The following is a 56,504-nucleotide window of genomic DNA, read 5'->3' as shown; positions in this document are numbered from 1 at the left end:
GCGTGGCTTTGTGCAGGGTGTCGGTGGCGGCGCGCGGCCCCGTGCCGTCAGGGCATGGCGGGACGCGGGCTGGCGTTTTCCGTGCGGGTTGCTGGGCTGGCACCTTGACGAGGCGCCGCCCCAGCGAGCTGAGGAGGGACGGGCGCCGTGCGTCTGTCCCGTGTCGGCTGCGATGCCAGCTGCGGGTCCTCGGCCTGAACCAGGCAGGGCGGCGCAAGATCATGCGCCGCCGTGCAAAGGGCCCAATTCGGTCAAGTAGACGGCCGCAACCCGGGCAGGCGCGGCCGGTCCAGGGTCAGCCCAGCACCGCGTTGCAGCGCGCGCAGGTGCAGGGGTGGGCGTGGCTGCCAACGTCGGGCAGGATCTGCCAGCAGCGTTCGCACTTCTCGCCCTCGGCCTTTTCGAACACCACCGCGACGCCCGGAACCTCGGGCAGGCGGAAGGCCTCGGCCGGTTCGGGATCGGCGGTCAGCGCGATGGCCGAGACGATGCAGACCTCGGCCATGTCGACACCCTTCAGCGCCGCCATCAGGTCAGGATCGGTCACATGCACCACAGGCGCGGCTTCCAGCGAAGAGCCGATGACCTTGGCGGTGCGCTGCACCTCGAGCGCGGCCGTCACCGCGCGGCGGACCTGACGGACACGCGCCCATTTTGCCGCCAGCGCCTCGTCCAGCCAGTCGGCGGGCGTTGCGGGAATGTCCTCCAGATGGACCGAGGAGCGATCACCGGGGAAGCGTTCCAGCCAGACCTCTTCCATGGTGAAGACCAGCACCGGGGCCAGCCAGGTCACCAGACGGTGGAACACCAGATCCAGCACCGTGCGCGCGGCGCGCCGGCGCAGGCTGTCCGGCGCGTCGCAGTAAAGCGTGTCCTTGATCACGTCGAAATAGACCGACGAAAGATCGGTGGTGCAGAACGCAAACAGCTTCTGGAACACGCCCTGGAAGTCATAGGCCGTGTAGCCCGCCCGCACCTCGGCATCCAGTTCGGCCAGCCGGTGCAGCACCCAGCGTTCCATCTCGGGCATGTCGGCGGGGGCAATCCGTTCGGCCTCGGTAAAGCCGTTCAGCGCCCCCAGCATGAAGCGCAGCGTGTTGCGCAGGCGGCGGTAGCTGTCAGCGACGCCCTTGAGGATCTCTTTGCCGATGCGCAGGTCGATCGTGTAGTCCGACTGCGCGACCCACAGGCGCAGGATGTCGGCGCCGTATTCCTTGATCACCTCTTGCGGGGCCACGGTGTTGCCAAGCGATTTGGACATCTTCATGCCCTTCTCGTCCAGCGTGAAGCCGTGGGTCAGGACGCCGCGATAGGGGGCCCGCCCCTTGGTGCCGCAGGCTTGCAGCATCGAGGAATGGAACCAGCCGCGGTGCTGGTCGGTGCCTTCAAGGTAAAGGTCGGCCAGCCCGTCCACCGTGCCATCCTTGCGGTCGCGCAGCACGAAGGCATGAGTCGACCCCGAATCGAACCACACGTCCAGAACGTCGAACACCTGATCATAGGCCGCCGGATCGACGATGCCGTCCAGCACCTTTTCCTTGAAGCCCGGCACATACCAGACATCGGCGCCTTCGGCCTCGAAGGCGGCGGCAATGCGGGCGTTCACATCCGCGTTGCGCAGCAGGTAATCGGCGTCGGTCGGTTTCGCGCCCTTCTTGACAAAGCAGGTCAGCGGCACGCCCCAGGCGCGCTGGCGGCTCAGCACCCAGTCGGGGCGGGCCTCGATCATGGAATGCAGGCGGTTGCGGCCCGAAGGCGGGGTCCATTGCACCAGCTGGTTGATCGAGGTCAGCGCGCGCTGGCGGATCGTCTCGCCATAGGTGGTCATGCCGTCATCGAGCTTGCGGTCGATGGCGACGAACCACTGCGGCGTGTTGCGATAGATCACCGGCGCCTTGGACCGCCAGCTGTGCGGGTAGGAATGCTTCAGCTTGCCCTTGGCCAGCAGCGCACCCGCATAGGCCAGCTGCTTGATGACGCTGACGTTGGCCGGGCCCTCTTTGCCCTCGGGGGTCAGGATCGCCTGACCGCCAAAGATCGGCAGGTCGGGGCGATAGCTGCCGTCGGGTTCGACGTTATAGGTCATCGGCAGGCCGAACTTCAGGCCAAGCTGATAGTCGTCATCGCCATGGCTGGGCGCGGTATGGACAAAGCCGGTGCCTGCATCATCCGTGACATGATCGCCGGGCAACATGGGGACGTCGTAATCCCATTCGCCATTGGCGCCTTCAGCCCCTCGGAACGGGTGGGCAAGGGTCAGCCCGCGCAGGGTGTCGGCCGGCACATCGCCAAGGCGGCGATACATGCCCTCGTCCAGTTTGGCGGCGGCAAAGACCCCGGCTGCCATCTTGTCGGCCAGCAGATAGCGCATCCCAATGGTCGCATTCGACCCTTCGGGCCGGCCTGTCACCTCGTACACGCCATAAGCGATTTCGGGGCTATAGGCGACGGCCCGGTTTTGCGGGATGGTCCAAGGCGTCGTGGTCCAGATCACCACCCGTACATCGTCTGCGAGAAGTTGGCGCCCCTGAACATAGGCATCCGATATAGCGAGCAATTCACCGCTATCCTCAACCAAACCGCCACGCAAGCCATACTGATTTCTGGTTACATCAGAGATCTTAAATGCCACCCAGATCTGATGGCTGGTGTGGTCGTGATATTCCACCTCGGCCTCGGCCAGGGCGGTCTTTTCGACCGGCGACCACATCACGGGCTTGGACCCCTGATAGAGGCTGCCGTTCATCACGAACTTCATGAATTCCTCGGCGATCACCGCCTCGGCGTGATAGGCCATGGTCAGATAGGGATCGGCCCAGTTGCCGGTCACGCCAAGGCGCTTGAATTCCTCGCGCTGGATATCGACCCAGCCTTCGGCAAAGCGGCGGCATTCCTGACGGAAATCCACCACGTTCACCTCGTCCTTGTTCAGGCCCTTGGCGCGGTATTGTTCCTCGATCTTCCATTCGATCGGCAAGCCATGGCAATCCCAGCCCGGCACATAGCGGCTGTCGCGGCCCATCATCTGCTGGCTGCGGACGATGAAATCCTTGAGCACCTTGTTCAGCGCGTGCCCGATATGCAGATGGCCGTTCGCATAGGGCGGGCCGTCATGCAGCGTAAAGGGCGCGCGCGGGGTGCCCTGCGCCTCGGCCGCGGCGGCCTTGTCGCGCAGACGGTCATAGATGCCCATTGCTTCCCAGCGGGCCAGCCAGTCAGGCTCGCGCTGCGGCAGGCCTGCACGCATCGGAAAGGCGGTTTCGGGCAGAAAGACGGAAGAGCGGTAGTCGGGGGTATCGGCGCACATCGGCGTTGATCCTTGAATGGCGTTGGTGGCGGCCTGATCGCAGGCCATGACAGGACACCCGGCGCGGTGATCTCAGCGCGCCGGGCCGCTAATTCGCGCAATGCCCCCCGAACCTGCACCGCAGGGCGTCACGGCGGCGGCAATCGCCGCGCGGCCGGCCGGATCGGGGAAAGGGGAATCCATCTGTGCCATGTCTTGTCTCGCGGGCGCACATTACCCATCAGGCGCCAAGGAGCAAGGTCAACCCGCGCCCAAGGTGGAAAATGCCGATCATCATGACGATCGGCCGCGTCCAGCGCCGGAAATGCGGGTCGGTCAGCCGCTGCAAGATCAGATAGCCGGCCTGGGTGCACAGTCTGGCAAAGGGCGCCGCAATCGCTACCATGATCCAGTCAGTGCCGGCCATCGCGCTGGCCGGCCCGCCATGGAACCCCACCTTGGCCAGATGCGACACCACCGGCGCCGCCTTGGTGGCAATGATGCCGCGCGGGTCCGGCGGCCCCCGCGCAAGCGGCTTGGCTTTGCCTTTTTCCAAATACCCCGGGGGCAGGCGCAACCGCACCGCCGCCGCAACGCTGGCAGGGGGCAGCGCCCCCCATCCCCGCCCTGAACGCACTCCCAAAAGCCCTTGCACTTGCCTGCCGGCGCGCCCAAGTCAGTCAGGAACCGCCGGAGCCCGCCATGTCCGATCCCCGCCGCCCCTTCATCGTCGAGCTTGACGGCCCGGCCCCCAGCCCTGCCGAGGCGCCGCCAGTGCCCGAGGCGGCCGGTGCGCCCACCGGCGCCGTTGCGGCGCTGGCCGGCCCGCTCGCCCGCGGCAGCCGGGCCGGAGCCGTGCTGGCCTGGGCGGGGGGGCTGTTCGTCTCGCTGGCCCTGGGGATCGCGGCGACGGATTTCATCGCCGGGCTGCTGGCGCGCTCGCCGCTGCTGGGCGGGCTGGCGCTGGCGCTGGCGGCGCTCGCGGTCCTGGCGCTGCTGTGGATCGCGGGGCGGGAATGGGCGGCTTGGCTGCGTCTGGGGCGCATCGACGGGATGCGCGCCCGCGCCGCCGGGGCGGTTGCAGCGGCCGATCTGCCCGCTGCCCGCAAGGTCGTGACAGAGCTGCGCCACCTTTACGGCGGCAGGCCCGAAATGGCCTGGGGCCTGACCCGGCTGACAGAGCAGGCCGAGGGCATGATGGATGCCGACGGGCTGATCCGGCTGGCGGAAACCGAGCTGCTCGCCGCCCCCGACCAGGCGGCGCGGCGCGAGATCGAGGCCGCAGCGCGGCGGGTGGCCACGGCAACCGCGCTGGTGCCGCTGGCGCTGGTCGATGTGGCGGTGGCGCTGGCCGCGAACCTGCGGATGATCCGGCGCATTGCCGAAATCTATGGCGGCCGCGCAGGCAGTTTCGGCAGCTGGCGCGTGCTGCGCCGGGTCTTTGGCCATCTGCTTGCCACCGGCGCGGTGGCGGTGGGCGATGATCTGATTTCCTCGGTTGCCGGGGGCGGGGTGCTGTCCAGGCTGTCGCGCCGCTTTGGCGAGGGGGTGGTCAATGGCGCGCTGACCGCCCGCGTCGGCATCGCCGCGATGGAGGTTTGCCGGCCCTTGCCCTTTGACGTGCTGCCCGAGCCAAAGGTCACGAACCTTCTGGGTCGGGCGCTGGCCGGGTTCTTTGGCACCGGCCGGGGCGAGGGTTGAGAAGGATCGGGGGGCCAGCCCCCCTTGGCCGTTCCGGCCAATTCCCCCCGGGGTATTTTGAAAAAGGCAAAGAAGCAGCCCGGCGTGCGACTGGCGGGGGCAGGCCCTTGGCGTCCTTGCCTGCGTCGTTCTTGTCAGCGCAGGCCGATGTCGGCCAAGGCGGCGGCCAGGTCCGGGGGCAGGCTGTCGTCGGTGGCGCGGGCTTGCGGCAGATCGCGCGGGCTTTCCTCGGGTTTCAGATAGCGCCAGCCCTGGAACGGGCGGCGGGCCGCCGGTTCGGTGCGGATCACCCGTGCATCCAGATGGATGGCACAGCGGGCGATGCCATCGCCCCCTTCGACCCGTTGAAGTTCAAGGATCTTCTGCCGCGCCAGGATCTGGCCCTTGAACACCCAGTAGAGCGAGCCTTGCAGCACCTCGGCCTCGCGCTTGGGCCACATGCGGGTGATGTGGAAGGTGCGGCCGGGCGGATAATGGTGGCGCTGGCTGTCCTGCCAGTCCAGCAGATCCTGGACGCTGTCGGCGCCGACACAAAGTTTCACAAGGTTGACGGGATCGGGCATGGCAGGTCCGTTGGCATGGGGCACCCATTCTAGAGAGGCCTGCGGCAGGGGCAAGCGTCCCTCGCAATGCCGGGGCTGATGGCCGGTTGCGGGGGCGCAGATCGGCGCCGGTCATCCGGGGCGGGGCAACATCTTGCGCGGCGCCGCCCGAGCGAGCGACAGGTTGCGCGGTCAGCGGGCCGGGCAGCCAGCCCCGCAGGGCTGCCGGGCGGCTTTCCGACGATGTGCGGCTTGCCGACCTGCCGGCAGGATGCGGCGCAGGTCTGGCGGGCACGTTGACGGGGGCAGGGCGGGAGCCTATCCTCTGGACCCCGCCGGCCGCCCTTGCGCCGGCCCCAGCCAACCTTCCGAAGGATCGCCATGAGCCGTTTCGCCGCCCCTATTGCCGCGCAGATCTGGGACATGAAATACCGGCTGAAGGAGGCCGACGGCACCCCGATCGACGGCTCGGTCGAAGATACCTGGCGCCGGATCGCCCGTGCGCTGGCCTCGGTCGAGCGCGATCCGGCGCTGTGGGAGGACCGCTTTTACAGCGCGCTGGAAGATTTCAAATATCTGCCGGCCGGGCGCATCGTGGCAGGCGCGGGCACCGGGCGGGCGGTGACGCTGTTCAACTGCTTTGTCATGGGCACGATCCCCGACAGCATGTCGGGCATCTTCGACATGCTGAAGGAAGCCGCGCTGACCATGCAGCAGGGCGGCGGCATCGGCTATGATTTCAGCACCATCCGCCCGCGCGGGGCCGAGGTGAAGGGCGTCTCGGCCGATGCCTCGGGGCCGCTGTCGTTCATGGATGTGTGGGATGCGATGTGCCGCACCATCATGTCCGCCGGCAGCCGGCGCGGCGCGATGATGGCGACGATGCGCTGCGATCATCCGGACGTTGAAGCCTTCATCACCGCCAAGCAGGATAGCGCCCGGCTGCGCATGTTCAACCTGTCGGTGCTGGTCACGGATGCCTTCATGGAGGCCGTCAAGGCCGATGCGCCGTGGGAGCTGACCTTTGGCGGCAAGGTCTACAAGACCGTCGAGGCGCGCGATCTGTGGAACCGCATCATGCGGGCGACCTATGATTTTGCCGAGCCGGGGGTGATCTTCATCGACCGGATCAATGCGGCCAACAACCTGAGCTATGTCGAAACCATCGCCGCGACCAACCCGTGCGGGGAACAGCCCTTGCCGCCCTATGGTGCCTGCCTTCTGGGCTCGGTCAATCTGGCGCGGCTGGTGACGAACCCCTTCACGCCCGACGCGCAGCTTGACCCCGCGGCGCTGGACGACCTGGTCCGGCTGGCGGTGCGGATGATGGACAATGTGGTCGATGCCAGCCGCTTTCCGCTGCCCCAGCAGGCGGCCGAGGCGCAGGCCAAGCGGCGGATCGGGCTTGGCGTCACCGGGCTGGCCGATGCGCTGCTGATGCTGGGGCTGCGCTATGGATCGGACGCGGCGGTCGCGCAGACCGAGGCCTGGATGAAGGCGATCGCGCGGGCGTCCTATCTGGCGTCGGTCGATCTGGCAAAGGAAAAGGGCCCGTTCCCGCTGTTCGATGCCGAGGGCTATCTGGCCTCGGGCAACATGCTGCGGATGGACGAGGATATCCGCGAGGCGATCCGCACCCATGGCATCCGCAACAGCCACCTGACCAGCGTGGCCCCCACCGGCACGATCAGCCTGTTCGCCGGCAATGTTTCCTCGGGGATCGAGCCGGTGTTCGCCTATGCCTATACCCGCAAGGTGCTGCAGCCCGATGGCTCGCGCACCGAGGAAGAGGTGGTCGATTATGCCGTCTCGCTGTGGCGCGAGCTGAGGGGCGATGCGCCGCTGCCCGACTATTTCGCCAATGCCCAGACCCTGCCGCCGATGGATCATGTGAAGATGCAGGCGGCGGCGCAGAAATGGGTGGATTCGAGCATCTCGAAAACCATCAACTGCCCCGAGGACATTTCCTTTGACGATTTCAAGGATGTCTACCTGGCCGCCTGGGACATGGGCTGCAAGGGCTGCACCACCTATCGGCCGAACGATGTGACGGGCTCGGTCCTGACAGTATCCGAGTCGGCCGACAAGGCGCCCGCCGATGCGCCGCAAGCGGGGGGCGAGGTCGTCTATCTGTCCGAGCCGCTGGACCGCCCGGCCGCGCTGGAAGGGGCAACCTACAAGCTGAAATGGCCCGACAGCGAACATGCGCTTTACATCACCATCAACGATATCGTCATCGCCGGGCACCGCCGGCCCTTCGAGGTGTTCATCAACTCGAAGAACATGGAACATTTCGCCTGGACCGTCGCGCTGACCCGGATGATCAGCGCGGTGTTCCGGCGCGGCGGCGATATTTCCTTTGTGGTCGAGGAGCTGAAAGCCGTCTTTGACCCGCGCGGCGGCGCCTGGATGGAAGGGCGCTACATCCCCTCGATCCTTGCCGCGATCGGCGGGGTGATCGAGCGGCACCTGATCCATATCGGCTTCATCGGCGGCGAGGGGATGGGGCTGAAATCCGATCCCAAGGCCGAGGTGATGCAAGTCGGCACCCGCCCCCGCGGCCCGGCCTGTCCGTCCTGCGGCAGCTATGCGATGAAGATGATCGAGGGCTGCATGACCTGCGCCGACTGTGGCCATTCGAAATGCGCCTGAGGCTGGCGGGGGAAAAGCCCTGAAAGCTCCCGGAGCGCTTTGCCATTCGGGGAAAGAGCGATGGCACCTTGCCGGACTTTCCCCACAGCCGCCTGACCCATTGAGACGAACCGGCCCATCTTGTTGCGCACAAGGTGGGCCGGTTGGCTTTGCGGGGCCGTGTCAGGGGCAAGTTGCGCCGGATCGACCGGGGGCGCCTGTTCATTTCGGCTCAGGCGGCGGGGGCAATGGGCGGCGCCTTGCCCTGCCGCCAGCGCGCAACACGGGTCCGAAACGTCGCCGGACCGCGTACGGGCTGCTGTCACATCACCATCTTGAAGTAGGGGACATAGATGTTGTCCTCGGTGCCCGTGCCGCAGAACCCCATGTTCATGTTCGATGTGCCCGAGATCTGGCCGCCGGCAACCATGGCCGCGCCTTCGACCCCGTCGGCATTGGCCGAGAATTCGATGTCGCCCACCGCAAGCAGCTGGCCACCATAGATGTGCAGATCGGCCGGAAAGCTCATGCCGCCCAGCGTCAGAAGCTGCGCGCCGCCGCCCTCGGCACAGTGATCGTCGCGGCCCACGATCAGGCCCGAGGGCGCGGTATGGGCCTTGGCGTCGGTGCTCTTGGAGACCAGGATCGCATCTTCCAGCTGGACACCCGCGTTGTAGCGGATTTCGCAATCCGTGATGATGACGTTGCGGTCCACCACGACATTGTTGTCGAAGGTCAGGGTCGAATTGCCCTTGCTGCCACAGGTGTATTTGTAGGCATGGCCGGGCACCAGATTGGCGGCGGTCACCAGGCGGCTGGGCAAAATCTCGTAGCCGGCGGTCACGATATAGTCGGGCATGCGCCGCGAATCTAAGTTTTCCAGCTGCTCGATGATCCTGGCAATGCGCGAGACGATGCGGATGTTCCACGACCCTTCGCGCAGCGCCTGTTCAAGGCCGATGTTCGTCTTGTAGCCCGAGTTCGGCAGCTCGATATCGGACAGGTTGGCCATCGACACGATCGTCCCCGGCTCGAAGGTGTTGTTCGAGTTCAGCGACACATAGGTGTTGGAATGGATGCAGAACCCGTTGGAATAGAGGTTGTTCGATTGCAGATCGACCACCCCGTTCGCAACGAACCCTTCGCGCAGACAGCTGGGATTGTAGGTCATGAAGGTCGAGACCGCAGAAATGTTCCAGTGATCCAGCCCGACCAGCTTGAACAGAAACGTCGGGACCGGGTTTTCCCGTTCCTCGACCCTGCGGGCCGTCACGCGCACGCCGCTGCGCGAATTGGCGTCGGGGATGAACTTTGCGGCCGTCTCGTCCCAGAAGCCGAACTCGACATCGCGGGCCTCGACCGTCACACCATGCAGATCCGGCGGCATGTTGCCCATCGCGATCTCGACAGCCCGGTCGGCCGCGTCCGAGGCGGACATCGTATCGCGGGCCAGCAGCGCCGCATGTGCCGCCGCATCGGCGGTGTTTTGCAGCCGCGTCCGGGCGGTCAGCACATATTGCAGATCGACGGCATAGCCGCCCACCATCAGCAGTGTCAGAACCAGAAACAGGCTGAAGGCGGTGCCAGCGCCCGAGTCGTCGCGCAGGAAGTTCTTGGCCCGGGCATACACGGTCAGGCTTCCGACAGCTGCTCGGAGCGCACCCGCACATTCAGCGAGGTGAAGGCCGAGATGAATTTCGTCGCCGTCAGATCCGACGCCGGCATGATGACCGTTGACACGATCACGCCATCGTCGGCCGTCGTCGTCACCGTTGCATGCGGCGAGATCGCGGCGATGCGCGCTGCGATGAAGGCCTCGGTGTCCTGGGTATCGGTAAACCGGCCGACGGATGTGGCGCGGTTGGCATCTTGCACGATTCGCAAGACCTCGGCCTGTTTGCCGAAGATCATCGTGGCATCGACGATCATGCAGAAGATCAGCACGAAGATCGGAAGCCAGATGACGACTTCGATGGTCGTAGCGCCGCTTTCATCCTTGCAAAAGCCAGATGCCAAGCGTGACCGTGGTGGGCCGTGTGGCATGTCCTCATCCCCAGAAAGTGCCGAGTTTCGGAAACAGTCATTTTCCACTAGCTTTGAATTGTGGCGGAAAAGCAGCAAATTTCGCCGTTTTTTACGATAAGCTTCGCGGAACGCAAAGGGACCCGGCCCGGTTTCAGCCTGGATCGCGACCCGCCCCGGTCATACCGGCGCCACAGGGGCTTGGGCATGGGCGCCTGGCCGCGCAGGCCAGCGCAAGGCGGCCTTGTTGCCGAGGTCGCGCTGTCTGAAAACTGCCGGTGTCTTGCCCCGGACATGCCTTTTGCCTGCCGGGGGCAGGGGCGGCTGGGCCGCCATCCGGTTGCGCGCTGGATGGCGGGTTGCCATATGGGGGCCAGAGACATGGAGGCATCAATGGCGGACGAGCGCTTTCCCGGCTGGCACGGCACGACAATCCTGGCGGTGCGCCGGGGCGGCGAGGTGGTGGTGGCGGGGGACGGGCAGGTCAGCCTTGGCCAGACCGTCATCAAGGGCACCGCGCGCAAGGTGCGCCGCCTGAACCCTGGCGGGCGCGAGGTCGTGGTGGGCTTTGCCGGGTCCACCGCCGATGCCTTCACCTTGCTCGAGCGGCTGGAGCGCAAGCTGGAGGCCGCGCCGGGCCAGCTTTTGCGCGCCTGCGTGGAACTGGCCAAAGACTGGCGCACCGACAAGTATCTGCGCAACCTGGAAGCCATGCTGATCGTGACCGACGGGGCGGCGATCTATGTCATCACCGGCGCGGGCGACGTGCTGGAGCCGGAACATGACGTGGCCGCCATCGGCTCGGGCGGCAATTTCGCGCTGGCCGCGGCGCGCGGGCTGATGGAAACCGATCTGCCTGCCGAAGAGGTGGCGCGCAAGGCCATGGCGATTGCGGCCGACATTTGCGTCTATACCAACGGCAAGCTGACGATCGAGGCGATCCGGGGGGCGTGACGGGGGCGCTGGCCGCAGTCCTGCCCGCCAGCCGGGGGGGAAGCCCCCAGGCCGCAGCGACAGGCCACGGCAAGGAGCCTGCGAAAGTCCCCGGGTTTTGCACCCTGCCAGCCGCTTGCCCCGTGGCGCTGGTCTGGTGGGGGCGCATGGCCCGGTCCTGCACGGATCGGAAAACCAAGGGATCGGGGCCCGGCCAGGCGCAGCAGTTGAATCGCCGTGTCGCCGTCTCTAAGTGATGCGCAACGACCACAGGAGCCGCCATGACCGACCTGACCCCGCGCGAGATCGTTTCGGAACTCGACCGTTTCATCATCGGGCAAAGCGAGGCCAAGCGCGCCGTTGCCGTCGCCCTGCGCAACCGATGGCGGCGCCAGCAGCTGGCGCCGGGTCTGCGCGAGGAAGTGCAGCCGAAGAACATCCTGATGATCGGCCCGACCGGCGTCGGCAAGACCGAGATCAGCCGCCGGCTGGCCAAGCTGGCCAATGCGCCCTTCCTCAAGGTCGAGGCGACGAAGTTCACCGAAGTGGGCTATGTCGGCCGCGATGTCGACAGCATCATCCGCGATCTGGCCGATGTGGCGCTGCACGAGACGCGCGAGCGGATGCGCGAGGCGGTCAAGGCGCGGGCCCACCGCGCGGCCGAGGACCGGGTGATTGCCGCCATCGCCGGGGCCGATGCGCGCGAGCAGACGCGCGAGCTGTTCCGCGGCCGGCTGAAGCGGGGCGAGCTGGACGAGACGATGATCGAGATCGAGGTCGCGGACCCCGCGCCGTCCTTGCAGATGTTCCCGGGGATGCCGGGGCAGGGGATGGAAGGCCAGATGCAGGGGTTGCAGGATCTGTTCGGCAAGGCCTTTGGCGGGCGGCGCCAGCGCAAGCGCATGACGGTGGCGGAAAGCCACGAGGTGCTGATCGCCGAAGAGGCCGACAAGCTGCTGGATGACGAGGCGGTCAAGGCCGCCGCGCTGGAGGCGGTGCAGGAAAGCGGCATCGTCTTCATCGACGAGATCGACAAGGTGGCGGCGCGGGCGGAAACCCGCGGCGCCGATGTCAGCCGCGAAGGCGTGCAGCGCGACCTGCTGCCGCTGATCGAGGGCACGACGGTTTCCACCAAGCTGGGGGCGGTCAGGACCGACCATATCCTGTTCATCGCCTCGGGCGCGTTCCATGTGGCCAAGCCGTCGGATCTGCTGCCCGAATTGCAAGGGCGCCTGCCGATCCGGGTCGAGCTGCGCGCGCTGACCGAGGCCGATTTCCGCCGCATCCTGACCGAGACGGACAATGCGCTGACCCGGCAATATACCGCGCTGATGGCGACCGAAGGGGTCGAGGTCAGCTTTACCGATGAGGGGATCGCGGCGCTGGCCGGGATCGCTGCCGAGGTGAACCGCACGGTCGAGAACATCGGCGCCCGGCGGCTGTATACCGTGATGGAGCGGGTGTTCGAGGAGCTGTCCTTTCACGCCCCCGACCGGGGCGGCGAGGCCGTGGTGGTGGATGCCGCCTTTGTCGAGGCGCAGCTGGGCGAATTGGCCCGGTCTGCCGATCTGGGACGCTACGTTCTGTAAGGGGGGCGTGCGGTGCCCCCATCGAGGGGGCCCCGCCCGCCTCGGGGGCCGTCCGCCCCCGCCGGTGCCGGCCCTGCCGGCCCCGCCCCCGAGGGTATTTGCAGAAGGTGAAGCAGGACGCAGGCGGCGCGGCTTGGGTGGCCGGACTTGCGGGGCGGGTGGGGCTGGTTACCAGCGCCGGCCCGGGGGGGCGATGGCTGGGCTTGACATATATGAGTAATTAAGTCAGGAATTGATCATCCCAGCCCGGCCGACTGGCCCAGCCCCGGATCGCCGCAACTGCAGGAGTTCCCATGAGCTGGCATGACCGCACCATTCCCGCCGCCACGACCATCGCCCCGGCCCCCGCGCTGCCGGTTCATTCGGCGCTTCAGCTGACGCGAGGGGGCAATCTGGCGCAGATCGTCCTGGAAGGGCAGACCTATACGCTGCGCATCACCCGGCAGGGCAAGCTGATCCTGACCAAATAGGGCGCTTGCACGCAGCGATCAGCCGATGGTGCGGCGCAACAGGTCAATCCAGTTCTGCCAGCAGATCCGCTCGATCAGTGCCGCGCCAAAGCCGGCCTGCTGCATCGCCTCGGTCAGCGCGGGCAGACCGGCCGCCGTGCCGATCGCCTGCGGCATGAGTGCACCATCGAAATCTGACCCGAGGGCCACGCCGGTTTCGCCCAGCCGCTCGACCAGATAGGCAAGGTGGCGCACCATGGTGGCAAGGGGGGTATCGTCGCGCCGCTCGCCATCCTCGCGCAGGAACTGGCAGCCGAAGTTCAGGCCCACCACGCCGCCCGATTCGGCAATCGCCGCCAGCTGACGGTCGGTCAGGTTGCGGCTGTGGGGCGAGATGGCATGGACGCAGGAATGCGTGGCCACCAGCGGACGCGAGGAGAGGCGGGCGACATCCCAGAACCCCGCCTCGTTCAGGTGGCTCAGGTCGATCAGGATGCCCAGCCGTTCGCATTCTGCCACCAGACGCAGGCCCGCATCGGTCAGGCCGGGGCCGATGTCGGGCGTGGCCGGATAGGCAAAGGGCACGCCATGGCCGAAGATGTTCGGGCGTGACCAGACGGGGCCCAGGCTGCGCAGGCCGGCGGCGTGCAGCACCTCGAGTTCGGCCAGATCGGGGCCGATGCCTTCGGCCCCCTCGACATGCATCAGCGCGGCGATGGCGCCATCGCGGTTTGCGGCCTCGATCTGCGCGGCCGAGGTGCACAGGCGGATCACATCGGGGCGCGCGCGGGTGAGGCGCAGCAAGATGGCCGCCGCCTCCAGGGTGATGGCGCGGGCGCGGTCGGGGGCGACGGGGGCAGTGCGGGCGGCGCCAGTGCGGTTTTCGGGCGGGACATAGATGGCGAAAAAGCCGCCCGCAAAGCCGCCTGCGCGGCATTTTTCCAGATCCAGATGCCCCTCGCGGCCCGTCAGGAAGCTGTCACCGCGCAGATCGGCCTGGGCATGCAGATGGAGCAGCAGGTCGTTGTGTCCGTCGAATACCCGGTATGTCTGTGTCAAAGTCCGCGTCCTTTAGCTGTTGGGCCGATGCCCAACTTGATGTGCGGGGGTGACAATCTGCCGAAGGAGAGCGCTTGACAACCCCCGCGTTCCATCGCCCCTTTAAGCATTCCGCGCAGTGTTGGATACGCTGCGATCAGGAACCGAAAGCAAACGAAAAACAACACCAAGGGAGTCTTCCACGACCTTCGAACCCTCCTTCCGCAAGGCCGGCCTCGCGCTGGCCGCGGCGCTGATGCTTGGCGCCTCGCCCACCGTGCTTGCGGCGGCGACCCCGGCCGATACGCTGGTGCTCGCGGATGGCATCGACGACATCGTTTCGCTGGACCCGGCCGAGGCGTTCGAGTTCTCGGGGATCGACCTGCTGAACAACACCTATGATTCGCTGGTCGAGCTGGACCCGCTGAAGCCGGGCGAGCTGATCCCCGGGCTGGCCGAAAGCTGGTCGGTGTCGGATGACGGGCTGACCTTCACCTTCAAGATGAAATCGGGCATCACCTTTGCCTCGGGCAATCCGGTCCGGGCCGAGGATGCGGCCTGGTCGCTGCAGCGCGTGGTCAAGCTGAACAAGACCCCTGCCTTCATCCTGACCCAGTTCGGGCTGACGCCGGAAAACGTGGACGAGATGGTCAAGGCCGAGGGCGATACGCTGACCATCAAGATCGACAAGCCCTTTGCGCCGTCGATGTTCTACAACTGCATGACCGCTGTCGTCGCCTCGGTCGTCGACAAGGAAACCGCCATGGCCAACGAGGTCAACGGCGATTTCGGCTATGAATGGCTGAAGACCAACACCGCCGGCACCGGCGCCTATGTGCTGCGCAGCTACAAGCCGCAGGACAGCTATGTGCTGGAGGCCCGCCCCGGCTACTGGCGCGGCGATGCCAAGCTCAAGCGCGTGTTCATGCGCCATGTGCCGGAAGGGTCGGCCCAGCGTCTGCTGCTGGAAAAGGGTGACATCGACGTTGCCCGCGGCCTGACCCCGACCGATGCGCAGGGCCTGCGGGGCAATGCCGATGTGACGATCGATTCCGACATGGAAGGCTATATCTACTACATCGCGGCCAACCAGAAGAAAGATCCCCTGAACAACCCCAAGGTGCTCGAGGCGATCCGCTATCTGGTGGACTATCAGGGCATGGTGGACACCGTCCTGAAGGATCAGATGATCGTGCAGCAAGGGTTCCTGCCGCGCGGCTATCTGGGCGCGATCACCGATACGCCCTATCACCTTGACGTGGCCAAGGCCAAGGCGCTGCTGGCCGAAGCGGGCTTCCCGAACGGCTTTGAAACCACCCTGTCGGTGCGCAACGACCCGCTGCGCATGGAAATGGCGCAGGCGATCCAGAACACGCTGGGCCAGGGCGGCATCAAGGTCACGCTGAAGCCGGGCGCCGGGGCCGAGGTTCTGGGCGACTACCGCGCCCGCAACCACGATCTGACGCTGCAAAGCTGGGGCCCGGACTATCCCGACCCGCACACCAACGCCTCGACCTTTGCCTGGAACCCGGACAATTCGGACGCGGCCAAGCGCACCGGCGTTCTGGCCTGGCGGACCGCGTGGGATGCCGGCCCGCTGACCAAGATGGTCGACGATGCCGTGCAAGAGCGCGACACCGAGAAGCGCCGCGCCATGTATGAGGAAATGCAGAAGATCCACCGCGATACCTCTGCCTTCGTCACCATGTTCCAGCAGATCGGTGTGACCGCGCGCCGGAACAACGTGGGGAACCTCTACACCGGCGGCACCACCGACCAGGTGACCTACTGGTACGTCACGAAGTAAGCTGACCTGCGCCCCCCGTGTGCCTGGCATGCGGGGGGCGTGGCATGTGCTCATGGCAGTCACCGACACCTCCCCCCGCGCACCGTCGCGGCTGGCACGCCGTCTGAAGACGGCCATCGGACTTGTGCTGGCCCTTGCAGCCACCTTTCTGGGGTTGCTTCTTGTCACCTTCATCATCGGGCGCGTGGTGCCCATCGACCCCGTGCTGGCCGTCATCGGCGAACGCGCGACACAGGAACAATATGATGCGGCGTATCGGGCGCTGGGTCTGGACAAGCCCATGTGGGAACAGTTCTGGATCTATGTCGTCAATGCCGTGCAGGGCGATCTGGGACGCTCGTTGCTGACCCGTCAGCCGGTGGCGCAAGACATTGCCCGCGTGTTCCCCGCGACGCTGGAACTGGCGACCATCGCCACGATCTTTGGTGTTCTGGCCGGGATTCCGGCCGGTGTTCTGGCCGCCACGCGGCCTGGCAGCTGGGTGGACCAGCTGGTGCGCTTTGTCGGCCTGATGGGCTATTCCATGCCGGTGTTCTGGCTGGGCCTCATGGGTCTTTTGCTGTTCTACGGTATGCTCGACTGGGTCGGCGGCCCTGGCCGTCTGGATGCCAGCTACGAGATGATGTTCGAATTCGACGTGCCGCGCGTGACCGGGATGATCCTGATCGACACCGCGCTGTCGGGCAAATGGGACATCTTCCGCAATGCGCTGTCGCATATCGTGCTGCCGGCCGCCGTGCTGGGCTATTACTCGATGGCCTATATCAGCCGCATGACCCGCAGCTTCATGATGAACGAGCTGAGCCAGGAATATGTCACCACCGCCCGCGTCAAGGGGATGCCGGAATGGCGGGTGATCTGGGTCCATGCGCTCAAGAACGTCATGGTGCCGCTGATCACGGTGATCGCGCTGTCCTATGCCAACCTGCTCGAAGGGTCCGTGCTGACAGAAACCGTCTTTGCCTGGCCGGGCCTTGGCCTTTACATCACCAATGCGCTCTTTTCGGCCGACATGCCGGCGGTTCTGGGCGGCACGGTCGTCGTGGGGCTGGTGTTCGTGGCGCTCAACATGTTCTCCGACGTGCTCTATCGGCTCGTCGATCCGCGTGCGAAATAGGGGGGCGCCATGACCACGTTGACTGAATGGCTGCGCGATCCGTCGCCCTCGTCGCGCGCTCAGGCGCGGCTGGGGCAGGCCTGGCTGGGCTGGCTGCGGTTCCGCCGCAACCCGATGGCCATGCTGGGCGCGACGATCGTTGTCGTGCTGCTGCTGATGGCGGCCTTTGCGCCGCTGATCGCCCCCTATGATCCGATCGCGCAGAACCTGACCGAACGGCTCAAGGCGCCCTTGACCGATGGCTACCTGATGGGCACCGACGAATTCGGCCGCGACATCTTCTCGCGTGTCGTCTGGGGCTCGCGGGTGACGCTGTATATCGTCGCGCTGGTGGCGGTGACGGCGCCGGTGTTCGGCCTGCTGATCGGGACTGTTGCGGGCTATGCCGGCGGCTGGGTCGATCAGATCCTGATGCGGATCACCGACATCTTCCTTGCGTTCCCCAAGCTGATCCTGGCGCTGGCGCTGGTCGCGGTGCTGGGGCCGGGGATCGAAAACGCGGTGCTGGCCATCGCGCTGACCTCGTGGCCGCCCTATGCGCGGGTCGCGCGGGCCGAAACGCTGACGGTGCGCAATTCCGACTATATCGCCGCCGTGCAGCTGCAAGGCTCAGGGCCGGTGCGGATCGTGCTTGGCCATGTGATGCCGATGTGCCTGTCGTCCGTCATCATCCGGGTCACGCTGGACATGGCCGGGGTGATCCTGACGGCGGCCGGCCTTGGCTTCCTGGGCCTTGGCGCGCAACCGCCGATGGCAGAATGGGGCATGATGATTTCCTCGGGCCGCAAGTTCCTGTTCGAACAATGGTGGGTTGCGACCATGCCGGGCCTTGCCATCTTCATCGTCTCGCTGGGCTTCAACCTGCTGGGCGATGGCTTGCGCGATGTCCTTGACCCAAGGAGTGCCGGGAAATGAGCCTGCTGAGCGTCAAGAACCTGCGCGTCACCTTCGACACCGAATCCGGCAAGGTCGAGGCCGTGCGCGGCGTCTCGTTCCAGCTTGGCCGCGAGCGGCTGGGCATCGTGGGCGAGTCCGGCTCGGGCAAGACGATGACGGGACGGTCCGTCCTGCGTCTGGTCCGCCCGCCCGGGCGGATCGAGGCCGACGAGATGACCTTTGACGGCATCGACCTGATGAAGGCCTCGGAACGCCAGATGCGCAGCTTGCGCGGTCCGCGCATCGCCATGGTGATGCAGGATCCGAAATATTCGCTGAACCCGGTGATGAAGGTCGGCCGCCAGCTGACCGAAGGTCTGCGCCTGCGCGACCGCATCAGCGCATCCGAGGCCCGCAAGAAGGCCATTGCCGCGCTCGAGGCCGTGCAGATCCGCGACCCCGAGCGGGTGATGGAGGCTTGGCCGCACGAGCTGTCGGGCGGCATGGGTCAGCGGGTGATGATCGCCATGATGCTGATCCCGAACCCCGACCTCTTGATCGCCGATGAGCCTACCAGCGCGCTGGACGTCACCGTTCAGGCCGAGGTGCTGCGCATCCTCGACGATCTGGTCAAGACGCGCGGCATGGGGCTGATCTTCATCAGCCACGATCTGCGGCTGGTGGCGCGGTTCTGCGACCGGGTGCTGGTGATGTACAAGGGCCGCGTCGTCGAGGAAATCGAGGCCGGCAACCTGATGGCGGCGAAACACCCCTATACCCAGGGGCTTTTGAACTGCCTGCCGCGCATCGGCGGCCCGCGCGAGCCGCTGCCCTCGCTGGATCGCAGCGGCGCATGGGCGGAGGCGTAAGATGGCGCTGATCGAAATCGACAACCTGTCCGTCCACTTCGATGCGGGCGACCGGATCGTGAAAGCGGTGCAAGAGGTCTCGCTCAGGGTCGAGGCCCGCGAAAGCTATGGCCTCGTGGGCGAATCCGGGTCGGGCAAATCCACCATCTTGCGGGCGATCTGCGGGCTGGCGCCAATCTCGGGCGGCTCGATCCGGATCGGCGGCGAGCTGCTCAAGACCCCGCGCGGCAAGGCGTTTTCGGCCCGCGTGCAGATGGTGTTCCAGGATCCCTATTCCAGCCTGCACCCCCGTCACACCATCGACCGCACCCTGGCCGAGCCTTTGGCGATCCACGGGGTCGGCGATACCGACCGCCGCGTCGTCCAGGCGCTGCGCGATGTGGCGCTGGATCCGAAGTTCCGCTTCCGCTATCCGCACCAGCTTTCGGGCGGACAGCGCCAGCGCGTGGCGATTGCCCGCGCGCTGATGCTGCAACCTGAAATCCTGTTGCTCGATGAACCGACCTCGGCGCTGGATGCCTCGGTCCAGGCGGAAACGCTGAACCTGCTGAACCGGCTGCGGGCCGAACGCGGGCTGACCTTCCTGATGGTCAGCCACGATCTGGCGGTGATCGACCATATGTGCGACCGCGTGCTGGTCATGCAGCATGGCCGCGCGGTCGAGGAACTGGCCCATGCCGATCTGGCCGCGGCACGGATGAAGACCGACTATGCCCGCACCCTCTTCGAGGCCAGCGCCGACCGTATGCTTGAAGGCTGATCTTTCGCCTTGATGCAAATATCCTGCAGGGGCACCGGCCGGCTTGCCGGCCGGTGGCGGGGGCGCAAAGCCCCCGTCTGCCCTTGACACCCCGCAGCGCGGCCGGGCCAAGGTGCCTGGTCCATCGGACGGCCGAAGGCCGCGGACAAATCCCGGTGTTCAGAACAGCCCGGCCTCGCGCGCGATCATCGCCGCCTGGGTGCGGTTCGCAGCCCCCAGCTTGCGGCACAGGGTGCGGGCGTGCAGCTTGACGGTGGGTTCGCTGATCGCCAGTTCGGCCGCGATCTCGCGGTTGGACTGGCCGGTGCAGAAGCCTTGCAGAACCTGCATCTCGCGCGGGGTCAGCGATTGCGGGGGGCGGGCAGGGCCAGCGCGTTCACCCGCCTCCTGCGCCCAGATGCCGCCCTTGGCCATCAGACGCACCGCGGCAACCAGATCTCCGGCCGACAGCGTCTTTTCCAGAACGCCCGCCGCCCCCAGCGCCAGCGCCTGACGCGCGGTTTCCGGCCGCGCCGCGCCCGAGATCAGCGCAACCGGCTGCCCGCGATTGGCGGCAACCGCCTGTTGCAGCCCCTCAAGCCCGTTCATCCCCGGCATGGCCAGATCCAGCAAGATCAGATCGAAGGGCCCGCTGCGCCCGACACGCGCCAGCGCATCGGGCAGGTCCGAGGCCGCCTCGGTGCTGATCCCGGCATGTTGCAGAAATGCGGCCAGCGCATCGCGCAACAATTCATGGTCGTCGGCAATCAGGACCCGCATGGTGCGACGTTCCGGGCGATGCGGGCGGGCCGGCCGCGGCCTAGCGCCGACGGTCGCGACGCGCGCTCATCGGCTGGAAGGCCACCCCGACATGCGCTTCGCAATAAGGCTTGCCCGGCGTTGCGGGCAGGCCGCAGAACCAGAAATCCTCGGTTGCAGGGTCGCCGATCGGCCATTTGCAGGTGCGCTCGGTCAGCTCCATCAGCGTCAGCTTGCGCGCGCGCTTTTCCACCTCGCGCACCGAGGCCAGCGCCTCGGGGCTGATCTCGTTCAGCGCGGGTTGCGGCGGCAGCGGCTGGCCCGCGGGAATGATCGCCTTGCGGGCCACCGGCACCACCTGGGCGGGGGCGGCGGGCGCGGCGCGGGCGGGTTCAGGCTCGCGCACGGGCTGCGCCGCAGCGGCGGCAGGCGCGGGTTCGGGGGCCGCAGCCTCGCGCGGGGGATCGGCCACCGGCGCGGCAGGCGCTTCGGCCTCTGCCTCGGTTTCGGCCCCGGCGCCGGGCGCCCGGTTCGACAGGCCAAGGCGGTGCACCTTGCCGATCACCGCGTTGCGGGTGACACCACCCAGTTCCTTGGCGATCTGGCTGGCCGACTGGCCCTCGGTCCACATGCGCTTGAGCGTCTCGACCCGCTCGTCGGTCCAGGTCATCGGGAAACCTCTCAATCCGGCTGTTGACGCCGCATTCTAACGGCGACGGCGCGGGATACAAGGTCAGGCCGGCAAGTTCAAGCGGCAGGTGGCTTGCGGCGTCATCGGCGCGATGCCACAAGGGGCCATGCCGATCCCCTCGCCCCGCCTCTCGCTCCAACGTGGCCTGCGCCGGCTGGCCGAGGCGTTTCGCCCGCCATCCGGTCCGCTGGACCTGGGCGCGCTGGTGCGGGTCTCGCTGGGGACGGCGCTTTCGGTGCTGCTGGCAGGGGGGCTGATCGCGGCGTCGGGCCTGCCCGAGGTGGCGGGCTTCATGCTGATTGCGCCTTTCGGGGCCTCGGCGCTGCTGGTGGTGGGGGTGCCGAACAGCCCGCTGGCCCAGCCCTGGCCCTTGCTGGTCGGCAATGGCGGCTCGGCGCTGGTCGGTGTGCTGGCGGCAATGTGGCTGCCGTCGGATCTGCTGGCGGCGGCGGTGGCGCTGGGGGGGGCGGTTGCCTTCATGCATGCGGCCCGGGCGCTGCATCCGCCCGCAGGGGGCGTTGCGCTGTTGCCGGTGCTCAGCCCCGATATCGTGACCGATCTTGGCCTGCGCTTTGCGCTGATGCCGGTGATATCGGATGCGCTGGTGCTGCTGGTCTTCGGCATGGTCTGGCACCGGCTGACCGGCCGGGTCTATCCGTTCCGCCAACCCCATGAAACGGCGCCGGCTGCCCAGCGGTTCAGCCCGTCGGATCTGGCGGCGATCCTGTCGCGTCTGCGGCTCGACTCGAACATCGGCGTTGCCGACTTTGCCCGCCTGCTGGCCGCCGCCGACGAGGTGGCCCGGGCCGATGCGCGCACCGAGGGCCTGACCTGTGCCGATGCGGCCCATCGATCGCTGCCGCCGCTCTCGCCCGACACGCCACTTGTCGAGGCGCGCCAGCGGATGCTGGACTCTCGGGCCTATTCGCTGGCGGTCATCGACGGGGCAGGGCACCTGGTGGGTGTGCTGTCGCAAAGCGATCTGCTGCGCGCCGGTCCAGACAGGCACGACGGGCCGGTTGGCGCCCTGATGACCTGCCGCCCGGTCAGTCTGCCGGCGCGGGCCCCGCTGCGCAAGGCGCTTTCGGTGCTGGCCGAAGGCGGCTGGCGGGCGATTCCGCTGACCGATGACGAGGGGCGCCTTGTCGCCATGCTGACCAGGGCCGACCTGATCGACATTCTGGCGCATCATCCGGGCGGCACTTCGCCCTTGCAGCCGAGGTCCGCATCGGGTATCGCCGAACCATGACCAAAGCGGCACCCCTTTTCCAACTGCCCCGACGCCGACGCTGATGCGTTGCGGCGCCTTGGTCGCGCCTGCCCGTGCCACGGGCACCCTCCCCGACTTTGCATCGTTGACAGCCCCCCGTGCGCTTGGCACGACTTGGGCCTGACTTCAGGGATACCCACATGATCGCTTCTGTCCTGCCGACCTACAATCGCGCCCCCATGGCCTTTGACCATGGCGAGGGGGCCTGGCTTGTCACCACCGGGGGCGAGCGTTACCTCGACCTGGGCGCCGGGATCGCGGTGAACGCGCTTGGCCATGCCAACCCCGATCTGGTCAAGGCGCTGACCGATCAGGCGGGCAAGCTGTGGCATACCTCGAACCTTTACGAGATCCCGAACCAGCAGCGGCTGGCCGATCTGCTGGTCGAACACACCTTTGCCGATACGGTGTTCTTCACCAATTCGGGGACCGAGGCGGCCGAACTCGCGATCAAGATGGCGCGCAAGTATCACTATGCGGCCGGGCACCCCGAGCGGCAGAAGATCATCGCCTTTGAAGGCGCGTTCCATGGCCGGTCGACCGGCGCCATCGCCATGGCGGGCGGCGACAAGATGACCAAGGGCTTTGGCGATCTGATGCCGGGTTTCGTGCATCTGCCCTTTGGCGACATGGCGGCGCTGCGCGCGGCGATGGGCCCCGATGTGGCCGCCGTGATCGTCGAGCCGGTGCAGGGCGAAGGCGGCATCCGCCCGGTGCCCGACCAGATGCTGCGCGACATGCGCGCGATCTGCGATGCCCATGGCGCGCTGCTGATCCTGGACGAGGTGCAATGCGGCATGGGCCGTACCGGCAAGCTGTTCGCCCATGAATGGGCCGGTGTTGCCCCCGATATCATGATGGTCGCCAAGGGCATCGGCGGCGGCTTCCCGCTGGGGGCGGTGCTGGCCAGCGAAAAGGCGGCATCCGGCATGGTCGCGGGCACGCATGGGTCCACCTATGGCGGCAACCCGCTGGCCTGCGCCGTGGGCTGCCGGGTGATGGAGATCGTCGCTGATCCGGCCTTTCTGGCCGAGGTGAACCGCAAGGGCGCGCTGTTCCGGCAAGGGCTGGAATCGCTGATCGCCCGCTTCCCTGACGTGTTCGAGGAAGTGCGCGGCCAGGGCCTGATCCTTGGCCTCAAGTGCAAGGCGCCGAACACCGATGTGGTCAAGGCGGGCTATGCGGCCCATGTGCTGACCGTGCCGGGCGCCGACAATGTGATCCGCCTGCTGCCGCCGCTGAACATTTCGGATGCCGATATCGCCGAAGGACTTGCGCGGCTGGAGCAGGCCGCACTGGCCGTGCGGTCTGCAGGCTGACCCCAGCCGGTAGCGCCCCGACCGGGGGCGCTGCCGCAACATGTGGCAGCTCTGCCTGTCGGGCCGCCCCGATCCATGCGCCTGCGCGGCGCGATCCTTTTCTGGTTTCCCCCATCGGCACAGGGATTATAGTGCCCGAACCGGCCCTGCGGCGGTGATCGCCCGGGCCTTCCACCCGGAAGTCCATGATGAACCATTTTCTCGACCTGCACACCACCGACCCGGCCGCCTTGCGGCAGATGATCGACTCGGCCCGCGCGATGAAGATCGCCCGCGCCGGTCTGCCCCGCGGCACGCGCGATGCCGACCAGCCGCTGGCCGGGCGCATGGTGGCGCTGATCTTCGAGAAACCCTCGACCCGCACGCGCGTGTCCTTTGATGTCGGCGTGCGCCAGATGGGCGGCGAGACGATGGTGCTGTCGGGCAAGGAAATGCAGCTGGGCCACGGCGAGACCATTGCCGATACCGCCCGCGTCCTGTCGCGCTATGTCGATCTGATCATGATCCGCACCTTCGAGGAAGCGACCCTGCAGGAGATGGCGGAACATGCGACCGTGCCGGTGATCAACGGGCTGACCAACCGCACCCATCCGTGCCAGATCATGGCCGATGTGATGACCTATGAGGAACATCGCGGCCCGATCGCCGGGAAAAAGGTGGTGTGGTCGGGCGATGGCAACAATGTCTGCGCCAGCTTCATCCATGCGGCGGGGCAGTTCGGCTTTGACTTCACCTTTACCGGCCCATCGACGCTGGACCCCGAGGATGCGGCGGTGAAGTTCGCCCGCGAGAAGGGCGCGCGCATCACCATCGAGCGCGACCCCCACAAGGCGGTCGAGGGGGCCGATCTGGTGGTGACCGATACCTGGGTGTCCATGCACGATCCCGAAAGCGCCAAGGAGCGGCGGCACAACCAGCTGCGCCCCTATCAGGTCAACGAGGCGCTGATGGCGGTGGCCAAGCCCGATGCGCTGTTCATGCATTGCCTGCCCGCCCACCGCAACGACGAGGCGACCAGCGATGTGATGGACGGCCCGCATTCGGTGGTCTTTGACGAGGCGGAAAACCGGCTGCACGCGCAGAAGGCCGTGCTGCGCTGGTGCCTCGGCCTCTAGGCGCGTGCCGTCCCGGGGCCGGGGGCAGTCCCCCGGCACCGGTCGGTTCCGCAACCGATCGGTGCGCCAGCCTGCAAGCGTGACGGTTGCAGACAGATGTATGCCGCAGGTGACGCCCGGTTGCACCGGCCAGGTCGTTCCCCCGGCGCCCGGTATCCAGTCCCGGAGGTATGATGCACGCGGATCGTGAGGTGGATGCGCGGGGGCTTTTGTGCCCCCTGCCGGTGCTGCGGGCGCGCAAGGTGATGCTGGGCATGATGCCGGGCCAGGTGCTGTGCCTGCGGGCCACCGATCCGGCGGCCGTGATCGACGTGCCCCATTTCGCGCGCGAGAACGGGCACGAGATTGTGGCCCAATACGAAGGGGCCGGGGAAAGCCGGTGGTGGCTGCGGCGGGCGGGTCATTCGCCGTTTGTTCCCGAAAGTTCTTAAAAAGTTCTTGACGGATGGCGGCCTTGATGAGAACAATTGGGCAACATTAGCAAGGAGGCCACGATGATTTCCGATTTCTTCGCCATCGCCGCCCGGTCGCGTCGCCATCTGGTGCAAGACGCCCTTGGGGTTTTTGGCCTGTTCTGTCTGCTGGTCGGCGCGCTGCATCTGGCCGCGGTGTGATCCGGGTCATGTGACCCGTCTGCTCTTTCGACTGCCTGTTCTCTGTTTCGCGCGGCCTGTCCCGGCCAGCGCCTGTCCCCGACAGAGACGACTGCCGCCACCGCGTCCCCATGCGGTGGCGGTTTTTTCCGTGCCGCATCCATCCGCGGTGCAAAAGCCCCCGCTGCCATCGTGGCGCCGCGCTCTTGCCCGTTCACCTTTCTGCAAATACCCGATCCGACGCCGGCCAGCCGCGCCGCCGTCCATAGTGGGCGAAGAACGGCGCCACCTGGCAAGGGGCGTTTGCGGGAACGGCGCTAGACCGTCTCTGCCGCCGCGATGGCCTCGGCTGCGGCCTGAATCGCCAGCTGGATCGAGGCATGGCGGTTCTTGTAATCCCGCGCCGGCAGCAACACCTCGAGCCCGTCGAAGGGGGCATCGGGCACCGGGCCGCCCTTCAGCATCTCGGCCAGCTGGTCGCGGGCGCGTTCCACCTCGGCCCGGGTCCGGCCGGGCAGGGCAGCCCCGACGACAGAGGCCGCCGCCTGACCCAGCGCACAGGCCTTCACATCCTGCGCGAATTCCGCCACGCGGCCATCCTTCATCACCACATCCACCGTGACGGTCGATCCGCACAGCGGCGAGCGGCGTTTCGCGCTGCCTTGCGGATGCGGCAGGCGGCCCAGATGCGGGATCGCCGCCGTCAGCGCCAGGATGCGGGCGGAATAGAGCTTCATCAGGTCGGCATCGCTCATGGCGTCCTCGGTGCTTTCGCTTTGGTCCGGCGGGGTATAGATAGGCCCCCGGACCGCCCGAGGAAAGACGCCATGACCTTTGATCCTGCCAGCCTGACCTATGATGCCAACGGATTGATCCCGGCGATCGCGCAGGATCATGCCACGGGCGAGGTGCTGATGATGGCCTGGATGAACGCCGAAAGCCTGGCCCGCACGCTGCAGACCGGGCAGGTGACCTATTGGTCACGCTCGCGCAAGGCGTTCTGGGCCAAGGGCCAGACCTCGGGCCATGTGCAGAAGCTGGTGGAACTGCGGGTCGATTGCGACCGCGATTGCCTGCTGTTGCTGGTCGATCAGGCAGGGCCGGCCTGCCACACCAACCGCCGGTCTTGTTTCTATACCGCCGTGCGGGGGGGCGACGAGGTCGAGATCATGGCGCCCATGATCTGAGGGCGCGCGTCTGGTTGGGGCGGATGCCTCCGGCGGGGGTATTTGGGGAAAGATGAAAAGGACGCCCGCTGGCACCATCTTGCCATAAATACCCAATCGACAGGGCTCACATGCGCATCGCAGCGGCAGGCGCGCGATGGCGGCGTGCAGAAGCCACAGATTACTCAAGCCCGACCATGTGGCGAATGTCCTGAGGGCTGGCGCCTTCGGCGCGGTATCTGGCCAGGGCGCGCGCGTCGTCGCGTTTGGCAAGGCGCTTGCCCTTATCGTCGCGGATCAGCCGGTGGTGGTGGTAGACCGGCGTCGGCAGGCCGAGCAGGCGTTGCAGCAGGACGTGGATGGCGGTTGCCTCGAACAGATCCTCGCCCCGGGTGACATGGGTGATGCCCTGGGCGGCGTCATCCACCACGACGGACAGATGATAGGAGGTCCCGAAATCCTTGCGCGCCAGCACGATGTCGCCGATCTGCGCAAGGTAGCCGGTGGCTGATGTGGCGATGGTGCCTGCATGAGCCGGGCCGGTTTCGGTGAAACGGGTCGCCTCGGCGGCGATGGCGGCAAGCGCCGCCGCCATGTTCAGGCGCAGGTGCTGGTCGGTGGGGCGCAGGGCGGGCCGGGGTCGGTCGCGGCAGGTGCCGGGATAGACGGGACCATCGGGGCCATGATGGGGCGCGCCTTCCTGCGGGGCGCTGAGGGCCTGATCGATGTCGCGCCTTGTGCAGGTGCAGGGGTAAAGCAGGCCGCGCGACCACAGATCATCCAGCGCGGCGCGATAGGCTGGCATCCGGTCCGACTGGCGCATCGGGGGGGCGTCCCAGCGGATGCCCAGCCAGGTCAGATCGTCCAGCAGCTGGGCTTCCCAATGCGGCTTGCTGCGCTGGGGGTCGATGTCTTCGATCCGCAGCAGGAAGGTGCCCGCGTTGGCGCGGGCCATGTCATGGGCCAGCAAGGCGGAAAAGGCGTGGCCCAGATGCAGCGGGCCGGTGGGCGAGGGGGCAAAGCGGGTGACGAACGCCACCTTAGCCTTGCCCTGCAAGCCATTGGCCAAACGCCTCTTTCGCGCGGTCGGTATAGGCCTTGTAGCGGTCCTTGCGCCCGCGCCGGCCACCGCGGGCCTCGATGGGCGGGAAGAGGCCGAAGTTCACGTTCATCGGCTGGAAGGTCCTGGCGTCGGCATCGCCGGTGATATGGGCCACCAGCGCCCCCATGGCGGTTTCGCGCGGCGGGGCGGGCAGATCGCGGCCCAGGATCTCGGCCGCGGCCATGCGGCCCGCAAGCAGGCCCATGGACGCGCTTTCGACATAGCCCTCGACCCCGGTGATCTGGCCGGCAAAGCGGATGTTGGGGCGCGATTTCAGCCGCATCCGGCCATCGAGCAGCGTGGGCGAGTTGATGAACGTGTTGCGGTGGATGCCGCCAAGGCGCGCGAACGAGGCATCCTGCAGCCCGGGAATTATACGGAAAACAGAGGTTTGCGCGCCATACTTCATCTTGGTCTGAAAGCCCACGATGTTGTAGAGCGTCCCCAGCGCATTGTCGCGGCGCAGCTGGACCACGGCATAGGGCTTGCGGTCCGGCTGATGCGGATTGGTCAGGCCCACCGGCTTCATCGGACCAAAGCGCAGCGTCTCGCGCCCGCGTTCGGCCATGACCTCGACCGGCAGGCAGCCGTCGAAATAGCCGGCGGTCTCGCCCTCGTGGAACACGGTCTTGTCGGCGGCCAGCATGGCGTCGATGAAGGCCTCGTACTGGCCGCGGTCCATCGGGCAGTTGATATAGGCGGTGCGCTCTTCCTCGGTCTCGCCCTTGTCATAGCGCGACTGGCGCCAGGCGACCGACATGTCGATCGTGTCGGCATAGACGATGGGGGCGATGGCATCGAAGAAGGCCAGCGACTCGGCCCCGGTCGCCGCGCGGATGCTGTCCGCCAGTGCCCCCGAGGTCAGGGGGCCGGTGGCGATGATCCACTGCCCCTCGGACGGCAGCTCTGTCACCTCGGCCTCGGACACGGTCACCAGCGGATGGGCGCGCAGCTGCGCGGTGATCCATTCGGAAAACGGGTCGCGGTCGACCGCCAGCGCACCGCCCGCCGGCAGGCGGTGGCGTTCGGCCGATTGCAGCACGATGCCCCCCGCCGCCCGCATTTCCCAATGCAGAAGGCCGACCGCATTGCGTTCGTCATCGTCCGAGCGGAACGAGTTCGAACACACCATTTCGGCAAAGTTGCCGGTGCGGTGGGCAAAGGTGGCGACATGGGGCCGCATCTCGTGCAGCACCACGGGGACGCCCATGGACACGGCCTGCCAGGCGGCTTCGGATCCGGCCATGCCGGCGCCTACGATATGAAGGGTCTCGGTCATGGCCGGGATGTAGTCCTGCGCCGCGCCGAAGGGAAGTCAGCGCGTGCAGAACGCTTCGGCCATTTCGCCAAAGTTGCGATAGCGGGCCCAGAATTCGTTGTCGCCGTCCGATTTCGACATGCGCACCTGCTGCGCCTGATCGGGATCCTTGAAGAACTTGGCCGCCCGGCGCTGTTCGCTGCGATGAAGCGTGCGGTCGGCCGCCTGCTGGATGCAGCCGCACAGGGCCCGGTCGCCATTGGCGCGCGGGCTGGCAAGGCAGGCAGTCTCGATAGGGCCGGCATGGGCGGCAGTGCCGGCCATCACCAGTCCGGCGGTCAGAAGGAACTTGCGCATGGTCTGCCTCATGGTCTGTGCGGCGCTTGTCGGGGCCGCTTGAGATCGCAATATCGTGCCGGATTTTCCGTGCATTTTCAATGTCGGCCCCGACTCTACCGGCTGTAGGGCCGGATCATTCGGGCGCAAGATGGCGTGGCGAGGGCGATTCTGGCAAGCGTGGTTGCGGTAACGGTGCCGATCCGTCGCAGCCGATACAGAATCGTTGACCGAATCTGCGGCCGCTGCTAGGAAATGAACAGATGTTCAATAATTGGGAGGGGAGCCCATGTTCACCGCATCCATGCGTTTCGATCTTGGCGAGGATATCGAGGCGCTGCGCGACACCGTGCATCGCTGGGCGCAGGAGCGGGTGAAGCCCATCGCGGCGCAGGTGGACCGGGACAATGTCTTCCCGCCCGAGCTGTGGCGCGAGATGGGCGATCTGGGCCTTCTGGGCATCACGGTGGCCGAGGAATATGGCGGGGCCGGAATGGGCTATCTGGCCCATGCCATCGCGACCGAGGAAATCGCCCGCGTTTCGGCCAGCATCAGCCTGTCCTATGGCGCGCATTCCAACCTGTGCGTCAACCAGATCAAGCTGAACGGCACCGAAGAGCAAAAGCGCAAATTTCTGCCCGGCCTGATTTCCGGCGAACATGTCGGCGCGCTGGCCATGTCCGAACCCTCGGCCGGATCGGACGTGGTGTCGATGAAGCTGCGCGCCGAAAAGCGCAACGGCTACTACGTTCTGAATGGCACGAAATACTGGATCACCAACGGCCCCGATGCCGATACGCTGGTCGTCTATGCCAAGACCGACCCCGAGGCGGGGTCCCGGGGCATGACGGCCTTTATCGTCGAAAAGTCGATGAAGGGCTTCTCGACCAGCCAGCATTTCGACAAGCTGGGGATGCGCGGGTCCAACACGGCGCAGCTGTTCTTCGACAATTGCGAAGTGCCGTTCGAGAATGTCCTCGGGACCGAAGGCAAGGGCGTGCGCGTCCTGATGTCGGGGCTGGATTACGAACGGGTCGTGCTGTCGGGCATCGGCACCGGCATCATGGCCGCCTGCCTTGACGAGGTGATGCCCTATGTCAAGGAACGCGAGCAGTTCGGCCAGCCGATCGGGAACTTCCAGCTGATGCAGGGCAAGATCGCCGACATGTATGTCGCGCTGAACACCTCGCGCGCCTACCTTTATGAGGTTGCGCGGTCGTGCGACCGGGGCGAGGTCACGCGCCAGGACGCCGCGGGCTGCGTGCTCTATTGCTCGGAACAGGCGATGGTGCAGGCGCATCAGGCGGTGCAGGCGCTTGGCGGCGCGGGCTTCCTGAATGACAGCGTGGTCAGCCGCCTGTTCCGCGATGCCAAGCTGATGGAGATCGGCGCCGGCACCAGCGAAATCCGCCGGATGCTGATCGGGCGGGAGCTGATGGGCGCCCAGTGATGAGCCGTGCCCGTCCTGCCATGATCGTGCTTGCCCTGCTGCCAGCCCCCGCGCTGGCGCAGGAGATGCGCTTCTCGCCCGCCCTGACCGAGGCCTGCCTTGCGGCCGGCGCGGACGAGGGCTGCGCCGGGCGCGCGGCGGATGCCTGCATGGCCGACAATCCGGGCGGGGGCTCGACCGTCGGCATGGGCTTTTGCCTGGAGAATGAACGCGTCTGGTGGGATGACCGGCTGAACGCGGCCTACAAGGCGCTGAGCTCGATCCACAATCGGCAGGATGCGGGGGCCAGGGCGGCGGGCGATCCGCAGGTCAACCGCCAGCAGTCGCTGCGCGAGATGCAGCGGGCCTGGATCGGCTGGCGCGATGCGGCCTGCGCCTACGAGGCCGCGCAATGGGGCGGGGGCACCGGGGCCGGTCCTGCCGCGCTGTCCTGTCTGATGGAAATCACCGCGCGTCAGGCGCTGGCGCTGGAATCGCGGGTGATGGAGGCCGGGAAATGACCCCGGCCCCGCGCAGCCCTGGTTCAGAACTTCATTACATAGGCGATGCCGAAGACCACCGGGTCGACCTCGGCCTTGCCGATCTTGGTGCCGTTGAGCGAAACATCGGCGTCAATGTCCACCCAGCGCAGATCCATGCGCAGCGCGGATTTCTCGTTGATCGCGTAGTCAAGCCCGGCATGGGCGGCCAAGCCCCAGCTGTCGCTGATCTTCAGCGCACCCAGCGGGGTCTTTTCGTTGAAGAACTTGGTGTAGTTCACGCCGACGCCGACAAAGGGCTTCACCTTGCCTTCGGTCGGGAAGTGCCAGTTCAGCGACACGGTGGGCGGCAGGTGCTGCGTGGTGCCGATCTTGGCGCCGCCGACGTTCAGGTCATGCTTGAAGGGCAGGGCGGCCAGCACCTCCAGCCCCAGGTTGTCGCGCAGGAAATATTCAAAGGTGATCGTCGGGCGCACATTGTTGCCGATGGTCAGCGGCCCTGCTGTCAGGGTGCCGTTGTTCGACTTGGGCGCGACGAGGCCAAGCCCGAACCCCAGCGTCATATCGCCCCTGGACTGAGCCAGAACGGGCGAGGCTGCGGCCATCGCGGCAACAAGGGCAAGGGAAAGCACAGAGCGTTTCATCGGTCTTCTCGCAGGTTGATTGCGGCCCGACCATCTACCCGCAGGGACCGCGCCAGCCTTGACATGGATCAAGCCAGGCGTGCCGCAGGCTGCGACATTCCGGCACGGTGCCTTGCCGATCAACCGCATGAAATCGCAGGTGAAAACATGAATTTGACTTGTCGCATTCCGCAGCCGTCACAAGGGGGCCGGGGTGCGTTGGAAGGGGGGATCCGTCCATGAAGCTGTCCACCAAGGCTCTTCCGACGTCCGAGACGTTCAAGGCCAACCGCGCAGCCCATCTGGGGTTGCTGGACACTGTCGCCCAGGCCGCGGCCGCAGCGGCGGCAGGGGGCGGCGAAAAGGCCCGCGCCCGCCATATCGCCCGCGGCAAGATGGCCCCGCGCGACCGGGTGGCCAACCTGCTTGATGCCGGATCGCCGTTCCTGGAAATCGGCGCGACGGCGGCGCATGGCATGTATGGGGGCGATGCGCCTTGCGCCGGGGTGATCTGCGGCATCGGCCGGGTCATGGGGCAAGAGGTGATGGTCGTGTGCAATGACGCGACCGTCAAGGGCGGCACCTATTACCCGATGACGGTGAAAAAGCACCTGCGCGCCCAGGAAATAGCCGAGGAATGCCAGCTGCCCTGCGTCTATCTGGTGGATTCGGGCGGTGCCAACCTGCCCAACCAGGACGAGGTGTTCCCCGACCGCGACCATTTCGGGCGCATCTTCTACAATCAGGCACGGATGTCCGCCAAGGGCATTCCCCAGATCGCCGTGGTGATGGGCAGCTGCACGGCCGGCGGCGCCTATGTGCCGGCGATGTCGGATGTGACGATCATCGTCAAGGAACAGGGCACGATCTTTCTGGCCGGCCCCCCGCTGGTCAAGGCCGCCACCGGCGAGGTGGTCAGCGCCGAGGATCTGGGCGGGGGCGATGTGCATACCCGGCTGTCGGGCGTGGCCGATTACCTGGCCGAGGACGATGCCCATGCGCTGGCGCTGGCACGCCGGGCGGTGGGCAACCTCAACCGGGCCAAGCCGGGCACCGTCCAGTGGCAGTCGCCCGAAGATCCGGCCTATGACCCCGAGGAACTTCTGGGCGTGGTCCCGGCCGATCTGCGCACGCCCTATGACATCCGCGAGGTGATCGCCCGCGTCGTCGATGGCAGCCGCTTTGACGAATTCAAGGCACGCTTTGGCGAGACGCTGGTGACCGGCTTTGCCCATGTCAAGGGCTGCCCGGTCGGGATTATCGCCAACAATGGCGTGCTTTTCTCCGAGGCGGCGGTCAAGGGCGCGCATTTCGTCGAACTGTGCAGCCAGCGCGGCATCCCGCTGCTGTTCTTGCAAAACATCACCGGCTTCATGGTCGGGCGCAAGTACGAGAACGAAGGCATCGCCCGCCATGGCGCCAAGCTGGTGACGGCGGTGGCCACGACCAATGTGCCCAAGATCACCATGCTGGTCGGCGGCAGCTTTGGCGCGGGGAACTATGGCATGGCCGGGCGCGCCTATCAGCCGCGTTTCCTGTGGACCTGGCCGAACAGCCGCATCTCGGTCATGGGGGGCGAGCAGGCGGCGGGCGTTCTGGCCACCGTCAAGCGCGAGGGGATCGAGCGGCAGGGCGGCAGCTGGTCGGCCGAGGACGAGGCCGAGTTCAAGCGCCCCACCATCGAGATGTTCGAGCGCCAGTCGCATCCGCTTTATGCCAGTGCCCGGCTGTGGGACGACGGGGTGATCGACCCGCGCAAGACCCGCGATGTGCTGGCGCTGTCGCTGTCGGCCGCGCTTTGCGCCCCGATCGAGCCGACGCGTTTTGGCGTGTTCCGGATGTGATCGACATCGGCTGCTGGAGAAGGGGGGCCAGCCCCCCTCGGCCTTGCGGCCTCACCCCCCGGGGTATTTGGAAAAGGCAAAACACATGACCATTGAGGCGGGGAGGCTGAGGTGGCGTTGAAGACCCGGTTCACGCAGGCCTTCGGGCTGGACCATCCGGTGGCGCTGGCGCCCATGGCGGGCGCGGCGGGCGGTGCGCTGGCGGCAGCGGTCGCGCGGGCTGGCGGGCTGGGCCTGCTTGGGGGCGGCTATGGCGATGCCGACTGGACCTTTGCGGAATGGGACCGGGCAGGCGATGCGCCGATCGGGGTGGGCTTCATCACCTGGAAGCTGACGCCGGCGGTGCTGGAGGCGGCGCTGATGCGCGGGCCAAGGGCTGTGATGCTGTCCTTTGGCGATCCGGCGCCCTTTGCGCCGGCGATCCATGCGGCCGCTGTGCCGCTGGTCTGCCAGTGCCAGACGCTGGATCATGCCCGCGCCGCGCTTGACGTCGGCGCCCGTGTCCTTGTGGCGCAAGGCGCCGAGGCTGGTGGACATGGTGGGGCGCGCGGCACCCTGACATTGGTGCCGGAAATCGCCGATCTGCTGGCGGCGCGCTCGCCGCAGACGCTGCTGCTGGCAGCGGGCGGCATCGCGGACGGGCGCGGGCTGGCGGCGGCGCTGATGCTGGGGGCCGATGGCGCGCTGATCGGCACCCGGTTCTGGGCGGCCGCAGAGGCGCTGGTGCCCGAGGGCTTTCACGGCGCGGCCGTTGCGGCAGGGGGCGATGCGACGGTCCGGGGCCGCACCCCGGATGCGGCGCGCCTGCTGGACTGGCCAGAGCCCTTCACGATCCGCACCCTTCGGTCTGGCTTCACCGACCGCTGGTCCGACGACACCGGGGCCCTGCGCGCCAATGCTGCCGCCCGCGCGGCCTGGGCCCAGGCCCAGGCCCAGGGCGATGCGGCGAACGGCACGCCCGTTGCTGGCGAATCCATCGGGCTGATCCACGACATCCTGCCCGCCGCCGCCCTTTTGCACCGCATCTCGTCCGAGGCAGAGCAGCGTCTGCGCTGTTCGCCTTGATCCAAATTTCCCGGGGGTGCGGGGATGAAGGGCCATCGCCCGGAATGCCCCCGCTCTGCCATCACCATTCCCGAGCCGAGGCCTGACATGTTCCAGAAAATCCTCATCGCCAACCGCGGCGAAATCGCCTGCCGGGTCATCGAGACCGCCCGCAAACTGGGGGTGGCGACGGTTGCCGTCTATTCCGATGCCGATGCTGCGGCCAAGCATGTCGCCATGGCGGATGAGGCCGTGCATATCGGCGGCCCCGCGCCGGCCGACAGCTACCTGCGGGGCGAGCGGATCATCGCGGCCGCGCAGGCCACGGGCGCGCAGGGCATTCACCCCGGCTATGGCTTCCTGTCCGAGAACCCCGATTTCGTCGATGCCGTCGAGGCGGCGGGGCTGGTGTTCATCGGCCCTTCGGCGGCGGCGATCCGGGCCATGGGGCTCAAGGATGCGGCCAAGCGGTTGATGCAGGAGGCGGGGGTGCCCGTCGTGCCCGGCTATCATGGTGAAAACCAGGATCCCGAACATCTGGCCGGTGCGGCGGATCAGATCGGCTATCCTGTGCTGATCAAGGCCGTTGCAGGCGGCGGCGGCAAGGGGATGCGCAAGGTCACCCGCGCGCAGGATTTCGCCGCCGCCCTCGAAAGCGCGCAGGGCGAGGCGCGCACCGCCTTTGGCAATCCGGCCGTATTGATCGAGAAATATGTCGAGAAGCCGCGCCATATCGAGGTGCAGGTCTTTGGCGATGGCACCCGCGCGGTGCATCTGTTCGAGCGCGACTGCTCGCTGCAGCGCCGCCACCAGAAGGTGATCGAGGAGGCCCCGGCGCCGGGCATGACCGCCGCGATGCGCGAGGCGATGGGCGCGGCCGCCGTGCGGGCGGCCGAGGCGATCGGCTACAAGGGTGCGGGCACCATCGAATTCATCGTCGACAGCAGCCGGGGCCTGCGCACCGACGGGTTCTGGTTCATGGAAATGAACACCCGCCTGCAGGTGGAACATCCTGTCACCGAGGCGATCACCGGGGTCGATCTGGTGGAATGGCAATTGCGCGTGGCCAGCGGCGAAAGCCTGCCGGCCCGGCAGGAGGATCTGACGATCACCGGCCATGCCTTCGAGGCGCGGCTTTATGCCGAGGACGTGCCGGCAGGCTTCCTGCCTGCGACGGGTCGGCTGGATCATCTGGCCTTTCCGCCGGGCGTGCGGGCCGACAGCGGCGTGCGCACGGGCGATGCGATCAGCCCCTGGTATGACCCGATGATCGCCAAGGTGATCGTCCACGGCCCGACCCGCGCCGCCGCCTTGCAGCAGCTGGCAGACGGGCTGGCGCGCACGCAGGTCGCAGGATCGGTGACCAACCTGGCCTTTCTGGGCGCGCTGGCGCGGCACAAGGGCTTTGCCGCTGGCGATGTGGACACCGGGCTGATCGAGCGCGATCTGGAGGCGCTGATTGCCGAACCCGCGCTGTCGCCGGCCGTGACCGTTGCCGCGGTGCTGGCCGGCGCCGGGATCTGGGACGCGACGGCCGAGGGTTTCACGCTGTGGGCGCCGCTGGCCCGCATGGTGCAGCTGGAGCGCGGCGGCGAGGTGATCTCTGCCGTTGTGCGGCTGAGCGGGCCGGGTGTCGCCGAGGTGGAACTGGACGGCACAGCCCATGCCTGCCGCCGCCAGCAGGGCCGCTGGTGGATCGATGGCGCGCCCTCGGGGGCCAGGGTGGTGGTCGTGGGCGGCGCTGTCCATGTCTTTGATGGCGGCTGCACCAGTTTTGCGCTGCACGATCCGCTGGCGCGGGATGTCTCGGCCGGGGCGGGTGGCAATGTCACGCTCTCGCCCATGCCGGGGCTGGTGAAGGCGGTGTTCGTGGCTGCCGGCCAGGCGGTTGCGGCGGGCGACCGGCTTGCGGTGCTGGAAGCGATGAAGATGGAACATGTGCTGACCGCTGCCCGCGATGGTGTGGTGGCCGAGGTTCTGGTGGGCCCAGGCACCCAGGTCGAGGCTGGCGCGGCGCTGATCGCGCTCGAGCCCGAGGCGTAACGGCTCCCGCACCCCGGCAGCGGTCCTTGCGGACCGCCACCGGGCCTTGGGCCGGGCGCCGCAGGCGCGGCGGGGCGTCCCCCCGGCGTGCCGCGTGGTGGTTGGCGGGGTTTGGGTATTTGGGGCAAGATGATGCCAGCGGTCTGGTCTGGTGGCGAGCCGGGGAGGGGTATTTGGAGAAAGGTGAAATGGCAGCGGGGCGCGGGGTGGTGAAGCTGTGGCATGTGCCGCAGGCGCGCTCGTTCCGGGTGCTGTGGTTCCTGCACGAGGCGGACATCGCGCATGAGGTGGTCACTCTGGATTTCGGTGGCAAGTCGCTGCGCGATCCGGCGTTTCTGGCGATCTCGCCTGCCGGGCGGGTGCCGGCGGCCGAGATCGACGGGCAGACCATGTTCGAGAGCGGCGCCATTCTGGAATATCTGAGCGAGACGCGGGCGCAGCCGTTCTGGCGCGCGCCCGGCCATGCCGAGCGGCGCAGCTGGCTGGAATGGCTGCATTATGCCGAGACCATCGGCCAGCATATGGCGCAGCTGACCCAGCAGCATATCGTGCTGCGCGAGGACTGGATGCGCAGCCCGACGGTGATGAAGCTGGAGGCGATGCGGCTGGCACGGGTGCTGGCGGCGGTGGGTGCGGCGGCGGATCGCAATGGCTGGCTGCTGCCATCGGGATTTTCGGCGGTCGATGTGGCGATCGGCTATGGCGTGCATATGGCGCGGCACTTCATTCGCATCGAGGAGGTGCCAGGGCTGGCTGCCTATCATGCGCGGCTGACCGCACGGCCCGGATTTCAGGCGGCGGCGGCGGCCGACGGGCCGGTTCTGATCTATACACGCGATTTCTATGAGGCCCCCGATGACAGCCCGCGTTGAGATTTTCGAGGTCGGCCCGCGTGACGGGCTGCAGAACGAAAAGCGCCCTATCCCGACCGCGGACAAGATCGCGCTGGTCGACTGCCTGAGCCGGGCCGGGTTCCGGCGGATCGAGATTGCCAGTTTCGTCAGCCCGAAATGGGTGCCGCAGATGGCCGACAGTGCCGAGGTGCTGGCCGGCATCAGGCGCGCGCCGGGGGTGCGCTATGCGGCGCTGGCGCCCAACATGAAGGGCTATGAAGCCGCCCTTGCCGCAGGGGCGGATGAGGTGGCGATCTTCGGCTCGGCGTCCGAGGGGTTCAGCCGCGCGAACATCAACGCGACCATTGCCGAGAGCCTCGAGCGGTTCCGCCCGGTGGCCGAGCGCGCGGCGGCGGACGGCATGCCGGTGCGCGGCTATGTCTCTTGCGTGACCGATTGCCCCTATGACGGGCCGGTGGCGCCGGGGGCGGTGGCGCGGGTGGTGGCGGCGCTGCGTGACATGGGGTGCTACGAGGTCTCGCTGGGCGATACCATCGGGCAGGGGCGGCCCGAGACGATCGCCGCCATGCTGGAGGCCGTCTTGCAGGAATTGCCGGCGGACCGGCTGGCCGGGCATTACCACGATACCGCCGGCCGGGCGCTGGAAAATATCACCGTCTCGCTGGAGCGGGGCCTGCGGGTGTTCGATGCTGCGGTCGGGGGGCTGGGTGGCTGTCCCTATGCGCCAGGGGCTGCGGGCAATGTGGCGACCGAGGCCGTCATCGCCCATGTCGAGGCGCTGGGCTATGCGACCGGGCTGGACCGCGCCGTCATCGCCGAGGCGGCCGCCATGGCCCGCGCCATGCGCCCGGACTGACCGGGGCGAAATTCATCTGTCTGAAAGGCGGGCGGCAGGTTGCAAACCGTCGTGCTTCGATCGAGAGGCCCCTTGACCAGGGGCCTGCTGTGACGCCTCATCCGCCAAAAGGGAGGACCCATCCATGCGAGCTGCCGTTTTGCGGGCGTTCCGCGAAGACCTGTCGATCGAGGAGGTCGCCGATCCGACCTGCGAAGAGGACGGCGTTGTTCTCAAGGTGCTGGCCTGCGGGGTCTGCCGGTCGGACTGGCATGGCTGGGTGGGGGAACATCCGCGCGTCAAGCCGGGCCAGATCCCGGGCCACGAATATTGCGGCGAGGTGGTCGAGGCCGGGCCGCGGTCTGGCTGGAAGGTGGGCGACCGGCTGATCGCGCCGTTCATCCTGGCCTGCGGGTCGTGCCCGGCCTGCCAGTCGGGGCAGTCGAACACCTGCTTTGACCAGCGCCTGCCCGGCTTTACCGAGGCCGGGGCCTTTGCCGAATACATCTCGGTTCCTCGCGGTCACAATCTGGCCCGGCTGCCCGACAGCCTGTCGCCGGTCACGGCGGCCGGGCTTGGCTGCCGGGTGACGACCGCCTGGCATGCGCTGACGGGCCGTGCGGCGCTTCAGGGCGGCGAATGGCTGGCCGTGCATGGCACCGGGGGGATCGGGCTGTCGTGCCTGATCCTGGGCCGGGCGCTGGGCGCGCGGGTGATCGTGGTGGATGTGGTGCAGGAAAAGCTGGACCATGCCCTGAGCCTTGGCGCCGAGGCCGCCGTCAATGCCCGCACGGAAAACGTGGCCGAGCGCATTCGCGAGATCACGGGAGGCCTCGGCGCCCATGTCAGCGTCGAGGCGCTGGGGATCGAGGCCACGACCAATGGATCCATCGAATGCCTGCGCCCGCTGGGGCGTCATGTGCAGGTGGGCCTGCCGGTCGGGCATACGGCGCATATGCAGATCAACATGAACGCGGTCTACATGAAGAACCTTGCGCTGTTCGGCACGCGCGGGATGCCGGCCTGGCGCTACCCCTCGCTTCTGGGGCTGATCGAGGCGGGGCGGGTCGATGTCTCGCCGCTGATCGCGCGCGAGATCGGGCTGTCGGGCGCCAGCGCCGAGCTGCGTGCCTTTGACGGCCCGGCCCCGCCCGGCGTTGCGGTGATCTCGGACTTTCGCAGCTAGTCGGGGCTGCGCGGGGCAGATGGCGCGGACATGGCCCGGCCCCTTGGACAGGGGGCCGGGCCAGCCCGTCTTTAGCCCTTGCGGTAATCGTGGCCCGGCTTGCCTTGCAGCTTGGCGCGCAGATCGGGCGCCAGTTCGGTTGCGTCCCATGCCCCGATGATGATGCCATGGCGGCGCGACTTGCCGCGCATGTTCACGATGGTCTCGTCGGAAATCGTCGTGCGCTGCGCAGGGCGGCGGGCCCAGTCCGCCAGCCGCGCTTCAAGCCGCGCGATCACATCGGCATGGGTGGCCGATGCGCCAAGGTCGACCAGTTCATCGGGGTCGGTTTCCAGATCGAACAGCATGGGGCGAAAGCCGCCTTCGGCATGGATCAGCTTCCAGCGCCCGTCGAACACCATGAACAGCCGCGCCTGCCGGGGGGACAGGCCCAGATAGCCCGCCAGCGCCATGCCCGAATAGTCGTATTCGCTGAACACCGCATCGCGCCAGTCGGGCGTCTCGCCATGCAGCCAGGGGATCAGCGACCGGCCCTCCAGGATATGCCCCGCCGGCTTGCCGCCCATGGCCGCGACAAAGGTGGGGGCAAGGTCGATGGCCTCGACCAGCGCATCGCAAACGGTGCCGCGGGTGCGGTCGGCCTCGGGGCGGGGGTCATAGATGATCAGCGGGATGCGCACCGAGGGGTCATGGAACAGATCCTTTTCCCCCATCCAGTGATCGCCCAGATAATCGCCATGGTCCGAAGTCAGCACGATCATCGTGCTGTCCATCTGCCCGGTGGCGTCCAGATGGTCCAGAAGCCGCCCGAACTGGTCATCGCATTGCGCGATCAGGCCCATATAGGCCGGGATCACCGTCTCGCGCGCGCCATCCCTGGAAAACGCCTGGCCCGCCTGGGTGTTCATGAAGGCGGCAAACACCGGGTGAGGATCGGCCCGTTCGCTCTCGTGGCGCACCGCGGGCACCACATCGGCAGCGGAATACAGCGTGTTCCAGGGCGCAGGCACGATATAGGGCCAGTGCGGCTTGATATAGGACAGATGGCACAGCCAGGGCGCCTTGTCTGCGCGGTCTGCCATGAACTCCAGCGCCTGCGAGGTCAGCCAGGGGGTTTCGCTGTCTTCCTCGCGGATATTGGCGGGCAAGAGCGCATTCGACAGCAGCCAGCCCGAGGCAATGTCGCCCTTGTCATCCACCCCCGAATTGGCGTGGACGTGCCAGGAATTCGCGGACGGATACCCTTGGGATTTCAGCCATTCGTTATAGGGCGAGCGTTTGGTGTCATAGAACCCTTCAGGCCCTTCGGCGTTCAACCCGTCGTCGCGCACCCAGACGTCAAAGCCGCAATCCGCCACCCGCGCGCCGATCACGCTGTCGGGGGCCAGGCCAAGGCGGGCCATCCCCTCGGCATCGGCCTTCATGTGGGTCTTGCCGATCAGCCAGCTGTCGACCCCCAGGGGGCGCAGATGATCGCCCAGCGTCATTTCCCCCACCTTCAGGGGAAAGTTGTTCCAGGCCGCGCCATGCGAATGCACATAGCGCCCGGTGTAAAAGCTCATGCGGCTGGCGCCGCAGATCGGCGATTGCACATAGACATGGCTGAAGCGCACCCCCATGGCCGCCAGCCGGTCAAAGTTGGGGGTGCGCATCGTGGGATGACCGGCGCAGGACAGATAATCGTGGCGCAGCTGGTCATACATCACGAACAGGATATTGCGGATCTGGCCCATCGGCTCCTCCTCCTCCGGGGTTCAGCGGTTCATCAGCTCGGGCAGGAACGTGGCCACCTGCGGCATGGCCAGCACGATGACCAGCGCGATCACCATGGCCAGCACAAAGGGCCAGACGCCCTGGAACACCGTCCAGATGTTGATGTCGGGCACCGTGGATTTCACCACGAAGACATTGATCCCGATCGGCGGCGTGATCAGCCCCAGTTCCACCGCGATCACCGCGACGATGCCGAACCAGACCATGTCCACGCCCATGGGCTTGAGGATGGCGGCAAAGATCGGCACCGTCAGGATCAGCATGGCCAGGCTGTCGAACACGCAGCCCATGATCAGGTAGACCACGCAGATCGCCGCCACGACCCCCAGAGGCGGGGCGTTCAGCCCGACCAGCCAGTCGGAAATCGCCGCGGTGAAGCCGGCCAGATTGACAAAGCTGGAAAAGATCACCGCGCCGAACGAGACGACAAAGATCATGCCGGTGGTGATGCCGGTTTCCACAAGGCTTTCGCGCAGCTCGGTCCAGCCCAGCTTGCCGCGCCCCCAGGCGAACAGGGCGGCGGCGGCCACGCCGATCCCGGCGGCCTCGGTCGGGGTGAAGATCCCGGCGTAGATGCCGCCGATGATCACCACGAAGATCGCCACGACCCCCCAGACCTTCAGCAACAGGCGCCAGCGCTCGGGCCAGGGGACGCGGGCGCCGCGCGGGCCAGCCTCGGGGTTCAGCGCGGTGATCACCGCGATGGCGCCAAAGAACAGCAAGATCAGCAAGATCCCCGGCAGGATGCCGGCGATGAACAGCTTGGCGATGTCGGTTTCAGCCAGCAGGCCATAGATCACCATGGGCACCGAGGGCGGGATCATGATGCCCAGCGTGCCGCCTGCCGCAATGGACCCGGCCGACAGGCTGTCGGCATAGCCGAAGCGGCGCATGGACGGCATGGCGACCCGGCAGATGGTGGCCGCGGTGGCCAGCGACGATCCGCAGACCGCGCCGAACCCGCCACAGGCCGCGATGGTGCCCATGGCCAGCCCGCCGCGCCGGTGGCCGACAAAGGCATTGGCGGCGTCATAAAGTTCCTGCGCCAGCTGGCTGCGATGGATGAAGGCCCCCATCAGCACGAACAGCGGGATCACCGTCAGCCCGTAGTTCGACACCTGATCGTACATCTGCTGCCCGGCCATCACCAGCGCGGCATTGACGGCGCGGGCGTTCAGCGCCAGCCCGGCCTCGCCCCAGGTCACCAGCGCCTGGCCCACCATGTCGGCCCGCACGAAGGCAAAGCCGACAAGGCCGACGAAGATCAGCGCAAAGCCCAGCGGCACGCCCAGGAAGATCAGCCCCAGCAGCACAGCGAACCCGATGAGCGAGATGGTCATTCCAGCGACCCCCGCGCCGCAGGGGCCTCGCGGTCCAGCCCGATCAGCGCCCGCACCGTCAGCACGACCGATACCGCGCAGGCCAGCCAGCCCAGCACCGACATGGCCCGGGCAACCGGCCAGAGCGGCAGTTGCAGCGACCCCGACCCGGCCTTGGACCGCGCCAGAATGTCGGCCTGCACCCCCATGCGCCAGGCGATGAAGGCCAGCGCCGCCACGGTGACGATCAGGATGGCGATGCGATGCACCCGGCGCGCGCCGCCGTGCAGCCGGTCGGTCAGCAAGCCGACGGTCAGGTGCCCTTCGGCCCGGGTGGCCAGCGGCAGGGCGGCAAAGACCGTCAGCCCCATCATCATTTCCGAAATCTCGTAGCCGCCCTTCAGCGGGGCGTTCAGGAAATACCGCCCCGCCACGTCAACCACGGTCAGGCCGGTCATGGCGATCAGGCACAGGCTGATGACCGCTTCCAGCCCCCGTTCCAGCCAGCGCCAGATCGCGCCCATGGCTCAGTTCCCGGCCTTCACGGCTTTCTGCTGGTCCAGATAGAAGTCCAGCGCCGCCTTGCCGTCGATGCCCAGCTTGTCGACCGAGGCATACCAGCCGGCGCGCACCGGCGCGAAGGCCTTGTCCAGCTCGGCCACGAAACTGTCCGAGGCGGCGATCACCGGAACGCCCTTGTCGATGGCACGCTGGCGGGCGGCGGCCTCGACCGGGTCGCCGAAGCTGCCATAATGCGCCAGCTTCTCGCCCGAGACCGCGCGGATCCTTGCCTGATCTTCGGGGCTTATGCTGGCCATGACGTCATCGCGGATGAACACGGCAAAGGCGGGCGCGAACAGATGGCCCGGAACCTCGGTTGCCGCGCCGATGTATTGCGTGACGTTGAACACCTCGAGCGATTCGAAGTTGATGCAGCAGAAGGCATCGACGACCCCGCCCGAGATCACCTCGTACATGCGCACCGCAGGACCGGGCGAGACCACGGTGCCCGCAGCCGCCAGCGTGTCCGAGGCCAGACCGGGCAGCGACCACATCTTGACGCCCTTGAGATCGGCAAGGCTCTGGAACGGCTCCTTCTTCATGTTGAAGAAGCTGCCCGGCGGCGTTGTGACCAGGCCCAGAAGCTCGACATCCTTCAGATCGTTCTTGCCCTTGAAGAATTTCTCCCAGGTGCGCCACAATGCGACCGATGTTTCCTCGTTGCCGAAATAGGTCATCGGCAGCAACGACATCTGCAATTCCGGGTGCGACTCGCGCAGGAAGCCGACCATCTGGAATGCGCCATCGGCCACGCCTTGCTGGACCGAATTCAGAATCTCGGGCGGCGGGGCCAGCGATGACGAGGGAACGGTGAATTTTACCCGCCCCTCGGTTACAGTTTCGATATCATTGATCCAGGGCTTGATGACATCGAGCCACAATTTGTCGTTCGGGGACAGGAAATTGTTGAATACGATGGTGGTGTCAGCCGCGACCGGCTGAGACGCCAGCATCAGGGCAGAAAGGAGCCCGGCCGTGAAAACCTTCATTGCGCTTCTCCATGTTGGGTGCCGCCGGTTGGCCCGAGGGCTTGATCTTTTCTTTCATAACAGGTTAATCAATAACATGTTCAGCAGTCAAGCGGCTCGTCAGGGTGGAAACATGCACAAAGGGGGCATCCGATGACCGATCAGCCATATCCGGTGGGCGCCCCGGGGCAGCCCGCACAGGTGACGTCGGTGCTGCGCGGGTTCGATTCCTCGTTGCCGATTGCCTTGTTGCGCGCGCGCGCCGCAACGGCGCACAAGTTCAAGCGCCATACCGATGCGCTGGGGCTGACGCAGCCGCAATGGCGGGTGGTGCGGGCGCTGGCGCCCGGTGTGCCGCTGGACGTGCGCACGCTGGCCGACCGCTGCGCGCTGTTGCAGCCCTCGGTCTCGCGCCTGCTGAAAAGCCTCGAGGAACGCGGCTTCATCCAGACCCTGCCGGGCACGGATGCGCGGCGGCGCCTGCTGACGCTGACCGACCGGGGCAGGGCGGTGTTCAACGTGGCCGCCGTCATCTCGGAAGCCGTCTATCGCGACATCGAGGCCGCCTATGGCCGCGAGGATCTGGACCTGCTGGTGCGGATGCTGACGCGTCTGCGCGAGGTGGCCGAAAGCCTGCCCGACCTGCCGCATGAAATGCCGCCCCTGCCGCCCTTGCCGCCTGATTTCTAGGAGAACCCGATGCGCCAGCCGCCCGAGCTGATCCTGACCGATGCGCAAGTGCGCACGATGGATCCCGCCCGCCCCTTTGCCCAGGCTCTGGCGATTGCGGGGGGGCGGATCGTCGCGGTGGGAATGGCGGGCGATGTGGGCGCACTGGCCGGCCCCGGCACCCGCGTGGTGCGGCTGCATGGCAAGGCGCTGATGCCCGGGCTGATCGACAGCCATACCCATGGCCTGTGGGGCGCGTGCCGCGATCTTTTCGAGGTGTTTCCCGGCCTTGGCGCGCCCTTGCAGGCGGTGCTGGACGGGGTGGCGGCCAAGGTGGCGACCACCCCGCCCGGCACATGGATCATCGGTGGCCCCTGGCGCCCCTTCGACCGCGCCGATCTGGGCGCTCGCCCCTGCGAGATGCTGGACCGGACCGCGCCGGATCATCCGGTCGTGCTCAAGGATGTCTCGCAGCATAACCTGTGGGTGAATTCGCGGGCGATGCGTCTGGCCGGGATCGACGGGGCCACCCCCGAGGTGCCGGGCGGCGTGATCGAGCGCGACACGGCCGGCCAGCCCACCGGCATTCTGATCGAGACGGCGGGAAGCCTGGTCCAGCCCTTCCTGCAGCCGACGGCGGATCAGCTGGCGCAGGCGGTGTTGCACCTGGCGGGCTATTTCCATTCCATGGGCATGACCGGCTTCAAGGAGCCCATGGCCTTTGCCGCCGAGCTGAAGGCCTATGCCGATGCCGATCTGGCGGGGCGGCTGCGTCTGCATGTCGGCGCGCATCTGACGCGGTTCTCGCCCTTTGCCTCGGACTGGGTGCCGATCGAGGAGATGCAGGCCCTGCGCGCGCGCTATCGCGCACCGCATCTGCACACGGGCTTTGCCAAGCTGTTCCTGGACGGCGTGCCGATTGCCCGCACGGCCGCCTTCTGCGACCCCTATCCGGGGCAGAAACCGGCGGCGCATGACCCCGACGCACTGCTGCTGATCGCGCCCGATCGCCTGGCCGAGGAGCTGATCTTGCTCGATGGTGCCGGCTTCACCGTCAAGATGCATGCGGTGGGCGACCGGGCGATCCAGGTGGGCCTTGAGGCCATTGCCGCCGCGCGGGCGGCCAATGGCCCAAGCGGGCTGCGCCACGAGATTGCGCATTCCAACTTCATCCGCCCCGAGGATATTGCCCGCTTTGCTGCGCTGGACGCGGTGCCCGAGGTCTCGCCCAAGCTGTGGTACCCGAACCCGGTGACCCCAGGTCAGCGGCAGGTGCTGGGCGATGCGCGGGCCGAAAGCTGCCATCCGGTGCGGTCCTTGCTCGATGCCGGGGCGGCGGTGATCTATGGGTCTGACTGGCCGGCGGCGGCGCCCGATGCCGACCCATGGACGGGCCTTGCCGGCATGACCACCCGCACCGATCCGACAGGGCGCCACCCTGGCAGCGTGGGGGCCGATCAGGCGATCCCGCTGGCGCGCGCCTTGCCGGTCTTTACCACCAACGCTGCCCGCGCCTTGCGGCTTGACGGGGTGACGGGCGTTCTGGCCGCCGGGGCCTCGGCCGATCTGATCGTGCTGGATCGCCCGCTTGACGGGCTGGAGGCGCCGGACCTTGGCGCCACGCGCCCCTTGGCCACGCTGTTCGAGGGCGAGGTGGTGTTCGGCGCGCTCTAGCCCTTGGCTGTCGCGGGGGCTGTCATCAGGCGGCACCGGCGGGGCCAAGTTCATGCGCCCAGGGAGGGTTCGCCCCGGGGCGCGAGACGGTGATGGCCGCGGCGGCGACCCCCAGGCGCAGCGCGGCCGCGGCCGTCTCGGGTGGCAGCGCGGCCAGACCGGCCTTGGTCAGCGCGCCCGCAGCTTGCAGCGATGCCAGCAGCCCTGCGTTGAACGTATCGCCTGCGCCGACGGTATCGGCCACCGGGACGGCGCGGGCCGGCTCGTGCAGCGCGGCGCCCGGCAGCCAGGCGCGCACCCCGTCCGCGCCATCGGTCACGCAGACCAGCTTGACCCCCGCCCGCAGCAGGTCGGGCACCAGCGTGCCATCGGGCGACAGCCAGGCCAGATCCTCGGCCGAGAGTTTCACGATATCGGCGGCGGGCAACATCCGGGCCATGCGGGCACGAAAGGCGGCCTCATCGCGGATGACTCCGGGGCGGATGTTCGGATCGATCATCACCGCGCGGTGGCGGATGGCGCGGGCGAACAGCGTCTCCATCGTGGTGCCGCAAGGTTCGGCCACCAGCGAGATGCCCCCGAAGAACAGCGCCTGTGGCAATCGGTCGGGCAGATCGGCGGTGGTCAGCAGGCGCCCTGCAGTGCCTTCGTCGTAAAAGGCATAGCGGGCCTGCCCGTCGCGCAGGTGGACAAAGGCAAGGGTGCAGGGCCGGTCGGTGCGCAGGCAGGCGGCCGTGTCGACCCCGGCCTCGGACAGCCGGGCATCGAGCATCGCGCCGAACATGTCGCGCGGCAGGCCCCAGAAAAACCCCGCCCGTGCGCCCAGCCGCCCAAGGGCCACGGCGGTATTGAACACCGCGCCCCCCGGATGGGGCAGGAAGCTGCCATCCGGTCCGGGCAGCATGTCGATCAGCGCCTCGCCGCAGCAAAGGATCGAGTCGGGCGTCATGGGCGGCTCCGTTGCGTGGTGCCTGTTGTGCTGGTGCCTCGCGGGGCGGGCAAGGGGGCTTTCCTCAGGCGGGCGCGCCCGATGGTCAGTGTCGCCGGGTATTTGAAGCAAGGTGAAAGGGCTGCGGATGGCGCGGGGTGGGGGGCGGAGATTTTGCGGCAAGCCCAGGGTCTGCTTGCAGCCTTCCTTGCGCCACGGGCGCGGCTGTGGCATTCCCGGCCGGATTTGTAAGCACGGAGAGCGGAATGGCGCGCAGGCTGGCGGCAGGCAACTGGAAGATGCACGGGCTGGGGGCCGATCTGGCCGAGCTGGAGGCGATCTGCGGGGCTGCGGGGCAAGGCTGTGAGGTTCTGCTGTGCCTGCCCGCGACCCTGGTGCACCGGGGGGCGAGCACGGCAGCCGGGCGCATCGCCATTGGCGGGCAGGATTGCCATGTGATGCCGCAAGGCGCCCATACCGGCGATGTCTCGGCCGCCATGCTGGCCGATGCGGGCGCCAGCCATGTGATCCTTGGCCATTCCGAACGCCGCGCCGATCATGGCGAGACCGACGATATCGTCGCGGCCAAGGCACAGGCCGCGCAGCTGGCCGGGCTGATCGCCATTGTCTGTGTCGGCGAGACGCTGGAGGAGCGGGACGCGGGCCGCACGCTGGAGGTGGTGGGCGGCCAGCTTGCCGCCTCGATCCCCGAGGGGGTCGATCTGGCGCGGCTGGTTGTCGCCTATGAGCCTGTCTGGGCCATCGGCACCGGCCGCACGCCGACAGAATCGCAGATCGCCGAGGTGCATGCCGCGCTGCGCGAGGGGCTGGCGATGCGCTTTGGCGCGGTGCCGGCCGGTCAGGTGCCGCTGCTCTATGGCGGGTCGGTCAAGCCGGGCAATGCTGCCGCCATCTTTGCGCTGCCGGATGTGGATGGCGCGCTGGTGGGCGGGGCCTCGTTGAAGGCGGCCGATTTCGCGGCGATCATCGCGGCGCTGGCTGCGGCCTGAGCGGGCGTTGACCTTCGGGCGGCAAACGCCTAGCCATTGGGCGTTCATCCTCAGGAGATCGCCATGAGCCTTGCGCAGGGCCGCCAGATCCTCGCCATTCCCGGCCCGTCCGTCATGCCCGACCGCGTGCTGAACGCGATGCACCGGGCCGCGCCGAACATTTATGCAGGCGCCCTGGTCGACATGATGCCCGGCCTGCGCGCAGACCTGAAGGCGGTCGCGCGCACGGCGCAGAACGTGGCGATCTATATCGCCAATGGCCACGGTGCCTGGGAGGCGGCGAACGTCAACATGTTCAGCCGGGGCGACAAGGCCCTGTCGCTGGTGACGGGCCGCTTTGGCGAAGGCTGGGCGCAGCAGGCGCGCGATCTGGGCGTCGAGGTCGAGGCCATCGACTTTGGCCGCAAGGGTCCGGTCGATGCGAACCGGGTCGAGGCCGCGCTGCGTGCCGATCCCGGAGGGCGGATCCGCGTGGTTCTGCTGACCCAGGTCGATACGGCGACCTCGGTGCTGAACGATGTGGCGGCGGTGCGGGCCGCGATCGACGCGGCCGGGCATCCGGCGCTGCTTGCGGTGGACTGCATTGCCTCGATGGGCTGCGATCGGTTCGAATTCGATGCCTGGGGTGTCGATGTGGCGGTGTCGGCCAGCCAGAAGGGGCTGATGGTGCCGCCTGGGCTGGGCTTTGTCTGGGTGTCCGACAAGGCGATGGAGGTCTGCCGCACCTCGAACCTGCGCACGCCCTATTGGGACTGGACGGTCCGCGCCCGGGCCAGCGAATTCTGGATGAATTTCGGCGGCACGGCCCCGACCCATCATATCTATGGCCTGCGCGAGTCGCTGACCATGATCCACGAGGAAGGGCTGGATCATGTCTGGGCGCGCCACGACACGCTGGCCCGCGCTGTCTGGGCCGCCTTCGAGGCCTGGGGCGAGGGCGCGCCGAACATCGCGCTGAACATTGCCGATCCGGCCGCGCGGGCGCGGGCGGTGACGGCGGCCCGCATTGCCGAACCCGATGCCACCCGCCTGCGCCAGTGGTGCGAGACCGAGGCCGGCGTCACGCTGGGGATCGGCCTTGGCATGGCGCCGCCCGACGATCCGCGCTGGCACGGGTTCTTGCGGGTCGGGCATATGGGCCATGTGAATGCCCATATGATCCTTGGCACGCTGGGCGTGATGGAGGCCGGGTTGCAGGCGCTGAAGATCCCTCATGGCACCGGCGGTGTCGCGGCGGCGGCGCGCGTCGTCGCAGGGGGCTAGGGCGTGACGCCCGGTGCGCGGGTGGCCGCGTCCATTTCGGTGCTGGATCGGGTCCTTGCGGGCGAGCCCGCGGAAAAGGCGCTGGTCAACTGGGCGCGGTCGAGCCGGTTTGCCGGCTCGGGGGATCGCGCGGCGGTGCGCGACCATGTGTTCGATGCGCTGCGGCGGATGCGGTCTGCCGCGGCGCTGGGCGGGGCGGCCACTGGGCGCGGGCTGATGCTGGGCGTTCTGCGCGCGCAAGGGGTCGACCCGGCGGCGCTGTTTACCGGCGATGGTCACGCGCCTGCGCCGGTCTCGGCGGCCGAGACGCCGCGTCCCATGACCGAGCTGGAGGCGCTCGATTGCCCCGACTGGCTGGCACCGCAGATGCGCGAGTCGCTGGGGGCCGATTTCGTGCCGGTGATGCAGGCGCTGCAATCGCGCGCGCCGGTGTTTCTGCGGGTGAACCTGCGCAAGGCGACGGTGACGCGGGCCCAGGCGGTGCTGCAGACCGAGGGGATCGGCACCCGGCCCCATCCGCTGGCGGCGACCGCGCTGGAGGTGACATCGGGCGCGCGGCGGATTGCCGCATCCGCCAGCTATCGCGAAGGTCTGGTCGAATTGCAGGACGCTGCCTCGCAGGCAGTGGTTCAGGCGCTGCCGCTGGCCGATGGCATGCGGGTGCTGGACTATTGCGCGGGCGGTGGCGGCAAGTCGCTGGCAATGGCCGGGCAGGCGAAGGTGGACCTGACCGCCCATGATGCCGATCAGCGCCGCATGGCCGATCTGGCGCCGCGCGCCGCGCGGGCCGGGGTGCGGGTCAAGACGGTGGAAACCGCAGCCTTGTCAGGGGGGTACGATCTGGTTCTGGCCGATGCGCCCTGTTCGGGCTCGGGCGCCTGGCGCCGCTCGCCCGAGGCGCGCTGGCGGCTGGACGCGGCGCGGCTGGAGGCACTGAACGCGGCGCAGGATGCGGTGCTCGATGCCGCGGCCGCGCAGGTCGCGCCGGGTCGATGGCTGGCCTATGCCACCTGTTCCTTGCTGGCGTGCGAAAATGCCGCGCGGGTTGCGGCTTTTCTGGCCCGCGCGCCGCGCTTCGCGTTGCAGCGCGAATTGCGCCTGACCCCGCTGGACGGCGGCGACGGCTTTTATCTGGCATTGCTAAAAGGCTGAGAGGCGGGCAAGACTTTCCATCAAGGGTTGAATCGCGCGCATTAATCGTAGGTTAACGAATTTAGGTGCGAATAGGGCGGGCGATTCATGGAAAGGGGGCTCCGTGTCCATCGTCACGCCACTTGCCGATCCGCCGCCCGATGGCGGCGAGCAGGCGCCAATCCGGCGCATGCCGCTTCTGGTGCTGGCCGGTGTTTTGGCCGGGGCGGGGTTCTTGCTGTCCGATGGCATGCCGCGTCTGGCGCTCTGGTCGGTGGCGGCAACACTGGGATTGGCGAGCGTCCTGTCGCTTGTGGCCGGGCGTGCGGGGCGCCTGTGGCGCCGTCAGGCCGCCGCACGGCTGCATGCGCTGGTGGCCGAGGATGAGGCGCCCTGCTTTGCCACCGACGACCTGGGGCAGGTGCTGTATCGCAACCGTGCCGCACAGGCGCGGTTTGGCCGGGCCGATGCCGCGACGCTGGTCGCCACGCTGGGCGATGTCTTTGCCCATCCGTCGGCGGTGCTGTATCGGCTGCAAAGCCGCGCGGCCAACCTTGGCCATGCGCGCGAAGATGTGGTGACGCGCCGCGGGCAGGTGCGGCTTTCGGTGCATCGCAGCGCGCCAGGGCGGTTCCTGTGGCGGTTCGATGAATTTCTCGACCGCTCGGGGCAGGGGCGCGGGGCTGACGGGATCAGCCTGCCCATGCTGGTCGCGGGCCGCACCGGCGCGGTGCTTTACGCCAATGAATCGATGCGCCGGCTGGTCGGTGCGCGTCCGCGCGCGCTGGACCGGATCTTCACCGATCTGCCCTTGCGTTCCGGCGCGGTCGTGACCGTTGCCGCCGTCGATGGCCCGGTCGAGGCTGTGGTGCTGGAGCTGGAAGGCGCCGCCGACCGGCGCGAGGTTTTCCTGCTGCCGCGTGGCCTTTTGCCCGCGACCGCCGCCTTGACAGGCGTCGAGGATTTGCCGGTCGCGCTGCTGCGGCTGTCGGCAAACGGCACCGTCGAGGAAGCGAACGCCGCCGCGCGCGCGCTTTTGCACCTTGACCGGGGGCAAGAGGCGAATGCCTCGGATCTCTTCGAAGGGCTGGGCCGATCGGTGCGCGACTGGATCGGCGATGTGGCCGCCGGCCGTCTGCCTGGCAAGGCCGAAGTGCTGCGGCTGAGCCATGCCGGGCCCGAGGCTTTCGTGCAGATCGTGCTGCGCCCGCTTGGCGCCTCGGCGCAAGAGGGGCTTCTGGCGGTGATTTCGGACGCAACGGCGCTCAAGACGCTCGAGGCGCAGTTCGTGCAAAGCCAGAAGATGCAGGCGATCGGCCAGCTGGCTGGCGGGGTCGCGCATGATTTCAACAACCTTCTGACCGCGATTTCCGGCCATTGCGACTTGCTTCTGCTGCGCCACGATACCACCGATCCGGATTATTCCGACCTTGCGCAGATCCACCAGAACGCCAACCGGGCGGCGGCGCTGGTCGGCCAGCTGCTGGCGTTCTCCCGCAAGCAGACGCTCAAGCCGGAACGGGTCAACCTGGCCGATGCGCTGGGGGATGTGATGCATCTGCTCAACCGTCTGGTCGGCGAACGGGTGCGGCTGGATCTGGATTGTGCTGACGGGGTGGGCGCGATCCGCGCCGACCGGCGGCAGCTGGAACAGGTGTTGATGAACCTTGTGGTCAACGCCCGCGATGCCATGCCCGGTGGCGGCACCATCCGAATCGTGACCGAGGCCTGCCATCTGACCGAGGATCTGCGCCGCAACCGTGCGGTGGTGCCGGCAGGTGATTACGCGCTGATGCGGGTGATCGACCAGGGCACGGGCATCGCCCCCGAGCTGATGGACAAGGTGTTCGAACCCTTCTTCACCACCAAGCGCCCCGGCGAAGGGACAGGTCTTGGCCTGTCGACGGCTTACGGCATCGTCAAGCAATCGGGCGGCTACATCTTTGTCGACAGCACGCCGGGGTTGGGGACGACCTTCTCGATGTATTTCCCCCTGCATGCGGGCGCCGAAGAGCCGACGCTGCCGGCCCCCAAACCCGCAGCCCCGCGGTCGGGGCAGGGGGGCGTCGTGCTGCTGGTCGAGGACGAGGCGCCCGTGCGCGCCTTTGCCGCCCGCGCCTTGCGCCTGAGGGGCTATTCGGTGATCGAGGCCGAAAGCGCCGAGATTGCGCTCGACATCCTCGAGGACGAGGCAGTTTCGGTCGATGTCTTCGTCACCGATGTCATCATGCCGGGACTGGATGGCCCGACCTGGGTGCGCACCGCGCTCAAGCACCGGCCGGGGGTGCGTGTCGTCTTCGTCTCTGGCTATGCCGAAGACAGTTTCGCCGACATTCAGGACGATATTCCGAATTCGGTGTTTCTGGCCAAACCCTTCTCGCTCGATGATCTGACGCGGACGGTGCATGACCAGTTGCATTGATCGGCTGCCCCAGGATGATCGACGGGACGGGCCAGGATGCCGCATGAGCCATGCTTGTCGGGGCCTATCGCGACCCATTCAAAGGCATTTGTGCCGGTTGCGCCGACCGCCCTCTTGCAGCAGACGCCTTGCAAGGCGACAAGACGGGGGCAACCAGCCGAGACAGGCCCATGATCACCATCGCGACCGAACACCCCGTGCAGGACAGCCTTGCCCTGCTGCATCAGCGGCACACGGCGGACATGCATTCCGAAACGCCGCCCGAATCGATCCACATGTTGCCGGCCGATGCGCTGGCCGCGCCGGGGATCGCCTTTTTCGTCATGCGCAAGGATGGCGAGGCGATCGGCATGGGCGCCTTCAAGCGGATCGACGATCACCACGCCGAGATCAAGTCCATGCACGTTCTGGCCGAACACCGCGGCGGCGGCCTGTCCCGTCGTCTGCTTGATCACCTGATGTCCGAGGCACGCGCCGCGGGCTATTCCCGCCTGAGCCTCGAGACAGGGGTTCAGCCCGGCTTCGCCGCCGCGCGCGCGCTGTATGCCAAGGCCGGCTTCGAGGAATGCGGTCCCTTTGAAGGCTACTGGGATGACCCCAACAGCCTTTTCATGACGCGCGCAATCTAGGCAAAAGCGGCTAGGCCGCGGAGGGACGCATCCGTCGACGTCGTGCGGCCATTTTCAGGTTCTGCGCGGCTGTGACGCCGCCAATGGCCAAGTTCGGACAGGAGTTATTGCAAGCCCAGAGCCATCGCGTGGCAAAGCCCCGGGCCTTCGCGAGGATTGCGGTGATGTAGTCGCCGGTCGTGCCAGACGGCGCGGTTCCTGCGCACGATGCAGGTGGCCTGCTGGGGCTGTCCGGGTCGGATGTTCTGCATGGTGATGTTTGGAAACTCGGCCGATTCCATGCGCGGCGCCGATGTATCCGGGGCCGATATCGACGCGATTGGTGCCGGGCTTGCCGCGCCACGCGAAAGTCCGATCGCGGCTCCGGATCAAACGCTTGGCAGGCAAGGAACAGTGTACCCCGATGCCCGAGTCCGCGCGGTTGACGTTGTCCAGCCCGCACCGCACCAGGACTTGCAGATCTGCCTTGCTCCTCGCGGGGCTGGTGAATGAACTGGTGGTGGCCTTCTGTCCTTGGCGAGCAAAGACCACGGTCGACGTGGCAGCCGTGGCGGATCAATCGGCAAATGGGGCCAGGATGCCAAGGCAAAGGCGCCAGCGCACCGCGACACACTGCCAGACGAAGAAATCAACATCGTTTCCAAGGCGCTTAAAGACGGAAGTCCATCGATCAAATGGTGGTCTCATTCCGGGGGCGCGGCGCAACTCGTTCAAAAAAGGTTGCGATCAATTTCCAGGTTAATACAAAACCAACCACTGGCCATACATATTCCACGATTTCGCGTGGCAAGCCATGCGATTGCGCAAAGACGGATATTTCAAGCGGGCAGTAGAATTGGAAGCTGCAAGCCAGAAACGCCGACAGGAACTTACACGCTCGAAGACCTTGCCTTGCAACTGCCGGAAGATCAGATTGGATCGATCAGCTATGGCCTTGTGATCCTTGGCGGCATCATCGGCGGATTGACGAACCGGTCAGTGGCCGAGATCAGGCGTGCGCACTACTTTGCGCTGTCCGGGTTGATCTGCCTCTGCACGTCTTTGGTGACATTCGCGGGTATGGCGTTCATCGTGCCAGCGCTGGTTGGTGGCTTCTTCTGGATCGTCGTCGGTGCCGAAATGCTGGCCCCGCTGATCGGCGGCTTCTTCCTCGCCCGAATCGCCTCTGACCGTTCGAGGGATGCCTACGGGCACGGCCGCATGGCTGCACTGGCGTTCATCCCACTGGCAAATTTCTGGCTGCTCCTGACGCCCTCGAAGACCGAGCTGTCTGCCCACCGCTCGCCCGCTATCGCGCTGATGTCAGGTGGGCCAGGCGTCCTGTCCGGCTTCGTGCTGCTGATCTCGGGGATGGGCCTTTCCGGTTATGCGCAAATCGAGGGGACGCGCCGCGTCGACGAGGCCGCAGCGGCTGGCGTATTCAACGTCGCGATGCTTGACCGCATCCTTGCCACGATGGCTGCCGAGGTTCAGACGCCCCAGACGGTGGACGAGACGACAACGCTGTTGCGGATGGAAACGGCTGGCAGGGAACTGCGGTACGTTTACGAAGTCGATCCACCGGCAGACTTTCTTCCGCCAATTATGCGAATGGGGTTGCTGAACCAGAACTGCATCTAGGCCGGGCCAAAGGGCGTGATCGACGCAGGTGCCGTGATCAAGCACGTCTATCTGCGAAAGGACGGCACCGAGATTGGGGTTGTCGAGGTGACAAAGGTGGCTTGCGGTCGCTGAGCAGTGCCTCCCAGCACCTTGCCCAACCGCGACCGACCGTTTAAACGTCATTCCCGTGGCCCCGTAGCTCAGCTGGATAGAGCAGCCGCCTTCTAAGCGGCTGGCCGGGGGTTCGAGTCCTCCCGGGGTCGCCACTGGTCATTTACTTGTAAACGGGTCATAAGCGTGCACGAAACGCCGGTTTCCCGTGCACACCCAGTCAAGCGATTTCTTCCGGTTTCGGAAGGCATCGCTTGAACGTGGGTGCCGCTCAGGTTTCGTGAATTTCCAGACAGATGACCTGGGTCGCAACTCCGGCGTAAGCATAAGTGGCTTGCGCTAGTCTCGCGGCACCCTTGTCGAACGTGATGAAGACCGCACAGCGGCTCGCGGCCTCGATGTGCTGGCAATCGCGAAACTGACCGAGGAAGTGTTTCTCCCGTCGTGCCCGGCCCTTGCTGCTGACGCGTTGATCTCGGACGATACCGAGCGCGAATAGCATGAACGCGAACCCGGTCAGGTTTCCCTCCTCGCGCCCGAGGGCGTCCTTCCAGAAGCCCCGCGGGTATTGAACCGCCCCGGGTTTACCGGAGGGCAAAACTCTCGGAGAATTGCCCGTTATGGAACAGACATCAAAGAAGAAGACCGCGAAGCCGTATTCACCCGAGTTCCGCGAACGCGCGGTGCGGCTGGTGGTGGAACACCGCGATGAGTATCAAAGCGAAGCTGCAGCGCTGACGGCGATTGCAGGTAAATTGGGTTGTTCGCCGGACAGCCTTCGGGTTTGGGTGCGTCAAGCTCAGCGCGATGGTGGCGAGCGGCCGGGTCAGACGACGGCTGAGAAAGCCCGGATCAAGGAGTTGGAGCGTGAGGTGCGC

General features: G+C 67.1%; 51 protein-coding genes and 1 tRNA gene. 33 read left to right on the top strand and 19 right to left on the bottom strand.

Translation table 11 applies throughout. The features are described from left to right. Positions 1-295: 295 nt before the first annotated feature. Complete coding sequence (gene ileS / locus G481_RS0109440) at positions 296-3,307, bottom strand: isoleucine--tRNA ligase (protein WP_028029813.1); 3,012 nt, start codon at positions 3,305-3,307, stop codon at positions 296-298. 220 nt (positions 3,308-3,527) lie between these two features. Next, complete coding sequence (locus tag G481_RS0109435) at positions 3,528-3,842, bottom strand: hypothetical protein (protein WP_028029812.1); 315 nt, start codon at positions 3,840-3,842, stop codon at positions 3,528-3,530. 146 nt (positions 3,843-3,988) lie between these two features. Here G481_RS0109435 and G481_RS0109430 point away from each other — a divergent pair, with 146 nt between their 5' ends. Then, complete coding sequence (locus G481_RS0109430) at positions 3,989-4,987, top strand: YcjF family protein (protein WP_028029811.1); 999 nt, start codon at positions 3,989-3,991, stop codon at positions 4,985-4,987. A 134-nt stretch (positions 4,988-5,121) separates the two neighbouring features. Here the strand turns inward: G481_RS0109430 and G481_RS0109425 are convergent, their stop codons facing one another. Continuing rightward, positions 5,122-5,550 (bottom strand): DUF1489 family protein, encoded by a 429-nt coding sequence (locus tag G481_RS0109425; RefSeq protein ID WP_028029810.1) that lies wholly within the window; start codon positions 5,548-5,550, stop codon positions 5,122-5,124. 360 nt (positions 5,551-5,910) lie between these two features. Between G481_RS0109425 and G481_RS0109420 the strand changes: the two genes are divergently transcribed. Then, positions 5,911-8,181 carry an adenosylcobalamin-dependent ribonucleoside-diphosphate reductase gene (locus tag G481_RS0109420; RefSeq protein ID WP_028029809.1) on the top strand — a complete coding sequence of 757 codons (2,271 nt, stop codon included), beginning with the start codon at positions 5,911-5,913 and terminating at the stop codon, positions 8,179-8,181. A 301-nt stretch (positions 8,182-8,482) separates the two neighbouring features. On the opposite strand, the gene G481_RS0109415 is transcribed toward G481_RS0109420, so the two are convergent. Beyond that, positions 8,483-9,790: a pilus assembly protein TadG-related protein gene (locus G481_RS0109415; protein WP_051294435.1), complete on the bottom strand. Its 1,308-nt coding sequence runs from the start codon at positions 9,788-9,790 to the stop codon at positions 8,483-8,485. Positions 9,791-9,792: 2 nt separating this feature from the next. After that, entirely contained in the window at positions 9,793-10,176 is a 384-nt protein-coding gene (locus G481_RS0109410) for a TadE/TadG family type IV pilus assembly protein (protein ID WP_028029807.1), read from the bottom strand. A 399-nt stretch (positions 10,177-10,575) separates the two neighbouring features. Between G481_RS0109410 and hslV the strand changes: the two genes are divergently transcribed. The 3 genes from hslV (at position 10,576) to hemP (ending at position 13,174) form a co-directional block, all read left to right on the top strand. Next, positions 10,576-11,136: an ATP-dependent protease subunit HslV gene (hslV, locus tag G481_RS0109405; protein ID WP_028029806.1), complete on the top strand. Its 561-nt coding sequence runs from the start codon at positions 10,576-10,578 to the stop codon at positions 11,134-11,136. Between the two features lie 260 nt (positions 11,137-11,396). Further along, positions 11,397-12,704, top strand: a complete 1,308-nt coding sequence (gene hslU / locus G481_RS0109400; RefSeq protein WP_028029805.1) for an ATP-dependent protease ATPase subunit HslU — start codon at positions 11,397-11,399, stop codon at positions 12,702-12,704. 293 nt (positions 12,705-12,997) lie between these two features. Then, on the top strand, positions 12,998-13,174 hold the full coding sequence (gene hemP / locus G481_RS25420; protein ID WP_084450811.1) for a hemin uptake protein HemP: 177 nt from the start codon (positions 12,998-13,000) through the stop codon (positions 13,172-13,174). A gap of 18 nt (positions 13,175-13,192) precedes the next feature. Here the strand turns inward: hemP and G481_RS0109390 are convergent, their stop codons facing one another. Beyond that, positions 13,193-14,212, bottom strand: a complete 1,020-nt coding sequence (locus G481_RS0109390) for a dipeptidase (RefSeq protein WP_028029804.1) — start codon at positions 14,210-14,212, stop codon at positions 13,193-13,195. Between the two features lie 235 nt (positions 14,213-14,447). Here G481_RS0109390 and G481_RS23405 point away from each other — a divergent pair, with 235 nt between their 5' ends. The 5 genes from G481_RS23405 to G481_RS0109365 are packed head-to-tail and all read left to right on the top strand — an operon-like array spanning position 14,448 to position 19,620. After that, positions 14,448-15,998 (top strand): ABC transporter substrate-binding protein, encoded by a 1,551-nt coding sequence (locus G481_RS23405; RefSeq protein ID WP_051294434.1) that lies wholly within the window; start codon positions 14,448-14,450, stop codon positions 15,996-15,998. A 52-nt stretch (positions 15,999-16,050) separates the two neighbouring features. Continuing rightward, positions 16,051-17,115, top strand: coding sequence for an ABC transporter permease (locus G481_RS0109380; protein ID WP_028029803.1), 1,065 nt, complete (start codon positions 16,051-16,053; stop codon positions 17,113-17,115). A 9-nt stretch (positions 17,116-17,124) separates the two neighbouring features. Beyond that, the gene (locus G481_RS0109375) at positions 17,125-18,030 is read left to right on the top strand and encodes an ABC transporter permease (RefSeq protein WP_028029802.1); all 906 of its coding nucleotides are present in this window, start codon (positions 17,125-17,127) and stop codon (positions 18,028-18,030) included. After that, positions 18,027-18,860, top strand: coding sequence for an ABC transporter ATP-binding protein (locus tag G481_RS0109370; RefSeq protein ID WP_028029801.1), 834 nt, complete (start codon positions 18,027-18,029; stop codon positions 18,858-18,860). Before G481_RS0109375 ends, G481_RS0109370 begins: the two co-directional genes overlap by 4 nt. A 1-nt stretch (position 18,861) precedes the next feature. Further along, on the top strand, positions 18,862-19,620 hold the full coding sequence (locus tag G481_RS0109365; protein WP_028029800.1) for an ABC transporter ATP-binding protein: 759 nt from the start codon (positions 18,862-18,864) through the stop codon (positions 19,618-19,620). Between the two features lie 159 nt (positions 19,621-19,779). On the opposite strand, the gene G481_RS0109360 is transcribed toward G481_RS0109365, so the two are convergent. Continuing rightward, positions 19,780-20,379, bottom strand: a complete 600-nt coding sequence (locus G481_RS0109360; RefSeq protein ID WP_028029799.1) for a response regulator transcription factor — start codon at positions 20,377-20,379, stop codon at positions 19,780-19,782. A gap of 40 nt (positions 20,380-20,419) precedes the next feature. After that, entirely contained in the window at positions 20,420-21,028 is a 609-nt protein-coding gene (locus tag G481_RS0109355; RefSeq protein ID WP_028029798.1) for a GcrA family cell cycle regulator, read from the bottom strand. Between the two features lie 127 nt (positions 21,029-21,155). Here G481_RS0109355 and G481_RS23400 point away from each other — a divergent pair, with 127 nt between their 5' ends. The 4 genes from G481_RS23400 to G481_RS0109335 all read left to right on the top strand — a co-directional run bounded on the left by G481_RS23400 (position 21,156) and on the right by G481_RS0109335 (position 25,184). Beyond that, positions 21,156-22,298, top strand: a complete 1,143-nt coding sequence (locus G481_RS23400; protein ID WP_051294433.1) for an HPP family protein — start codon at positions 21,156-21,158, stop codon at positions 22,296-22,298. 161 nt (positions 22,299-22,459) lie between these two features. After that, positions 22,460-23,638 (top strand): aspartate aminotransferase family protein, encoded by a 1,179-nt coding sequence (locus G481_RS0109345; protein WP_028029797.1) that lies wholly within the window; start codon positions 22,460-22,462, stop codon positions 23,636-23,638. Between the two features lie 188 nt (positions 23,639-23,826). Then, positions 23,827-24,753 carry an ornithine carbamoyltransferase gene (gene argF, locus G481_RS0109340; RefSeq protein WP_028029796.1) on the top strand — a complete coding sequence of 309 codons (927 nt, stop codon included), beginning with the start codon at positions 23,827-23,829 and terminating at the stop codon, positions 24,751-24,753. A 173-nt stretch (positions 24,754-24,926) separates the two neighbouring features. Next, positions 24,927-25,184 carry a sulfurtransferase TusA family protein gene (locus G481_RS0109335; RefSeq protein ID WP_051294432.1) on the top strand — a complete coding sequence of 86 codons (258 nt, stop codon included), beginning with the start codon at positions 24,927-24,929 and terminating at the stop codon, positions 25,182-25,184. A 479-nt stretch (positions 25,185-25,663) separates the two neighbouring features. On the opposite strand, the gene G481_RS0109325 is transcribed toward G481_RS0109335, so the two are convergent. Further along, positions 25,664-26,101: an iron-sulfur cluster assembly scaffold protein gene (locus G481_RS0109325; RefSeq protein WP_028029794.1), complete on the bottom strand. Its 438-nt coding sequence runs from the start codon at positions 26,099-26,101 to the stop codon at positions 25,664-25,666. A 72-nt stretch (positions 26,102-26,173) separates the two neighbouring features. Between G481_RS0109325 and hisI the strand changes: the two genes are divergently transcribed. After that, positions 26,174-26,533 (top strand): phosphoribosyl-AMP cyclohydrolase, encoded by a 360-nt coding sequence (gene hisI / locus G481_RS0109320; protein ID WP_028029793.1) that lies wholly within the window; start codon positions 26,174-26,176, stop codon positions 26,531-26,533. A 160-nt stretch (positions 26,534-26,693) separates the two neighbouring features. On the opposite strand, the gene gluQRS is transcribed toward hisI, so the two are convergent. From gluQRS to G481_RS0109305, 3 genes are read right to left on the bottom strand one after another with little or no spacing between them, the layout of a single operon-like run. Continuing rightward, a complete protein-coding gene (gluQRS, locus tag G481_RS0109315) occupies positions 26,694-27,551 on the bottom strand; it encodes a tRNA glutamyl-Q(34) synthetase GluQRS (protein WP_028029792.1) in 858 nt (285 codons plus the stop codon). 1 nt (position 27,552) lies between these two features. After that, positions 27,553-28,893 carry a methylenetetrahydrofolate--tRNA-(uracil(54)-C(5))-methyltransferase (FADH(2)-oxidizing) TrmFO gene (gene trmFO / locus G481_RS0109310; RefSeq protein ID WP_028029791.1) on the bottom strand — a complete coding sequence of 447 codons (1,341 nt, stop codon included), beginning with the start codon at positions 28,891-28,893 and terminating at the stop codon, positions 27,553-27,555. A gap of 36 nt (positions 28,894-28,929) precedes the next feature. Next, entirely contained in the window at positions 28,930-29,229 is a 300-nt protein-coding gene (locus G481_RS0109305) for a hypothetical protein (RefSeq protein WP_051294431.1), read from the bottom strand. A gap of 268 nt (positions 29,230-29,497) precedes the next feature. Between G481_RS0109305 and G481_RS0109300 the strand changes: the two genes are divergently transcribed. Next, a complete protein-coding gene (locus G481_RS0109300) occupies positions 29,498-30,658 on the top strand; it encodes an isovaleryl-CoA dehydrogenase (RefSeq protein WP_028029789.1) in 1,161 nt (386 codons plus the stop codon). Then, positions 30,658-31,158, top strand: a complete 501-nt coding sequence (locus tag G481_RS0109295; protein ID WP_035025710.1) for a lysozyme inhibitor LprI family protein — start codon at positions 30,658-30,660, stop codon at positions 31,156-31,158. Before G481_RS0109300 ends, G481_RS0109295 begins: the two co-directional genes overlap by 1 nt. 23 nt (positions 31,159-31,181) lie before the next feature. Here G481_RS0109295 and G481_RS0109290 read toward each other — a convergent pair whose 3' ends face one another. Beyond that, the gene (locus tag G481_RS0109290; protein ID WP_028029787.1) at positions 31,182-31,781 is read right to left on the bottom strand and encodes an OmpW/AlkL family protein; all 600 of its coding nucleotides are present in this window, start codon (positions 31,779-31,781) and stop codon (positions 31,182-31,184) included. Positions 31,782-31,999: 218 nt separating this feature from the next. Here G481_RS0109290 and G481_RS0109285 point away from each other — a divergent pair, with 218 nt between their 5' ends. The 6 genes from G481_RS0109285 to G481_RS0109260 all read left to right on the top strand — a co-directional run bounded on the left by G481_RS0109285 (position 32,000) and on the right by G481_RS0109260 (position 39,566). Further along, complete coding sequence (locus G481_RS0109285; protein ID WP_028029786.1) at positions 32,000-33,604, top strand: carboxyl transferase domain-containing protein; 1,605 nt, start codon at positions 32,000-32,002, stop codon at positions 33,602-33,604. 111 nt (positions 33,605-33,715) lie between these two features. Beyond that, positions 33,716-34,669, top strand: coding sequence for an NAD(P)H-dependent flavin oxidoreductase (locus G481_RS0109280; RefSeq protein ID WP_342666571.1), 954 nt, complete (start codon positions 33,716-33,718; stop codon positions 34,667-34,669). A gap of 87 nt (positions 34,670-34,756) precedes the next feature. Next, positions 34,757-36,691 carry an acetyl/propionyl/methylcrotonyl-CoA carboxylase subunit alpha gene (locus tag G481_RS0109275; protein WP_028029784.1) on the top strand — a complete coding sequence of 645 codons (1,935 nt, stop codon included), beginning with the start codon at positions 34,757-34,759 and terminating at the stop codon, positions 36,689-36,691. Between the two features lie 188 nt (positions 36,692-36,879). Continuing rightward, entirely contained in the window at positions 36,880-37,563 is a 684-nt protein-coding gene (locus G481_RS0109270; RefSeq protein ID WP_245594949.1) for a glutathione S-transferase family protein, read from the top strand. Next, on the top strand, positions 37,547-38,401 hold the full coding sequence (locus tag G481_RS0109265; RefSeq protein WP_028029782.1) for a hydroxymethylglutaryl-CoA lyase: 855 nt from the start codon (positions 37,547-37,549) through the stop codon (positions 38,399-38,401). The genes G481_RS0109270 and G481_RS0109265 overlap by 17 nt, the downstream gene beginning before the upstream one ends. A 124-nt stretch (positions 38,402-38,525) precedes the next feature. Then, positions 38,526-39,566, top strand: coding sequence for a zinc-dependent alcohol dehydrogenase family protein (locus tag G481_RS0109260; protein WP_028029781.1), 1,041 nt, complete (start codon positions 38,526-38,528; stop codon positions 39,564-39,566). A gap of 71 nt (positions 39,567-39,637) precedes the next feature. On the opposite strand, the gene G481_RS0109255 is transcribed toward G481_RS0109260, so the two are convergent. From G481_RS0109255 to dctP, 4 genes are read right to left on the bottom strand one after another with little or no spacing between them, the layout of a single operon-like run. Continuing rightward, the gene (locus tag G481_RS0109255; RefSeq protein ID WP_084450808.1) at positions 39,638-41,299 is read right to left on the bottom strand and encodes a sulfatase-like hydrolase/transferase; all 1,662 of its coding nucleotides are present in this window, start codon (positions 41,297-41,299) and stop codon (positions 39,638-39,640) included. A 21-nt stretch (positions 41,300-41,320) separates the two neighbouring features. Further along, a complete protein-coding gene (locus G481_RS0109250) occupies positions 41,321-42,679 on the bottom strand; it encodes a TRAP transporter large permease (protein WP_028029779.1) in 1,359 nt (452 codons plus the stop codon). Beyond that, a complete protein-coding gene (locus G481_RS0109245; RefSeq protein ID WP_028029778.1) occupies positions 42,676-43,182 on the bottom strand; it encodes a TRAP transporter small permease in 507 nt (168 codons plus the stop codon). The genes G481_RS0109250 and G481_RS0109245 overlap by 4 nt, the downstream gene beginning before the upstream one ends. Before the next feature lie 3 nt (positions 43,183-43,185). Beyond that, the gene (dctP, locus tag G481_RS0109240) at positions 43,186-44,208 is read right to left on the bottom strand and encodes a TRAP transporter substrate-binding protein DctP (protein WP_028029777.1); all 1,023 of its coding nucleotides are present in this window, start codon (positions 44,206-44,208) and stop codon (positions 43,186-43,188) included. A gap of 132 nt (positions 44,209-44,340) precedes the next feature. On the opposite strand from dctP, the gene G481_RS0109235 reads away from it, so the two are divergent. Then, on the top strand, positions 44,341-44,877 hold the full coding sequence (locus tag G481_RS0109235) for a MarR family transcriptional regulator (RefSeq protein WP_051294430.1): 537 nt from the start codon (positions 44,341-44,343) through the stop codon (positions 44,875-44,877). 9 nt (positions 44,878-44,886) lie between these two features. Next, complete coding sequence (locus G481_RS23395; protein WP_051294429.1) at positions 44,887-46,530, top strand: amidohydrolase; 1,644 nt, start codon at positions 44,887-44,889, stop codon at positions 46,528-46,530. Positions 46,531-46,555: 25 nt separating this feature from the next. Here G481_RS23395 and G481_RS0109225 read toward each other — a convergent pair whose 3' ends face one another. Then, a complete protein-coding gene (locus G481_RS0109225) occupies positions 46,556-47,479 on the bottom strand; it encodes a carbohydrate kinase family protein (RefSeq protein ID WP_028029775.1) in 924 nt (307 codons plus the stop codon). 245 nt (positions 47,480-47,724) lie between these two features. Here G481_RS0109225 and tpiA point away from each other — a divergent pair, with 245 nt between their 5' ends. The 7 genes from tpiA (at position 47,725) to G481_RS0109185 (ending at position 55,781) form a co-directional block, all read left to right on the top strand. Then, positions 47,725-48,468: a triose-phosphate isomerase gene (gene tpiA / locus G481_RS0109220; RefSeq protein WP_028029774.1), complete on the top strand. Its 744-nt coding sequence runs from the start codon at positions 47,725-47,727 to the stop codon at positions 48,466-48,468. A gap of 63 nt (positions 48,469-48,531) precedes the next feature. Next, on the top strand, positions 48,532-49,731 hold the full coding sequence (locus G481_RS0109215) for a pyridoxal-phosphate-dependent aminotransferase family protein (RefSeq protein ID WP_028029773.1): 1,200 nt from the start codon (positions 48,532-48,534) through the stop codon (positions 49,729-49,731). Positions 49,732-49,734: 3 nt separating this feature from the next. After that, on the top strand, positions 49,735-50,883 hold the full coding sequence (locus G481_RS0109210) for an RsmB/NOP family class I SAM-dependent RNA methyltransferase (RefSeq protein WP_028029772.1): 1,149 nt from the start codon (positions 49,735-49,737) through the stop codon (positions 50,881-50,883). A 169-nt stretch (positions 50,884-51,052) separates the two neighbouring features. Further along, the gene (locus G481_RS0109205) at positions 51,053-53,284 is read left to right on the top strand and encodes an ATP-binding response regulator (RefSeq protein WP_084450827.1); all 2,232 of its coding nucleotides are present in this window, start codon (positions 51,053-51,055) and stop codon (positions 53,282-53,284) included. 170 nt (positions 53,285-53,454) lie between these two features. Next, positions 53,455-53,913 carry a GNAT family N-acetyltransferase gene (locus G481_RS0109200; protein ID WP_028029770.1) on the top strand — a complete coding sequence of 153 codons (459 nt, stop codon included), beginning with the start codon at positions 53,455-53,457 and terminating at the stop codon, positions 53,911-53,913. A gap of 513 nt (positions 53,914-54,426) precedes the next feature. Continuing rightward, positions 54,427-55,533, top strand: a complete 1,107-nt coding sequence (locus G481_RS0109195) for a hypothetical protein (RefSeq protein WP_154664569.1) — start codon at positions 54,427-54,429, stop codon at positions 55,531-55,533. Between the two features lie 171 nt (positions 55,534-55,704). Next, positions 55,705-55,781 (top strand) — tRNA-Arg (locus G481_RS0109185). 116 nt (positions 55,782-55,897) lie between these two features. Here G481_RS0109185 and G481_RS0109180 read toward each other — a convergent pair. After that, entirely contained in the window at positions 55,898-56,128 is a 231-nt protein-coding gene (locus G481_RS0109180) for a hypothetical protein (RefSeq protein ID WP_154664568.1), read from the bottom strand. Between the two features lie 118 nt (positions 56,129-56,246). On the opposite strand from G481_RS0109180, the gene G481_RS25415 reads away from it, so the two are divergent. Next, positions 56,247-56,504: transposase (locus tag G481_RS25415; RefSeq protein WP_154664567.1), on the top strand; the 258-nt coding region annotated here is incomplete at its 3' end.

Source organism: Gemmobacter nectariphilus DSM 15620 (genome assembly GCF_000429765.1).
Lineage (GTDB): Bacteria > Pseudomonadota > Alphaproteobacteria > Rhodobacterales > Rhodobacteraceae > Wagnerdoeblera > Wagnerdoeblera nectariphila.
This window is presented reverse-complemented; position numbering and strand designations above follow the sequence as displayed.

Coding starts and splice junctions, on each gene's coding strand:
- G481_RS0109180 (WP_154664568.1), bottom strand. CDS start 56,128: ATGCTATTCGCGCTCGGTATCGTCCGAGATCAACGCGTCAGCAGCAAG.
- G481_RS0109200 (WP_028029770.1), top strand. CDS start 53,455: ATGATCACCATCGCGACCGAACACCCCGTGCAGGACAGCCTTGCCCTG.
- G481_RS0109225 (WP_028029775.1), bottom strand. CDS start 47,479: ATGACGCCCGACTCGATCCTTTGCTGCGGCGAGGCGCTGATCGACATG.
- argF (WP_028029796.1), top strand. CDS start 23,827: ATGAACCATTTTCTCGACCTGCACACCACCGACCCGGCCGCCTTGCGG.
- hisI (WP_028029793.1), top strand. CDS start 26,174: ATGACCTTTGATCCTGCCAGCCTGACCTATGATGCCAACGGATTGATC.
- G481_RS0109215 (WP_028029773.1), top strand. CDS start 48,532: ATGAGCCTTGCGCAGGGCCGCCAGATCCTCGCCATTCCCGGCCCGTCC.
- G481_RS0109425 (WP_028029810.1), bottom strand. CDS start 5,550: ATGCCCGATCCCGTCAACCTTGTGAAACTTTGTGTCGGCGCCGACAGC.
- G481_RS0109290 (WP_028029787.1), bottom strand. CDS start 31,781: ATGAAACGCTCTGTGCTTTCCCTTGCCCTTGTTGCCGCGATGGCCGCA.
- G481_RS0109305 (WP_051294431.1), bottom strand. CDS start 29,229: ATGCGCAAGTTCCTTCTGACCGCCGGACTGGTGATGGCCGGCACTGCC.
- tpiA (WP_028029774.1), top strand. CDS start 47,725: ATGGCGCGCAGGCTGGCGGCAGGCAACTGGAAGATGCACGGGCTGGGG.
- G481_RS0109300 (WP_028029789.1), top strand. CDS start 29,498: ATGTTCACCGCATCCATGCGTTTCGATCTTGGCGAGGATATCGAGGCG.
- G481_RS0109245 (WP_028029778.1), bottom strand. CDS start 43,182: ATGGGCGCGATCTGGCGCTGGCTGGAACGGGGGCTGGAAGCGGTCATC.
- G481_RS0109355 (WP_028029798.1), bottom strand. CDS start 21,028: ATGACCTGGACCGACGAGCGGGTCGAGACGCTCAAGCGCATGTGGACC.
- hemP (WP_084450811.1), top strand. CDS start 12,998: ATGAGCTGGCATGACCGCACCATTCCCGCCGCCACGACCATCGCCCCG.
- dctP (WP_028029777.1), bottom strand. CDS start 44,208: ATGAAGGTTTTCACGGCCGGGCTCCTTTCTGCCCTGATGCTGGCGTCT.
- G481_RS0109235 (WP_051294430.1), top strand. CDS start 44,341: ATGACCGATCAGCCATATCCGGTGGGCGCCCCGGGGCAGCCCGCACAG.
- G481_RS0109380 (WP_028029803.1), top strand. CDS start 16,051: ATGGCAGTCACCGACACCTCCCCCCGCGCACCGTCGCGGCTGGCACGC.
- G481_RS0109275 (WP_028029784.1), top strand. CDS start 34,757: ATGTTCCAGAAAATCCTCATCGCCAACCGCGGCGAAATCGCCTGCCGG.
- ileS (WP_028029813.1), bottom strand. CDS start 3,307: ATGTGCGCCGATACCCCCGACTACCGCTCTTCCGTCTTTCTGCCCGAA.
- G481_RS0109370 (WP_028029801.1), top strand. CDS start 18,027: ATGAGCCTGCTGAGCGTCAAGAACCTGCGCGTCACCTTCGACACCGAA.
- G481_RS0109265 (WP_028029782.1), top strand. CDS start 37,547: ATGACAGCCCGCGTTGAGATTTTCGAGGTCGGCCCGCGTGACGGGCTG.
- G481_RS0109430 (WP_028029811.1), top strand. CDS start 3,989: ATGTCCGATCCCCGCCGCCCCTTCATCGTCGAGCTTGACGGCCCGGCC.
- G481_RS0109335 (WP_051294432.1), top strand. CDS start 24,927: ATGCACGCGGATCGTGAGGTGGATGCGCGGGGGCTTTTGTGCCCCCTG.
- G481_RS0109255 (WP_084450808.1), bottom strand. CDS start 41,299: ATGGGCCAGATCCGCAATATCCTGTTCGTGATGTATGACCAGCTGCGC.
- G481_RS0109420 (WP_028029809.1), top strand. CDS start 5,911: ATGAGCCGTTTCGCCGCCCCTATTGCCGCGCAGATCTGGGACATGAAA.
- G481_RS0109375 (WP_028029802.1), top strand. CDS start 17,125: ATGACCACGTTGACTGAATGGCTGCGCGATCCGTCGCCCTCGTCGCGC.
- hslU (WP_028029805.1), top strand. CDS start 11,397: ATGACCGACCTGACCCCGCGCGAGATCGTTTCGGAACTCGACCGTTTC.
- G481_RS0109360 (WP_028029799.1), bottom strand. CDS start 20,379: ATGCGGGTCCTGATTGCCGACGACCATGAATTGTTGCGCGATGCGCTG.
- G481_RS23405 (WP_051294434.1), top strand. CDS start 14,448: ATGCTTGGCGCCTCGCCCACCGTGCTTGCGGCGGCGACCCCGGCCGAT.
- G481_RS0109250 (WP_028029779.1), bottom strand. CDS start 42,679: ATGACCATCTCGCTCATCGGGTTCGCTGTGCTGCTGGGGCTGATCTTC.
- G481_RS0109260 (WP_028029781.1), top strand. CDS start 38,526: ATGCGAGCTGCCGTTTTGCGGGCGTTCCGCGAAGACCTGTCGATCGAG.
- G481_RS0109270 (WP_245594949.1), top strand. CDS start 36,880: ATGGCAGCGGGGCGCGGGGTGGTGAAGCTGTGGCATGTGCCGCAGGCG.
- hslV (WP_028029806.1), top strand. CDS start 10,576: ATGGCGGACGAGCGCTTTCCCGGCTGGCACGGCACGACAATCCTGGCG.
- G481_RS0109345 (WP_028029797.1), top strand. CDS start 22,460: ATGATCGCTTCTGTCCTGCCGACCTACAATCGCGCCCCCATGGCCTTT.
- G481_RS23400 (WP_051294433.1), top strand. CDS start 21,156: ATGCCGATCCCCTCGCCCCGCCTCTCGCTCCAACGTGGCCTGCGCCGG.
- G481_RS0109325 (WP_028029794.1), bottom strand. CDS start 26,101: ATGAGCGATGCCGACCTGATGAAGCTCTATTCCGCCCGCATCCTGGCG.
- G481_RS23395 (WP_051294429.1), top strand. CDS start 44,887: ATGCGCCAGCCGCCCGAGCTGATCCTGACCGATGCGCAAGTGCGCACG.
- G481_RS0109285 (WP_028029786.1), top strand. CDS start 32,000: ATGAAGCTGTCCACCAAGGCTCTTCCGACGTCCGAGACGTTCAAGGCC.
- trmFO (WP_028029791.1), bottom strand. CDS start 28,893: ATGACCGAGACCCTTCATATCGTAGGCGCCGGCATGGCCGGATCCGAA.
- G481_RS0109295 (WP_035025710.1), top strand. CDS start 30,658: ATGAGCCGTGCCCGTCCTGCCATGATCGTGCTTGCCCTGCTGCCAGCC.
- G481_RS0109205 (WP_084450827.1), top strand. CDS start 51,053: ATGCCGCTTCTGGTGCTGGCCGGTGTTTTGGCCGGGGCGGGGTTCTTG.
- G481_RS0109365 (WP_028029800.1), top strand. CDS start 18,862: ATGGCGCTGATCGAAATCGACAACCTGTCCGTCCACTTCGATGCGGGC.